The organism is Lentzea alba, assembly GCF_047445655.1.
Taxonomy (GTDB): Bacteria; Actinomycetota; Actinomycetes; order Mycobacteriales; family Pseudonocardiaceae; genus Lentzea; species Lentzea alba_A.
Genome location: NZ_JAJAEG010000012.1, coordinates 1 through 57453, shown reverse-complemented (window position 1 = coordinate 57453; position 57453 = coordinate 1). Strand labels below are relative to the sequence as shown.

Sequence of the window (57453 nt, the reverse complement as noted above, 5' to 3'; positions counted from 1 at the left end):
CGGAGCGCCGTGATCGGGTTCTCCGGCAAGGTTTCCGTGCCGTAGGCGGGTTTGGCGAACAGCGGTGTGAGCTTCTTGATCTCCGCGGTGGGGAGCCGGCGCAGGCACGTCAGCTCCGTACAGCCGTGCGGTGCCTTCGCACCGGCCTGCTCGACGTCCTCGCGACTCACCCACGGGTGGTCGACCTCGTTCTCCCCCATCGGGATGCCGAGCTGGCACGGTCCACTTTGGATGATCGCGCGGTGGAAGAGGTTCTTCGTCCGTGGTGTGGTCAGCTGGGCGCACGTCGAGAGCCCGCCCGCCGACGCGCCGAACAACGTGACGTTGTGCGGGTTGCCGCCGAACTGCCGGATGTTGCGCTGCACCCACTCCAGCGCCTTCTGCTGGTCCTTCAGCCCGAACGCACCAGATCCGTCGAGCCCGGGGAAGCCGAAGTAGCCGAACGCGCCGAGCCGGTAGTTGATCGTGACGACGACAGAACCGTTGCGCACCAACTGGTCCACGCCGTAGTCGGACCCGGCGCCGCTCGTGAAGCCGCCGCCGTGGATCCAGACCAGGACCGGCCGGTTCTGCGCCTTCTTCGGCGTGGTGACGTTGAGGTGCAGGCAGTCCTCGGCGTCACTGGCCGGGCTGCCGAGCCCCTCGTCCTGCGCACATCGCGGGCCGGGTTTGGTGGTTTGCAGGACGCCCTGCCAGGGCTGGACGGGCTGCGGGTCGCGCCACCGGTTCTCTCCGACCGGTGGCGCGGCGAACGGGATGCCCTGGAAGGAACGCTGGGCGTTGATGACGGTGCCCGACACGAATCCGGTGTCGGTGCGGACGGTGGTTCCCGCGGCGTTGGCGGGAACAGCGCTTGCGGCGACTAAGACGGCCGCTGTCAAGGTTGTAGTGGTTGAACGCATGTCGCTGATCAACCTAGCGACATGCGCAACTCCTTTAGACGGTCGCCTTCTTGCGGGACAACAACCGTGCCGCCACGGCAGCCGGCAGGTACATCAGCACCCCGTAGACCGCTGGCGGGATCGCCATCGTCTCGTCGTTCAACACCGTCAACGCCAACGTGATCGCGATCGTGGCGTTGTGGATCCCGATCTCCATCGCGCTCGCGATCGCCTGCTTCTCCCCCACCTTGAACGCCTTGGGCACGTAGTACCCGATCAGCAGGCTGAGGATCGACAGCAGGAGCGCCACCGGCCCGACCGTGCCGATGTTGTCGACGAGCTGCTGGAACGCCGAGATGATCGCCGCGAGGATGACCAGCACCAGCACGACCACGGACGCGATCCGCACCGGCTTCTCCATGGTCAGCGCCCACGCCGAGAACCGCCTGCGCACCCACATGCCGATCGCCACCGGCACCAGCACGATCGCGAACACCTGCACGAACTTCGCCGGCTGCAACCCGACCGCGCCCTCGTCACCCATGAAGTACGCCATGCTGAGGCCCACGACGAGCGGCAACGTGAACACCGCCAGCACCGAGTTGATCGCGGTGAGCGTGATGTTGAGCGCCACGTCCCCGCCCGCGAGGTGGCTGAAGAGGTTCGCCGACGTGCCACCCGGCGAGGCGACCAGCAACATCATGCCGACCGCCAGCACGCCCTTCAGTCCGAACGCGAACACCAGGCCCAGGCAGATCGCCGGCAGCACGATCACCTGACAGGCCAGGGCGATCACCGCCGCCTTGGGGTACTTCGCGACCCTGGCGAAGTCCGCGATGGTCAGCGTGAGGCCGAGGCCGAACATGACCAGGGCCAGTGCCACTGGCAGGAAGATCTGGGCGACTAGCACGGCGGCCTCCGCGAATGTCCTGGTTGTGCCGGTTTGATCTGTTCCGCAGATCCTGGCGTTACGCCGGGCCCGATGGAATCGGCCAGGTGGTCGCTTCGCCGGCCGGTCGCGGAGTCAGGCGTCCCGGTCGGCGCTCGCGCAACCCGGCAACCCCGGCAGCCGGTCGCAGACTCAGGCACCCCGGCCAGCGCTCGCGCAACCCCACACCCAGCCACGCACCCGCCACGGCCGCGCGACCCGGCAACCCCGACGACCGATCACAGACTCAGGCACCCCAGCCACCGGTCGCACAGCCCGGCAACCCCCGCCAGCCGACCGCAGACCCAGGCCCCCAGCCAACAGCCGCGCAACCCGGCAGCCCGGCCACGCACCCAGCCACCGGTCGCGAAAATCCCCACATCGGCGCACCCTGTTGCGATGGCGCGCCTGCTCACCCCGCGCTTCGCCCTCCTCACCGCCGCTGACCTGGGCTACTTCACCGCGATGGGCATCGCGGTCCAAACCCTGCCCCTCTACGTGACCGGCCCGCTGCACAGCTCCAAGGCCGCGGCGGGCCTCGCGTTCGGCGCGTTCGCCATCTCCGCGCTCCTGCTCCGCCCCTTCGCCGGCCGGCTGTCCGACCGCATCGGCCGAAGACCGCTGCTCCTCGGCGGCACCGCGCTGGCCGCCGTCAGCCTCGCCCTGCTCTCCCTCGCCACCGACCTGCCCACGATCATCGCCCTGCGGCTCCTCGCGGGCGTCGCCGAAGCCGCCTTCTTCGTGGCCGCGTTCGCCGCCCTGGCCGACGTCGCCCCACCGGACCGGCTCGGCGAAGCCCTCAGCCTCAACTCGCTGAGCCTCTACCTGGGCCTGGCCCTCGGGCCACCGCTCGGCGAAGTCCTGGCCCAGCGCTCGTACCCCACCGCCTGGCTCACCGCCGCCGCACTCTGCCTGGCCGGCACGACCGCCTTCCTGTTCGTCGGCGAGACCGGCACTCCGTCCCGCGGCGCGAAACCGAAGCTGATCCACCGCGCCGCCGTCCCACCGTCGATCGGGCTCTGCACGGCATTGGTGGCCAGCGGTGGCTTCATGGCGTTCGCGGCCCTGCGCGCCCAGGAGGAAGGCTTCGAGAACACCAGCCTGCCGCTGTTCCTCTACGGTGCCACGGTCGTGGTGTCACGTGCGGTGTTCGCCAAGGTCCCGGACCGCGTCCCACCCCTGAAACTGGGCGCCATCGCCCTGGCCGTCATCGCCGTCGGCCTGGTCCTCACCGCCACCCCGCACACCCTTCTCGTGGGCAGCATCGTCCTGGGCATCGGCATCACCTTCAGCACGCCCGCGTTCTTCGCCGCCGTGTTCGCCGCCGCCGAACCGCACGAGCGCGGCGCCGCGTCCGGCACCGCCAGCGCGTTCATCGACATCGGCCTGGGCGGTGGCCCGATCATGCTGGGACTGATCGCGAACACCAGCATCCCCGCCGCCCTCGCCACCGGCGGCGCCGTGGCCGCGGCAGGCTGCCTGTGGACGTTGTGGCTGCGCCGAGCACACTGAACCCGTGCAGCTGGGCGTCTTCACCCCAGGCGATCTCGAACCGCACGAGGTCGTCACCCTGGCGATCGCGGCCGAGGAGGCGGGCTTCGACGTCTTCGCACTGGGCGAGCACCACAACCCGCCCTACAACTCGTCCTCGCCGGCCACGCTCCTCACCTACATCGCGGCCCGCACCACGACGATCCACCTCTCCACCGCCACGACCCTCATCACCACGAACGACCCCGCACGCCTCGCCGCCGAGTACGCCACGCTGCACCACTTCGCGGCTGGACGCCTGGACCTCGTGCTCGGACGGGGCAACACGGCACGGGTGTTCGGCTGGTTCGGCAAGGAGATCGAGTACAGCCTGCCGCTCACCGTCGAGCACTACGAGACCCTGCGATCGCTGTGGCCGGACCGGCCCCGCATCTGGCACGCCTGCGCCCGCTCGCCCGAGATCGCCGACCTCGCGGCGCTTCACGGTGATGGCCTCTTCGTGTTCGCCGACCAGACCGAACACGTCGCGCGGTACCGCGACCAGGCCGAGATCCCACTGCTCGGCGTGCTCGCGAACGACCTCTCCGAAGGCCTCCACCACACTCCCGACCGCCTGCTCGTCAAAGTCAGCAGCCCCGCGGACGTCGAAAAGCTACTGTCGGCGGCGTGTTCAGCCTTGCCAGACCGCCGCTCTTCGCCAGACTCCACAGTGCACAGAACGTCCTGATCGCCGGCGCGGGCGGCGGGTTCGACGTGTTCGCCGGACTGCCCCTCGGAGTCGCGCTGCGCAACGAGGGCAAGAAGGTCCACTACGCGAGTCTCAGCTTCAGCGACCTGGAACGCCTCGACCTCGACGCCTGGCTGGAGCCCGGACTCGCCGCCGTCGACCCCGAAACGTCCGGCGAGGACGCGTACTTTCCGGAGCGCGAGCTCGCGCGGTTCCTCAACGACACCGTCTACGCGTTCCCGAGGACCGGGGTGCGGCCGCTGCGGAGCGCCTACCGGTGGATCATCAGGAAGCACGACATCGACGCCGTCGTGCTGGTCGACGGCGGCACGGACATCCTCCTGCGCGGCGACGAACAGCACCTGGGCACACCCACCGAGGACATGACCAGTCTGGCGGCGGCCGCTGGTCTCGAAGGCCTGACCAAGGTCGTGGTGAGCCTCGGGTTCGGCATCGACGCGCACCACGGTGTGTGCCACGCGCACGTGCTGGAGAACCTGGCAGCGCTCGACAAGCAGGGCGCCTACCTCGGCGCCCTGTCGATCCCGTCGGACAGCCACGAGGCCCGCGCGTACACGACCGCCGTCCAGCAGGCGCAGGACGCGACCCCGTTGTCGCCGAGCATCGTCAACGGCCAGATCGCGGCCTCGCTGCGCGGCGAGTTCGGCGACGTGCAGTTCACCAGCCGCACCAAGGGCAGCGAGCTGTTCGTGAACCCGTTGATGGGTGTGTACTTCAGCGTCGACCTGGACGCGCTCGCCCGCAGCGTCCACTACCTGCCGTCCCTGGAGAACACGCGGACGGCGTTCGACGTGGCGCTCGCGATCGAGGACTACCGCGACAGCAACGACGAACGCCGCCCACGACGCTCCCTGCCTCACTGAGTTGGATCATCGGCGCCAGATCACCAGCGCGATCAGCATGACCAGCACACCGACCGCGACCGCACCTCCGATCACCCAGGCACCGTAGATCGCGAACGCCACCAGCTCCGACCCGATCGCCGCGACCGAGGTGACCGTGGCACGGGCCTCGGTGTCGGCGTCGATCCGGTGCTGCAGCTCGGTTTCCACGTGCACCAGCACGAACCGGTACAGCCCGTAGTACAGTCCCAAAAGGACGATCGCCGGTGGAACGGCCAGCAGCGCGGCCACGATCAGCACCAGGCCGGCCAGGAACAGGATCCAGCCGCGGAACGGCAACCGGCCCGCGAGCGACGCACCGGCCGCGCCCAGCAGCGGCAACCCGATCGTCGCCAGCGGCACCCACAGCGTGGGCACGTGCCAGTCCTGCGCCATCAAGGTGAAGTACTCCTCGAAGGCGTCGATCGCGTACACCATCGCCACGGCGATCACCGCACGCTTGATCGGCACGGCTTCGCGCAGCCCGGTCAGCAACGTGGTGAAGTAGCCGGTGTGCTCGTCGGCCTGCTCACGCGGCGGTTCCGGGAATCGCAACGCGACCACCGACGAAGCCAGGCACATCGCGACGCTCGCCCAGCCCGTGAGCTGGTAGCCGCCCACCGAGAACAGCACGGTGGCGACCACGGCCACCGGCACCTGGGCGATCAGCTCGATGGTGTCGACACGCGCGTTCAGCCGGACGTACTGGTCCTCGTCACCGTTGGCCGCCAAGGCGTCGTACACGAGCGCCTCGAACGCACCGGACTCCAGCGCGCCACCGAGGCCCCACAGCACGAAACCCAGTGCGAAGCCGTAGAAGGACGGGAAGACCACCCAGACCGCGTACCCGGCGGCCTGCAGCACACCGGACGCCACCAGACAGCCGCGCCGCGAGAACCTGTCCGCCAGCGCACCGGACGGCACCTCGGCGACCACGGCGGTGGTCGACCAGATGGCGAGCAGCACCGTGATCTGGCTGTCCGACAGCCCGCTGTCGGCGAAGAGCAACGCGTACAGCGCGTAAATCGGGATGAGGTGCGAACACCACGCCCACGCCGTCGCAGTTCGGGTCAGATCAGTTGAAGATCAATGTCGTCGACGCATGCCACAAGGCTAAGCCGTCAGCGCCACCGATTAAATGGCGCTGACGGCTCGTAGTCGCTCAGAAACCTGCGGTGATGCGGGTGAACGCCAGGTCCGCCTGCCCGATGCCGGAGCAGTGCGCGGCCACCTGGCCGTCGCAGCCGCCGCGGTCGCGGTTCACCGACCAGAACGCCAGGCGCCCCAGCCCGTTCGACTTGGACCAGTCGCGGATCGCGGTCCAGTCGTCGACGGTGGTGAGCTCGCGCTGGTCCGACAGCCCGTTCATGCCGGAGATGCCGACGTGCCGGAACGCCTCCGCGTCACTCCACCCGAAGGTCGAGCGCAGCTTGTTCTTCAGCCCCGTGGCCGCGTTGATCGTGTCCGTGCGGATGTTGGAACTGCCGAAGTCGAACGGCATGATCGTGAACACGTCGATGTTCGCGTTCAGCGCCTTGGCCTGGTCGATCAGCCGGTTGCCGTGGGAGTTCGGGCCGCTGGTCGAGGTGCCGAACGTGACGATCGTCTGGATGCCGGGGTTGTTCTGCTTGACGATCCGCAACGCGTTCAGAATCCGGTCCTGCACGACGTAGTTCTCGAACTCGTCGGTGTTCTCGATGTCCATGTCGACGGCCTTCAGGCCGTAGGCGTTGATCACCTGCTGGATCGCGCCGGCCAACGCCTCGGGCGTCGAACAGTTCGGTCCGAGCTTGTTACCGCTCCAGCCACCGAACGAGGGCACGATGTCACCACCGGCCGCCCGGATGGCGTTGATCGTCTGCTGGTCGACACCACCGGTCAGCGCACGCTGGCCGTCCCACGCCGGGTTGCACCCGCCGCTGGACAGAACGAACGCGAGCGTGAACCACTTGACGCCCGTCGCCTGCATCACCTGAGTCGCGCTCTGCGGGTCGCCCCAGCCCAGGTACAGGTAGGGCGCGCCACGGCCAGTACCGGGCAACGGCGGGTTCGAAGTCGTCGTAGTGGTGGTCGTGGTCGTCGGCGGGTTACCGGTGCCATCGCACGCCGCACCGTTGACCTTGCAGCCGGACGGGTTCGCACCCGACCCGCGCACGGTGAAGCCGAAGCTGGTCGAGCCACCCACCCCGATGTTGCCGTTCCAGGTGTTGCGGACGGTGATGTGCTGCCCGCTCGCGGTGTAGGTGCCGTCCCAGAGCGACGCGATCGCCTGCCCGCTCGGCAAGTCGAACTCGACCGTCCACGAACTCAGCGCCGCCGACCCGCCGTTGGTGATCGTGTACTTGGCCTCGTAGCCGCTGTCCCAGGCCGACGTCTTCGTGAACTGCGCCGTGACACCCGTCGCGCCGCTAGCGGGAGCGGCCAGAACGCCTCCGACCACCGCGGCCACCGCCAGGCCGATGGTCAGGAACTGCCAGCGGAACCTCTTCATGGTGCTCCTTCACGTGCAGGGGGAACGTGATGCGGAGCACGTTAACTGGTCTGGACCAATGGTTCAAGGGTGTGAACCAGGCCTGTCCACCTGCGACAAAAGGTGCGGCGAAACCCGCTTTCATGACCTAATGTCCGCCACGATGGACGCTTTGGAGATCGCTCGCCTGATGGCCACCTGGGTGGTCAGCCCTGACATCCAGGTCACCCAGACCGCGTACCGGTTGGAGTTGGCGCGCACGTGGGAGATTGCCTCGGGCGCCTCGATCTTGGAGATCGGTTGCGGGCAGGGCGACATGACGGCGGTGCTCGCCACGATGGCGGGCCGTGTCGTTGGCACGGACATCGCTCCGCCCGGTTACGGCGCGCCGGTCACCGTGGGTCAGTCGGCACGGCACCTGCTCGACGGGCCGCTCGGCAGCCGCATCGAGATGCGCTACGAGACCGACGTCCTGACCGATGACGTCGGCACCGGCTACGACCTGGTCGTGCTCGCCCACTGCTCCTGGTACTTCGCGTCTGCCGACCTGCTGGAACGGACCCTGAAGAAGGCGCGCGAACTCGGCTCCCGGCTCTGCTTCGCCGAATGGGACCCCGAACCCGCGCACCCCAGCCAGATCCCGCACCTGCTGGCCGTGCTCGCCCAGGACCGCATGGCCGAGACCGACGGCAACGTCCGCACCCCGATCACCCGCGCCACCCTGCTCGCCGAGCTCGACCGCGCCGGCTGGGAAGTCGAGCAGGTCACCGACGTGGACACCAGCGCTCTTCAGGACGCGGACTGGGAGATCGCGATCGCCCTGGAGGAAGCGCCGGACGGGCTGGCGAAGGCACTGCTCCGCCAGACGGCACGGGAACGCGGCAACGTGCCGTTGCCCGCCTACGCCTTGACCGCGCGTTAAAGCTGATCAACCCGCTCCGCAGCACGCTCCTCCAACAACTGCAGCAACGCATAAGTGGTCTGTCGCTGCTCCTCCACCAGCTTGGTCAACCAAGACCCGAAGTACAGAAACCCACCAACCCCGATCAGCCCAAGCCCGAGCACCCCACCAGAAACCACGTACGGGATCTGCTCCCACACGTACCCGGTGTGCGCCACACCCCACCAGGCAAAGAGAATCGCCGCGATCCCGGCCGTCATGCACCCCGTGCCGACCAGCCCGAGCCCACTGCGCATCCGAGCACGCCGTCTGTCCTGCACAGTCATGGCTTCACCCGCAGATCAGGGACACCGGTCGGGTGTCCGGACGGACAGGGAGTCCCACCGAGCAGGAACGTGCCGAACGACCGCATCCCGAACGCACAAGCCGCGGCAACACCCAGCCCACCGACAACCAAGAGTGCCGGCACACCGGGGAACGAGAGCAACGACCGAGGCTTGGCACGAGCAGACGCAACCGGAGTGACGCTCTTGGGTGGCGAAACACCGGCCACCGGTGGCGTTCCACCCAGCGGGGGCGACGAGCCGGCAGCAGGAGGCGGCACCAGAGGCGCTTGCGGCGCGGGAGCGTCGGGCGGGGTCAAAGGCGCGGCAGCGGAAGCGTTTGCGGCGGCCTGGGTGTCGCCGACGATGACCTCCATCTTGCGCAACGGGTTCAGCAACGGCACGAGTTCCTTGGGCAGCAACGGCGCCACCACACCATCCAGGATCCCGCCGAGCCCGAGCTTCGTCCGCAACGCCAACACGTCGACGGTCAGGGTCAGCCCGCGGCTCGCAGAAGTGGCCGCAGTCCCCTCCAGCTTCGTCGCAGCCTCCGGCCACTTCACAGTGATCCCCAGCGGCTCCAGCGCCTTCAACAACCCGTCGGGAGGCGCGGCAGGCGAGCGAACGGGAAACTTCTGACCCAGCACAACGAACTCCGCGATCGAGAACGTGCTGGTACCACTCCCCTTGCTGCCGTCGCTCACCGCGACCGACTCGAAGCGAACCCCGGACATCACCACCATGCCGGCCAGCAACGAGATCGACTGCGCGGAAGTCACGCCAACAGACCGCGCCTCAGTAGCGGAAACAGCACTCGTACTGGTCGACGAGAGGCCATCCGCGGTCAACAGGAACGGCACCTCCTGCTTGGCCCCCGCATGAGACTCGGCTTTAGAAGCCCCCGCGGTAGTCCTCATGCCCGACTTCGACTCGTCCGCAGGCCCACCGGGATGCGAAGCGTTGGCCTGCACCGGATAGGCGAACCCGAGCAGCTGCGGCAACCCGGTCCCAACCGCCGCCCCCGGCCACACCGACGACGCCAAAGACCGGCCAATCGGCCCGGAACCCAGCTCGGTCTGCGTGTATGACAGGTGCACCTCACCCTGCGGCTCCGCAGGCACCGGCAGAAGATCGGTGTGCAGCAGAACGGAGACCGGCGCCGCGCGAGCGGTCAGGGTGAACCCGCCGATCTCGGCAGCGGAAGCAGGCACCGGGGACAGCAGGAGCAGCAACACGACCAGCGCGTACCTCACGACGTCCCTCCAAAGTAGACGGAGGCCAGGTCCCCCGAAGCGATCGAGCCGTGCGCCATCACCACGACGTCATCGGCGACGGAAGAAGCGGTCTCGGCGAACTGCTCCACGATCAGCATCGTCACACCCGAAGAAGCCAGCTCCCGCACGACCTCGTACAGCTCGGCGACGATCACCGGCGCCAGCCCCATCGACAGCTCGTCGATCACCAGCACCGCCGGGTCGGTGATCAGCGCACGGGAGAACGCCAGCATCTGCTGCTCACCGCCGGACATCGAACCCGCGAGCTGCCGATGACGCACCCGCAGCTTCGGAAAGCGCGAATAGACCACCTCAGGATCACCGCGCATCAACCGCAAGTTCTCCGCCACGGTCAGGTTCGGGAAGATCGCCCGGCCTTCCGGAATGGTGCACAGACCCGCTCGCGCCAGGTCGTCCGCGGAGGCGTCGTTGACGTGCACCCCACCCAGATGGACGTGCCCGGAAGTAGCCCGCAACTGTCCACTGAGGACCTTGACCAGGGTGGACTTGCCCGCACCGTTCGGACCGAGCAACGCCGTCACGGTACCGCGCGGCACGTTCAAGGACACCCCGCGCAGCACCTCGATCCGGCCGTACCCGGCGTGGACGTCCGTCAGATCGATCATCCGAGATACGCCTCCCGAACGCCTTCGTGCGAGCGGATCTCGGAGGGAGTGCCGGACGTCAGCAGCTGCCCCAGGTTCAGCACGTGCACGTGGTCGCAGTAACCCATCACGAGGTCCATGTCGTGCTCCACCAGCACGACCGCACGCCCCTCCGCACTCAACGAGCGCAACAACTCACCGAACGCATCGGTCTCCGCGCGATCCAGCCCGGACGACGGCTCGTCGAGCAGCAACAACGAAGGATCGGTGGCCAGCGCACGAGCCAGTTCCACAAGGCGCGCGGCGCCGGTCGGCACGGTGTCGGCCTGAACACCAGCGAAAGAAGCGATCCCGACCCGCTCCAGCAACTCCCCGGCCAACCGGGAAGACCGGCGCCTGCTCTCCAGCGCCACCACGACGTTCTCCCAGACGGTCAACGACCCGAACACCTCAAGCCGCTGGAACGTCCGCGCCACGCCCAGCCGGGACCGCTGGTGCGGGCCCCGAGCAGTCACATCCAGGTCGTCGAGCAAGACGCGCCCGGAAGAAGGCTTGCGCAGCCCGCTGATCACGTCGAACAACGTCGTCTTGCCCGCGCCGTTGGGCCCGATCAGCCCGGTCACACCGGGCGAGACCGACAGCGACACGTCGTTCACCGCGGTCACCTCGCCGAAGCGAACCGTCACGCCCTCCACCGTCAAAGTCGTCATGCGCGCCTCCAGGCCCAGGCGCGGAAGAACCAGCTCATCAGACCGTTGGGATCACGCGACAGCCCGGCCGCCGCGACGCCGAGCAGCACCACCGCCACCCCGGCGAAGGCGGGAAACCCGCTCTGCAGCACGGGAAGCAGCATCAGCAGCACCCCGCCCAGAAGCGCGCCGGACACCGACGTCACGCCCGCGATCACCGCGAACAGCAGCAGTGGCAGGTTGTTGAACAGCTGGAAGTCGCTCGCCGCAACGGTCTCCCGCAGCTGCGCGAACAGGCCGCCGGCAAGCCCCGCGATCGCCGCCGACAGCGAGAACACCCAGACCCGGATCCAGCGCACGTTGATGCCGAGCGTCGCGCACGCCGCCGAGCTGTCCTTCACCGCGATCATCCGCCGGCCCAGCCGGCCGCGCCGCACCGCCAGCACACCCAGCCCGACCAGCGCGAACACGGCGCCGGCCAGCACCAGCTGCGCGGCGGACGACGAGAACAGGGGCGGCACCTGCAGCGAACCCCGCACCCCGAACGCGATCGGCGACTGCAGCACGAGCTTGTCCATCAGCTGCGCGAACCCCAGCGTGGCCAACGCCAGGTAGAGCCCGCTCACCCGCAGCGCGGTCAACGCGATCAGCGCACCGACCGCCGCCGCGACCACAGCACCGATCAGCAAGGTGACAGGCGAACCACCGAGCCGTGCCACCGTCACCGCGCCCACGCCGACGAAGGTGAACTGCCCGAGCGACACCACCCCGCCGTACCCGGTGAGCAGCACCATCGACAGCAGCACGATCCCGAACACCAGCGCCAGCGCGAGCTGCCCGGCCACCACCGAGCCGACGAGCATCGCCAGCACGACGACCACACCCATGAACAGCCCGGCACCCACACCGGCCGCCAAGCCGCCAGGTACCGCCACCCCGCGCGAGCCCCGCACGCCACCGATCCGCAACGGCGACTGCGGCATCGCGAGCAGCACGACGAACAGCAGCAACGCCGGAATCGCCGCCCGGAACGCGATCCAGAACGGCGACGACGGCAGATAGGCCACCGCGTAGGACTGCACGAGCCCGAGCCCGAGAGCGCCCACGAACGTCCACGGCAGACTCCGCAGCCGCCCGACCAGCGCCGCGGTGTAGGCCGTGATCACGAGCAACGTCATCGTCACGTAGTCCAGCTGCACGACCGGTGTGAGCAGAATGCCGCCCAGCGCGGCCAGAGCCGACCCGATCGCCCAGCTCAGCGCGGACAAACGATGAGGGCGCGTGCCGTACAACGCCGCCAGCTCGGGCGCATCGACGCAGGCCCGCATCGCGAGCCCGGTCCGCGTCCGGTTCAACAGCACGTACAACCCACCCGCGACCAGCACCGCGCAGGCCAGCGTCACCAGGTCGTGCCCGCTGACGAACGACTGTCCGATGTGGATGCCGAACTGGTCGAGGAACGGCCGCACGGGCCGGGCCTGCGGCGGCCAGATCACCTGAGCCGCGCCGATCAACCCGACCAGCACACCGACGCCGGCCACCAAAGTGATCCCGACCGGCGCACCCGCGAGGCGACGCATCACGAACCGTTCGATCACCAGCCCGAAGAGCGGCGCGAACACGCAGACCACCAGGAACAGCGCAAGCCACTGGGGCAGACCGCGGTTCTCGGCGAGCTCCCAGTACAAGAACGCCATGACCATGCCGATCGCACCGTGACCGACGTTGAACACCTTGGAGGTGCTGTAGGTCAGCACGAGACCACCGGCGACAACGGCATACGCGCCACCGGTGACCAGGCCGAAGACGGTGTAGGCGAGGAGCGCGGTCATCCGCCCACCCCCGTGTCGATCAACGCCCCGCACGAGTACCCGGAAGCCGGCGCGAGCCGCGACCACGTCCCGCCCCTCAACCGCACCAGTGACATGCACGCCGACGTCCGCTTCCCGCCGACGTCCTGCGGCGCCACCATTCCCTCGGCGGTGAAGTCGTGCACCCCGCGGATCTGATCGAGCATCGCCTTGCGCGTCAGCTGCGGCCCGATCTTCGCGGCGAGCTGCACGAACAACCGCGCGGCCGCCCACGCGAACATCCCGAAGTACGAGGGCGCCGCACCGGGAGCGACCCGCCCCAGCCACTGCTTGTAGAGCACCACCTGGGGGTTGTTCTCCTCGAACAGCCCGCCGTTGGTGTAGACGACCGTGCCGTCGACCGCCGCCCCGCCCTGCCGCACGTACTGCGCGTCGTACGCGGAGGGGTCCGTGATGAACGCTTCCGGCGTGTACCCCTGCTGCCGCATCGCCTGCTGCAACCGGACCGCGTACTGCGCCGACCCCATCCAGTAGACGATCTTGGCCCCGGTCTCCTTGAGCTTCGCGACGTACGGCGCGTAGTTGACGTCCGCGATGTCGATGGCCTGCGTGTAGACGAACTTCAGCCCGCGCTGCTCTGCCGCCTTCTGCATGCTGCGGGCGTTCTGCGAGCTCGCGTCGACGTTGAGGTAGAGGAAGGACGCGGCGCCGGCCGCGCCGGGGAAGCTCGACTTGATCAGGTCCGGGTAGGCCGACGACACCAGGTTCACGACGTTGGACGCGACACCGAAGCTCACCGGTGTGCGCTGCCGTTGCACCGTGACCGTGGAGGCGCGCAGGTCCGGGATGCCGCACGCGGCCGCCGCCGGTCCACCGCCCTGGTCGAACCCGGACATCGAGCCGACCATCGCGAACGCCTGCTCGCACGCCTGCGAGGTGGCCTGCTGGTCACCGCCGCTGTCGGTGCGCGAGTCGAACGACACGAGCTTGAGCTTGCGGCCGCAGATCGCGCCCTGCGTGGCGTTGAAGTACTCGACGAACGCCTTCGTCCCCTGCTGCGCCGCCTGGAAGAGCCCCGGCACCGGGCCGCTGATGTCGGAGATGTTGGCGATGGTGATCTCGCCGGCCGTGACTCCCTTGTCCGTCGCGCCGCCGGTGCCCTGGCAGCCGCCCGCGATGCTGCCCGGCGGGTTCGGCTGCTGGTTCGGCTGCTGAGGGTTGTTCGCGCCGGGCTGCCCCGCGGTGCCCTCAGTGCCGGGCACCGCGCCTTCCTCACCGGCGACGGCGCCCTGCTCGGTCCCCGTGCCGCCGCCCTGGGGCACGACAAGAGCTGCGCGTTGCTCGTCGGTGAGTCTGCTCCCGCAGCCCGCGATCAACGCACAGGTCACTAACGCGATCAGCGCAGTCCTGCCTCGCATGCGGACGCACGCTAGGGCCCTGAACCAATCCAGACCGGGACGCCGACCTGCGATTTCACCCAGGTGGCCGACACGATTTCTAGAACGCGTTCTATCCGCAAAGAATCCTGCGGATCAGCGTCACCAAAACCGGGTTACCTCGTTGGACCCCACTGGGCCAAAGAACACGTTCTACTCAGAACGGTGGCAGCAGCTCCGGCCGGCGCGCCCGCACCACGTCCCCGGACGACTCACCGCGCAGACGACGCATCACCCACGGCACGACGTGCTCGCGCGCCCACTGCCAGTCCTCCGCTCGCCGGATCTTCCGGTCGACGAGCGGGGCGACGCCGAGCAGCGTCCGCTCCAGGGCGTGCGGGACGTCGAGGCCCTCGAGCACCGAGATGGCGACCTCGGTGTGCCCCAGCGAGTTGAGGTGCAGCCGGTCCGGCGACCACATGCGCCGATCCCGCAGCTGACGCATCCCCCACATGTCGACGAGCACGCACGAGAACTCGGCCGCGATCGCGCGCACGTGCTCGTTGTAGATGGCCACGCGACCACGCATCTTGCGGAAGACCGGGTCGTCCGCCCCGTCGACGCCGGTGAAGAGGATGACCCGCGCGCCGCCCTTCACGCAGCGCGCCACCGCGTCCCGGTAGCGGCGCATCAGAGCGTCGATGTTCACCTTCGGCCGCATGAGATCGTTTCCACCCGCGTAGAGCGAGATGAGGTCCGGCTCCATCGCGAGAGCGCGCTCAAGCTGCTCGTCCAGCACCTGCGGCAGCAGCCGGCCGCGCACCGCGAGGTTGGCGTAGGCGAACTCCGGATCGGCCGCACCCAGCACGTCTGCCACCCGGTCTGCCCAGCCACGAACGCCGTTGGGACGGCTGGCGTCGTCGTCGCCCACTCCCTCGGTGAACGAGTCCCCCAACGCCACAAAACGCTTGCTCATGCTCACGACTTTAGGTCTCACGTTCGAGCCGGGGTTGCGCGGGGTTCGATAACGGTTCGATAACGCCGGGGTCTCGAACTGAGGCGCGCTCCCGTTGCAGTCCGTATCCCCGTTCGTGCGACTCCCCATGGACTTGGCAACGCCGACGCGACTCATCGTCGCGCTGGCCGGCTGTGCGCTGGCCGTGCTGCTCAACACCGGGAGCGCGATCGGCCAACCCGCCAACCCTTCCACTCCCATCTCCACCCCGCCGCCCGGCAGCGGCGGGACCGGCGACGAGGTCGTGCAGACCCAGTGGGGTCCGCTCGGCCCGGCCGACCGGGACTTCATGAACCGGGTCAAGCAGGCCGGGTTGTGGGAGAAGCCCGCGGGTGACAAGGCCAGGGCCAAGCGGCCGGACCAGCCCAAGATGCTGGAAGCGGCCAAGCACCTCATCGAAGGTCACACGCTGCTGGACAACGTGGTGAACCGGGCGGGCTTGCTGCTCGGCCACACGTTGCCCACGGAGGCCTCCGACGAGCAGAAGGGCTGGCTTGCCGAGATGGACGCGGCGAACGGCGACGAGTTCGACGCCGTCTTCGCCAACCGGCTCCGTGCGGCGCACGGCAAGGTCTACGCCTACGCCGCGCAGATCCGGGCGGGCACCAAGAACGAGCTCATCCGCATCCTTTCCACGCAAGCGATGATCACGGTCTTCGACCACATCAAGGTGCTCGAGGACACCGGACGCGTCGACTTCGCCGGACTGGAGTCACCGCAGCCGCTCGCACCCCCGCCCCCGGCCTCCGGGGCACCGGAACCGACCGGGGACAGCGGGGACAACGGGGACGCTTCGACGAACCCCACCGACGGCGTGATCCCGACCGTGCCGGAGGGCACCAGGTTCACCCGGACCGCCGAGCAAGGCGTGTTCGGGGACAACAACGGTGTGTTCTTCGGTGCGATAGCGGTGCTCGCGCTCGCGCTGGTGGGGATGCGAATGATTTCCCGATCCAAGCAGAAAACACGGCGTAAATCTCGTTCGTTCTAACCGCACACCAAGTTCAACCGTAGATAGCGGCTTACCGCCGTCAGCTTCACCATGCCGTTTTATCGGACTACACGAGGTGGCAAATGGCTTTTCACCGTAGGAAATCCACGATCTGGCTGACCGCCGCAGCAGCGGCGATGGCCCTGGTCGCTGGCGGTGCCGCGGTGGTGGCCATCAGTTCTTCTGATGGCGCCGCGCTCGCCGACGGGGCTGACAAATCGCAGTTCGTCGACATCACCAAGGTGAAGCCGAACGTCAAGAAACCAAAAGCGGAGAACGACGCCACCACAGGCACGTTCACCGTGGACTGCGGTCGGAACGAGAACGGGCACTTCAACCCGGACAACTTCATCGCGCAGCCCGGCGTCCGCAACGGTGCCCAGCACCTGCACGACTACGTCGGCAACCTGTCCACGAACGCGGACTCCAACAACAAGTCGCTGCAGAAGGCCGGCACGACCTGCAAGAACGGCGACAAGTCCGCCTACTTCTGGCCCGTCGTTCGCATCAACGACGGTGAAGAGGCCGAGGAGGCCGAGGAGCAGGCGCCACCGAAGAAGGACGACAAGGCGCAGCAGGACAAGGACAAGGCCGACAAGGCCGCGAACCGCCTCGAGTGCCCCGACGTCGCGTCCCTGCTCCCCGAGGACGTGCCGGACGCCGCCCAGGCGGAGATCGACAGGGAACTGGCCAACATCGAGAAGGTCACCGATGAGGCCGAGAAGAGGCTTGAGAACACCAAGGCTCAGGACATCGACAACGTCATCGTCGGCCCGACGCGCGAAAAGCGCGCGGCCATCCTGAACCGCATGATGCTGGCGTTCAGCCGCCAGAACAAGCAGGCACCCGACCTGAACCCGGCCGCCGCCTGTGCAGTCAAGAAGCAGGGCGAGGCCGCCAAGCTGGACAACGGCGCCGAGAACAACGAGGCGCAGGCCGAGGGCGTCGAGAACAAGAAGAACCAGAACAACCCCGAGGAGAACGCGGACAACGAGCTTCCCGGCAACGAGGGCGAGATCCAGCGCCCCGCCGTCGTGGACCTGACCTTCCGCGGCTCGCCGACCGGCAAGGTCGTCGCGATGCCCAAGTTCCTGCGTGTCCTGTACGGCGACGCCAAGGTCTCGACCAACGGCACCAAGAACGCCAAGGACTCGTGGACCTGCACGGGCTTCGAGGACAAGGTTCTTATCAACAAGTACCCGATCTGCCCGCTGGGCTCGAAGGTCAAGCGCATCCACGACTTCCCGAGCTGCTGGGACGGCAAGAACATCGACTCGAAGAACCACCGCGACCACATCGTGTTCCCGGACCAGAACGGCAAGTGCAAGAAGGGCTTCAAGGCCGTTCCCCAGCTGCGCATCTCGCTGACGTACGACATCCCCAGGGAGATCCAGCAGCAGGGCCGGTACGCGGTCGACGCGTTCCCGGAGGAGGAGCACAACCCGTTCTCCGACCACGACGACTTCGCGAACGTGATGTCGCAGCAGATCATGAACCGACTGGTCAACTGCGTGAACACCGGCAAGAAGTGCCGCGAGTGACGCTCTGACCGCTTGACCGAAGTCCCCCGGTGCACCTCCCGCGCACCGGGGGATTTTCGTTGCGCTGCTTGGGGAATACCCTGTCGCCGTGGCGAAGCGACGTACTTGGCGCGAGGTGGACGGCGAGCGGGTCGAGGGCACCTGGCGACACGTCTTCATCCGCAACGGGGACAGGTACTTCCTCACCGATCTGGTCATCTACGCCGACGGGATGGTCGACTGCTGGGGACTGTGCACACTGGACGAGTTCACCGGCATGGTCACCTCGGGAAAGGTGGCGACCGAACTGCCCGACGGCGCCGAAGGGTCCGCGCTTCACCTGGGAGCCTGGAAGTTCGCCGAACCGCGGTCCTGGATCACCGCCGACGCGCTGCTCTCCGAGGTGCGCGACTCGGTCGACCAGCTGGCCGGCAGGCCCGACTCCACGGCCCGATGCCTCGCGGCGGTGGACGTCTTCCTCGACGAGCAGACCGAGGAGAACCGGGCGAAGCTGCGTGCCGCGTACACCGCGATCCCCGAGCACATGCGGGTCTACGCGCTCGGCGACATGGACCGCAGGGACTGGCCGTTGCGGGTGCTCGTGGCCGGGCCGGGCAACCAGTACTCCTGGCAGGACGAGGTCAGGACCGTCGGCCGCAAGGCGAACGCCGCGGCCCTGAAGTACTTCACCGATCTGCGGGAATGGCGGCGGAACTGTTCACCAGCTTGAACCTTGTTCCGGAATGATTGACCGCAAAGGTATAGACCACTAACACTGGGCGGCATGGTCACCCGTTCCTGCGCGGTGCTGATCGCACTGCTGGCAACGCTGCTAGTACCGGTCACCGGCCCGGCCGCCACGGCGGCGCCGGCGACGTTCGTCCACCCCGGTGTCGGGGTCTCCCGGCCACAGCTCGACTTCATCCGCGCCAAGGTCCAGGCGGGCGCCCAACCGTGGAAACTCGCCTACGACCGCATGATGGCGTCGAAGTACGCCGATCTGAACCGCACGCCCAGACCACGCGCCGTCGTGGAGTGCGGCCCTTACACCAACCCGAACTACGGCTGCACCGACGAGCGCGAGGACGCTCTCGCCGCGTACACCCTGTCGCTGGCCTGGTACGTGACGCGCGACAACCGTTACGCGGCCAAGGCCATCCAGATCATGGACGCCTGGTCCGCCACGATCCGCGACCACACCAACTCGAACGCCCCGCTGCAGACCGCGTGGTCCGCTTCGTCGTGGCCCAAGGCCGCCGAGATCATGAAGCACGTCTACGGGAACTGGCCCAACAGCGCCCGGTTCGGCACCATGCTGCGCAACGTCTACCTCCCCGAGATCGCCAACGGCCGTGCGAACACGAACGGCAACTGGGAGCTCAGCATGATGGAGGCGTCGCTGGGCATCGCGGTGTTCCTGGAGGACCGCGCCGCCTACGACAAGGCGGTCGGCATCTTCCGCACCCGCATCCAGGCGTTCATCTACCTGACCACCGACGGCGCACTGCCCAAGACGCCGCCGGGCAGCGGCATCGACACCAGGGCCGAGATCATCTCCTACTGGCACAACCAGTCCACGTTCGTCGACGGCCTGACCCAGGAGACCTGCCGGGACTTCGCGCACACCGGGTACGGGCTCGCGGCCGCCGCGCACTTCGCGGAGACCGCACGGCACCAGGGCCAGGACATCTGGGGCGAGATCCGCGAACGCATGCGGCACGCGTGGGGCCTGCACACCAAGTACCAGAACGGCACGCCCGTGCCGTCGTGGCTGTGCGGCGGCTCGTACTCGCGTGAGCTCGGCCCGACGCCCGAGGTGTCGTTCAACGCGCTGAACACCCGGCTGGGGATCGCGATGGCGAACACCCAGCTCTACACCGAGTCACACCGTCCACACGGGACCGACAACCTGTTCATCGCCTGGGAGACGCTCACCCACGCAGCGAATCCTGCGTAGTTGGGACTAGCGTGCGTGGCATGACAGACGTGAAGCCACGCAGCCGCGACGTGACCGACGGCCTGGAGCGCACCGCCGCGCGCGGGATGCTCCGGGCCGTCGGCATGGGTGACGAGGACTGGGAGAAGCCGCAGATCGGCGTCGCCTCGTCCTGGAACGAGATCACGCCGTGCAACCTGTCGCTCGACCGCCTCGCGAAGGCGTCGAAGGACGGCGTGCACGCGGCGGGCGGGTATCCGCTGGAGTTCGGCACGATCTCGGTGTCGGACGGCATCTCGATGGGCCACGAGGGCATGCACTTCTCGCTGGTCTCGCGCGAGGTGATCGCCGACAGCGTCGAGACGGTGATGCAGGCCGAGCGGCTCGACGGCTCGGTGCTGCTGGCCGGCTGCGACAAGTCGTTGCCCGGCATGCTGATGGCCGCCGCCCGGCTCGACCTGGCCAGCGTGTTCCTCTACGCCGGGTCGATCCTGCCCGGCCGGGTCACGCTGACCGACGGCACCGAGAAGGAAGTCACGATCATCGACGCCTTCGAGGCCGTCGGGGCGTGCGCGCGCGGCCTGATGAGCCGCGAGGACGTCGACCTGATCGAACGCGCGATCTGCCCCGGTGAGGGCGCGTGCGGCGGCATGTACACGGCGAACACCATGGCCAGCGCGGCCGAGGCGCTGGGCATGTCGTTGCCGGGCAGTGCCGCTCCCCCGGCCACCGATCGCCGCCGTGACGGGTTCGCGCGCCGCTCCGGCCAGGCCGTCGTCGAGATGCTCCGTCGCGGCATCACCGCGCGGCAGATCATGACGCGCGAAGCGTTCGAGAACGCGATCGCCGTCGTCATGGCGTTCGGCGGCTCGACCAACGCCGTGCTGCACCTGCTCGCGATCGCGCACGAGGCCGGCGTCGAGTTGACTTTGGACGACTTCAGCCGCATCGGCGCGCGCGTGCCGCACCTGGCCGACGTGAAGCCGTTCGGGCGGCACGTGATGACCGACGTCGACCGCATCGGCGGCGTCCCCGTGGTGATGAAGGCGCTGCTGGACGCCGGTCTGCTGCACGGCGACTGCCTCACCGTCACCGGCCGCACGGTCGCCGAGAACCTCGCCGACATCGCGCCGCCCGACCCCGACGGCCTCGTGCTGCGGGCTTTGGACAAGCCCATCCACCACACCGGCGGCATCACGATCCTGAAGGGCTCGCTCGCCCCGGAAGGTGCCGTGGTCAAGTCCGCGGGCTTCGACTCGGACGTCTTCACCGGCACCGCGCGGGTGTTCGACCGCGAACGCGCCGCGATGGACGCGTTGGAGGACGGCACGATCACCGCGGGCGACGTCGTGGTGATCCGCTACGAGGGTCCCAAGGGCGGACCGGGCATGCGCGAGATGCTCGCCATCACCGCGGCGATCAAGGGCGCGGGCCTGGGCAAGGACGTCCTGCTGCTCACCGACGGCCGCTTCTCCGGCGGCACCACCGGTCTGTGCGTCGGCCACGTGGCACCGGAGGCGGTCGACGGCGGCCCCATCGCGTTCGTGCGCGACGGCGACCAGATCACGCTGAACGTCGCCGAGGGCACGCTCGACGTCGACGCCGACCTGGAGAGCCGGAAAGAGGGCTGGGCGCCGCTGCCTCCGCGTTACGAACGCGGTGTGCTCGCCAAGTACGCCAAGCTCGTCGGTTCGGCGTCGCGCGGAGCGGTGTGCGACTGAACATCGGTCACCCGCTCGACTGAATTGCCGTGCGGGTGCGGTCACCTGGTCAGTGGGCAGCCGGGACCGCACCCGCGGCGGCGGGTACCTCGCGTTGGCAAGCCGACAGCCAACGCGAAGGGACGGCGTGATGATCGATCAGACGCACGTTGAGGCTCTGTACGACTGCGACGTGATCGACAACAAGGGCGAGAAGATCGGTTCGGTCAAGCGGGTGTGGCTCGAGGACGGAACCGGCAAACCGATGTGGGCCGAGGTCCACACCGGACTGTTCGGGATGAAGGAGAGCTTCGTCCCCATCCAGCAGGGACAGGTGACGGGTGGCGCGATCACCGTCCCCGTCGCCAAGGAGCAGGTGAAGGACGCGCCGGGCGTGCAGACCTCCGGCGACCACATGTCGGACCGCGAGCAGGAAGCGCTCTACCGGCACTACGGGATGATCCCGCGGGCCAAGACCGGTGAGCACGACCGGCTCGGCGGTGACGCGGCCGAGGTCACGCTCTCGGAGGAGAAGCTCGACGTCGGCAAGCGCAGCGTCGAGACGGGCCGGGTGCGGCTGGTCAAGCACACGGTCACCGAGGAGCAGAACATCTCCGTGCCGGTGACGCACGAGGAGGTCCGCGTGGTCCGCGAGCCCGCGGAAGGCAACGCGGGCAAGCCGTTCGCCGACGAACAGGCGGAGGTCACCCTGCACCGCGAGGAACCGGTGGTGCGCAAGCACACGGAGGCCGTGGAGCGCGTCCGGCTGGAGAAGGACGCGGTCACCGAGCAGAAGGACGTCAAGGGCCAGGTGCGCAAGGAACGCGCCGAGGTCGAACGCGACTCCGAGCGCTAGTAGAGGCCGTCCAGCACGTCCGCGTAGCGCTTCTCGATCTCCCGGCGGCGCGGCTTCAGCGACGCGGTCAGCAGCCCGTCCTCGACGCTGAAGTCGTGCTCCAGCACGGCGAAGCGCTTGATCGTCTCGTGCCGGGCGAGCTGGGCGTTGACGGACTTGATCGCCTGGGAGACCTCGGACTCCGCGTCGGACAGGCCCGACGCGGTGTCCGGGTCCAGCGTCACCAGCGCCACGCAGTACTTGCGGCGGTCGCCGTGCACGATGACGTTGCTGATGTACGGCGAGGCCGCGTTGATCATGCTCTCGACCCGCGCCGGCGCCACGTACTTGCCGCCCGAGGTCTTGATCAGCTCCTTCTTGCGGTCGGTGATCTTCAACCGGCCCGCGTCGTCGAGCTCGCCGATGTCGCCGGTGTGCAGCCAGCCGTCGACCACCGCCTCGGCGGTCGCGTCCGGGCGGTTGTGGTAGCCGCGCATGACGCCGGGGCCGCGCAGCAGCACCTCGCCGTCGTCCGCGATCTTGACCTCCATGCCGGGGATCGGCCGGCCGACCGTGCCGATCTTGATCATGCCCGGGCGGTTGAAGAACGAGCCCGCGGACGACTCGGTGAGGCCGTAACCCTCGAGGATCGTGATGCCGGAGCGCTCGAAGAACTCGGCGATCTCCTTGGCGAGCGGTGCCGAGCCCGACACGAAGTACCGGATGCGGCCGCCCACCCGGTCCCGGAGTTTGCGGTACACCAAGCGATCCGCGAGCCAGCGCGTCGCCGGACCGTGGTCGCGGTCGGCCCATCGGAAGATCTTCTCGGTGAGCCCGCCCTTCTCGCGCGCACCCGCGACGATCCGGCCGTGGATCTTCTCGAAGATGCGCGGCGCGGCGGCGACGATCGTCGGCCGCAGCTCGCCGAGGTTGTCCACGATGCGAGGGACGCTGCCGTCCACCGCGGTCGGCACGCCGGCCGCGATCATCGCCATCGTCAGCACCTTGCCGAACGCGTGCGACAGCGGCAGCCAGAGGAAGTGCAGGTCGGTCGGTTGCAGAATGCCAAGGGACGCAATGGCTTCCGACGTCGTCAGCCAGTTGTCGTGGGTGAGCTCGACGCCTTTGGGCGTGCCGGTCGTGCCCGATGTGTAGATCAACGTCGCCAGGTCGGCGGGCGTGATCTCGTCGATCAACGCGTCGTAGTCGCCGTCTTGCACGGGAACCGCACCGAACCGCAACACCTCGACGTCGGCCGGCATGAGTGCGGCGTGCTCGTCGGTCTCGACGACCACCACGCGGCTGCCGGAGTCGCTGACGATGTGCGCGACCTCCGCGGCGGTGCTGTTCGGGTAGATCGTGGTGGTGGCGCCACCGGCGGCCAGCACGGCGAGGTCGGTGATGATCCACTCAATGCTGGTGCCGCCCATCAGAGCGACCCGATCCCCCTTGCGCAGGCCTTCTTGGCGCAGCCCGAACGCCTCACGCGCGACGCGTTCCTGCAGCTCAGCCCATGTGAGCGACACCCAGCCGCCGTTGTCGCGGTACCGCATCGCCTCGGCGTCGGGCGTGCGGGCGACCCGGTCGCGCAGCAAGCCGGGAATCGAAAGCGCCATTGCTCTCCCCTTCTCTAGAGCGTCGCTCCAGAGCGGTACTCTAACCCGCATGGCCGACCGACGACAGCCCCTCCTGGACGCGGCACTCAAGCTCGTCGAGGAGGGCGGCCTCGACGCCGTGACGATCGCAGCACTGACCGAGCGATCCGGCATGTCGAACGGCAGCATCTACCACCACTTCGGCAGCCGCGCGGGCGTGTTCGCGCAGCTCTACGCCGACAGCTATGCCCGCTGCGTGGCCGCGATGCTGCCCGCCCTGGACTCGGGTTCGGCCTGCTCTTGCGTGCGCGCGCTGACCCTGAACTACCTGGACTGGGTGGCGTCGAACCCCAGCCGCGCCCGTTTCCTGTACGCCGCCCCGGACCACGCCGACCCGTCGGTGAAGCAGGCGGAGTTCGCCCCGGTGCTCACGTGGTTCCTGGCCCGCATGGACGCGGGCGAGCTGCGTTCCGTGCCGCCGTGGGCGCTGGAACCCGTGGTGATGGGACCGGCACACGAGTCGGTGCGCCGGTTCCTGTTGGGAGTCTTCGATCTCGGAGAGGCCCGCGAGCTGATCGCGGACGCCGTCTGGGCCGTCCTGAAGCCCTAGTCCTCCTTGGCGGGCCGCGCCCGGATGACGATGCCGTCACCGAACTCGACGTCGCCGACCTGGTCGAACTGCACCACGGTCCCGGACACCTTGCCCTTGACGACGTTCGTGCCGTGCTCGCCGGTCTGCACGATCTCGAACTCGTCTTCTTCCCCAGTCACGCCTTGATCATCCGTCGCGACCGTCGTTCGTTAGCCATAGAACACCTGTTCGATTATGCTTGCGTTCCATGCGCCAGGGATCACTGTTCGACCTGGAAGCGGAGCCCGCGCTGGCCCCACTGGCCCCGCGCCGCACGCTCTTGAGCGACGGCGCGTGGATCGACGTCCAACCGGGCTGGCTGGCCGGCGCCGACACCCTGTTCGACGAGCTAGTGGCTTCGGTGCCGTGGCGAGCCGAACGCCGCCAGATGTACGACAACGTGGTAGACGTCCCCCGCCTGCTCTGCTTCTACTCCGGCACGCTGCCGTTCGAGGTTCTGACGGCGGCCCGTTCCGCGCTGTCCGCCCACTACCTGCCCGAACTGCACGAACCCTTCACCACCGCGGGCCTCTGCTACTACCGCGACGGCCGCGACAGCGTGGCGTGGCACGGCGACACCATCGGCCGCGGCCAAACCGAGGACACGATGGTCGCGATCCTCTCGATCGGCACACCCCGCGCGTTGTTGCTTCGGCCGCGTGGTGGCGGCGAGACCCACAAGTACGCGCTGGGGCACGGCGACCTGCTCGTGATGGGCGGCTCGTGCCAACGCACGTGGGAGCACGCGATCCCGAAGACCTCGAAGGTGGTCGGCCCGCGCATCAGCATCCAGTTCCGCCCGCACGGAGTCCGTTAGTCGCCCTCGCGCTCCGCGATCCACCGCTCCAGGGCTTCTGCTTTGCCGGTTTCCCCCAAGCGCCGCAGTCCCCTGGCGAGATTGCGAGCCGACAGCAGGGTGTCGGGGTGGTCGTCGCCGAGCGCGTGCCGTCGACGACGGAAGGTGTCCTCGTACAGTTCCTGCGCCTGCTGGTGCTCACCCAGATCCGTCAGCTGGGCGGCGAAGTTCGTGGCCAGCATGAGGGTGTGAGGATGATCGTCACCGAGCACGCGCCGGTGCCGGTGAATGGAGTCCTCGCTCAGCTCCCGCGCCTTCTCGCGCTCACCCAAGATCGACATGCCGTACGCGAGAGCGTGCGCCGACAAGAGAGTCTCGGGATGGTCATCGCCGAGGAGCTTGCGACGTCGACGAAACGTGTCCTCGTTCAACTCACGCGCCTTCTCGTACTCCCCCATCTCCACGAGGTCGGACGCGAGGTTGTGGGCCGACCCGAGCGTGTCGGAGTGGTCGTCGCCGAGAACCTGACGACGTCGTCGCAGAACCTCCTCGTTCAACTCGCGCGCCTTCTGGTGCTCCCCCAGGACCGACAGGTCGATGGCAAGACTGTGTGCGGACAGGAGGGTGTCGGGGTGGTCGTGACCGAGAAGTCGGCGACGTCGTTCGAGCAGCTCCTCGTTCAACTCGCGCGCCTGCACGACCTTCCCGGCCTGCCGGAGGGCGATGCCGAGGTTCGCGCTGTAGGTGAGGTTGACGAGATCATCGGCGCTGCGGTGGTGCCGCTGGAGGTCGCAGGCCCGCTGAGCGTGATCCAGCGCCTGGAGTGGCTGGCCGCGACTGAGCAGATAGATGCACATGAGATCGAGAAGCCAGGCGAGGTCGTCGATGTGAGAACCGAGCTGTGCGGTGCGGTCGGGTGCGGTGGCGGTCAGGACGTGGGGCAGCAGCCGGTGCCAGGTCGGCCAGACACTCGGGTTGTTCCACACGTTGCGGGGAACGGCTTGCAGCACCACGCGCAGAACCGTGGCGGGCCACTCGACGTCTGCCCCGTGGCGGGCTGTGCCGCGCAGCAGAGTGGCGGGGATGCGGTGCAGGAGAACGCTGTCGGTGCCGACACGAGCCAGCGCGCGGTGCTTGAGACGACGCAGGGTCGAGGCGAGCGCGAGCGGGTCGGCGGCGGTGGTGGAGAGCGGCTCCGGCAGCACCATCGGATGATCCGTGAGCAGCGTGAGCGGAACTGGCTCCGGCGCCAGCCAGGCGATCAGGGTGAGCAGCTGCAGCGCGGCCGGATCGCGAGCCGCGAGGGCGTCGAACGCGACCGACCAGGACGCCGCCACCGACAGCCGTCCGTGCGGCGTCTCGTCGTCGGCGGAAGCCTGGTGCAGGAGCTCGGCGGCACGGGTGTCCAGCAGATCCAGGTAGCTGTCCGGGGTGAGCGCGCCATCAGCCAGCAGAGCCGCAGCCTGGTCCAACGCCAGCGGTAGATGGCCGAGCGCCTCCCCGATTCGGCGCGCGTCCGCGTCGCCCAGGCCCGCGACCCGCGCCCGCAACAACGCGGCGGACTCTTCCGGCGCGAACACCGCGACTTCGACCTGGGTGGCCACGCCCTGCCAGTCCGGGCACCGCGAGGTGATCAGCACGCGAGCCGCGCCACCCGGCAGGAACCGCACCAGCGCGTCGGGGTTCTCCGCGTTGTCGAACACGATCAGCGAGCGCGGGCGCTCACGCAGGTACCCCAGCACCCTGGCCAGAGCCACTTCGACCGGCTCGCCCGGCACCGCGAGCCGCAACGCCTGTGCCAGTTCAGCCAGACGTTCCGCGATCAGCTCCGGCCGCTCGGCGGGAACCCACCACACCACGTCGTAGTCCTCGGCATACCGGTGCGCATACTCGATCGCCGTGGTGGTCTTGCCGACCCCGCCCATCGCGTGGATCGCCCGCACCACGGCCGGGCCGTCCCCGGCCAGCGCCGCCCGCAGTTCGGCCAGCAGCAGCTCGCGGCCGGTGAACCCGGCCGGGCGGCCTGGCACGTTCCACACGCGCGTCGCCGCCACACCACCGGAACCGCCCTCGGGACGCGGCAAGTCGGTCAGGGCCTGCAGCACCGCCACTTCGAGATCACCCGGTGACGACACGACGGCCGCAGTCACGCCGCTGTCCTGCAGGCGCTGCCGGAATCCCTCCTGGCGGTCCCCGTACTGAGGATCGCGGAACAGCCCAGCAGGCCCCTCCGCGTCGTCGTCGAGCAGGAACACCAAGCGCGACTTCCCCAGTTCGCCGGCGGCCTCGAACTCCAGCTCGGTGTAGGACAGCTCCGGCCGGTCGCGGACCGGCGAGCCGTACCGGAAGCCGGCGATCAGCACGTAGACGTCCGACCTGGCCACCATGTCACGGCACACGTCGGCCGGAGCTTGGTCGCGTGCGGCGAAGTAGGCCATGTCCACGACCGCGTCGCCCGCGCGGTGCACCGCCGACTCCACTGCCGCCACGAACGAGCGGCTCGCCGGATACTTGCGCAGCTCCGAGGTGTGGCCGATGAACACCCGCCGCGGAACCTCGCGCACCACGCCCCCTCTGCCCGGTCTCACCCCAAATCGTCCGAACGACTCAGAGTGTTGCACTCACGGCGGAGATTCCAAGGACCGAGGAATCAGCGGGACTGACCGGCCGAAGGAACTCAGCAGCAGCACGGACGGGAGGACCAGGCGGTCGGGTTCGCGAGTCATCGCCACCCGACCACCGCAGTCCGAAAAGGACTCAGATCACGTCGACGAACACCGGGTTGGCGTAGAACCAGAGGTCGGCCCACGGGTCCGAGTTCGCGATCTCGTCGATCAGAGGATCGCCCGCAGACGTGAGCCGACGACCGTCACTGCCCCGCAGACGCAGGTAGAACGAGCGCTCGACGTTCTTGAACGTGTGCGTGAAGCGGATCTTGCCCCGCCGCGGCACCTCGAAGGTCTTCGCCACGGAGGTCTCCGGCGCGAGGAACAGGTCGCGGTCCGAGGAAGGACCGGTCACCGGGCCGGAGATCAGGTCGACCTTGGCCAAAACCGGCACAGCACCGGAGAAGTTCGGGCCGGCAGCGCGGTCGATCTCGATGGTGACCTCGACGTCGCCGCCGCGGCGGATGAACGTCCGGCCGCCCAGCGTGACGCCGCGCAGGTCGTCGCGGGAGCGCACGCGCAGTTCCAGGCCGTCGATCAGGCGGCCGTGCACTGTGATCACCTTGCCGGACTGCAGGCCGCGCATGACGTCCACATAGGACCGTGAGCGGGCGCCCACGACGTTCGCGCCGTACTGGCCCGGGAAGAAGTCGCCGTACGTGGTCTGCTTGACGCCCGAGTCGATCGGCGCGCCCTTCGAACCCGTCGTGGCGTAGTCCTGCTTGCCGGGCGTCAGCGTGTCCTCGAAGACCTGGTGCACGTCCGAGTTCGCGGTGATCCACCACGGCCTGCCCTCGGCGAGCAGGGCGTCCCAGAGGCCGCCGACTCGGGCGGTCATCCAGTCGAAGCCGCCGTGCGTGCGGTACGACTCCGCCGGGTAGCCGGGGAACGACTCCGGCAGCGGGGCCGGGGTGTCGTAGTAGCCGCGGGCACGGCCGGGGCCGCCCGCCGCCTTCGAGATGCCCGCCGCCTGGTGACCGGGCGCGCCCTCCATGCCGACCGCGACACCGGGAGCCGCGTCGCGCCAGCCGCGGATCTCGTGCGGGCTGTCCACGCCGCGCCGGGACGGGTGGTTCGCGAACATCAGCGCGATCTCGGTCCGTCCGGAGAGGACCTGGGCCTCCAGGTACCGCAGCGCGGCGAGGGCGATGGGTTCGGCGTTGCCGGCGATGCGGCCGTCGTAGGACAGCTCGAACGCCTTGAGGATGTCGACGGTGTGCTTGCCGGGCGGCATGAACACGGTGGCGTGCTCGGCGCCGGGGATGTTCCACTCGAGGCCCTGGTAGACCAGCACGTCGCGCTGTGAACGGCGGGCGCGCTCGATGTCCGGCGTGACCTGGTCGATCGAGAACTTCTGGTGCGCCGGACCGCCGTGGTCGGTGATCACGACCCAGTCGAGGCCGAACTCGCGGGCCTTCCGGACCTGCTGCTCGATCGTGTACTGGCCGTCGTCGGAGTACTGCGTGTGGATGTGGTGGTCGCCCGCGTACCAGCGGTCACCGCCGCCCCACGGGTTGAGGGGGACGTGGGCTTCGGCCGTGCCCGTGCCGGCGGCCACAGCGCCGACGGCGCCGGCCGCGATGCCCAGGCCCGCGAGGAACTTGCGGCGTTCGACCGACGACGGACGGTCGTCCTCGGGGTCGAGCCAGCTGCCCTCGACCGGCTCTACCTCGTGGTGGTGGTGCGCGTGATCACCGTGCGAGTGATCGTGTGAGTGGGACATGCGCAAGATCTCAACTGGTCGATCTGTCGTGGCAAACGAACAGACAGTGAATCCTCGTACCGGGAAATTCACTCACACGGTGGATTGTCACACCGCCTGCACGGCCAGCAGCGCGAGATCGTCGTGATCGTCCCGGTCCAGCCACTTCAGCACGGCCTCTTCGCAGTGCCGGGCGATGTCCTCCGCCGGCAGCCCCTTGCACTCCTTCAGCACGGCCCGCAGCCGCTGCTCCCCGAACAGCTCCGTGCGGTCGGTGTGCGCGCGAGCCTCGGTGAAGCCGTCGGAGTACAGCAGCAACGTGTCGCCCGGTGCCAGCGTGATCTGCTCGCCGCTGAACCGCACATCGGACAGGATGCCGACGATCGCGCCAGGAGCGCTCACGTCCTGCACCGTGCCGTCCGCGCGCAGGACGAGCGGCGCGGGATGCCCGCCGGAGGCCAGCGACAGCCGCACTCCCCCGGACGCCAGTGGCACCAGCTCGCCGACGACGATCGTGGTGAAGAGCTTCGAACCGGTGGCGCGCAACGAGGTGTTCAGCAGGTGCAGCAGCCGCACCGGGTTCGTCTCGACGAGCGACAGCGCCTGCAGCGACTGCCGAACGCGTCCACTGTGGACCGCGGCTTCCAGACCGTGGCCGCAGACGTCGCCCAGCGCGAACGTCGCCGAGCCGTCCGTGCGCGGATGCACGTCGTAGAAGTCGCCACCGACCAACGCGCGTTGGTGTGCCGGGATGAACACGGAGGCCAAGGACACGCCCCGCACCTCGGGCAACGGCAACGGCAGCAACGCCGAACGCAGGATGTCGATCGTCCGCTGCTGCTCGGTCAGCCGGGACGCGGACTCCAGCGCCACCGCCGCGTGCTTGCCGAACAACCGGACGCGCTCGACGTCGTTCGGCGCGAAGTCCCCGCGTCGCAGCACGACCAGCGCCCCGCCCACACCCAGCGGCACGGCCAGCGCGCAGCCGAAGTCTTCCGGCACTCCCCAGGAACCTTCACCCAAAGAGGTGATCCTGGTCATCGTCGAACCACCCGTCAGCACGTCCGACAGGGTGTTGGCCCGGCGCGGCGTGCGGGACACGGTCGGTTCGCCGCCGCCGCAATGCCACCACTCCAGCCTGTCGCGCGTGGCGGGCACGACGGCGACGCAGTGCTCGCCCAGCAACTCCGCCGCGAGCTGCACGATGGTCCTGAGGGTGTCCTGCCGCGAACTGCCGCCGGCGAGCCGCAGATGGGCGTGATCGAGCGCGGAATCCGTGAAGTACCAGGCACTCCAGCCCTCGCCGAGGTCGTGCTGACGCCCCGCGACGTGCACGTCGAAGCGCTCGCCCAGGCCGAGCCGGGGGAAGCGGTCGGCGGCCGCGGCGTTGCGCACGCGCACGACACCGGCCGGGTCCACGACGAGAACGGCTTCGCGCAGCCCGTCCACCAGGCGCTGCCAGCCGTCGAGGTCGATGCCCACGACGCTGCTCATCCGCTGTTGTCCAGCGCAGTCGGCCGAATCATCACGGCCTCCTGCGGGTAGTTGGCGTGCATCGCGGCATCAAGTTACCTCGCTCCCAACCTAACGTGGCAGGCTTGGCTGCGACCACCGAGGCACGGAGGCTTGGAGTGACCACGGCCAACGAAGAGACGGACGCGACCCTCGATCGGGTTCTCTCGGCGATGAGAGACCTGCGTGACGGCAACTTCCGCCGCAGGTTGGTGGTGCCCGGGAACGGGCCCGTGTCGGCGCTCGCCGACGTGTTCAACGAGATCGCGGAGCGCAACCAGTGGCTCGCCGGTGAGCTGGGCCGGGTCCGGCAGGCCGTCGGCCAGGAGGGCAGGCTCACCGAACGGGTGGCCCCCGCGGGCACCGCCGGCGGCTGGTCGCTGATCGCCGACTCGGTGAACGGCCTGGTAGAGGACCTGATGAGGCCGACCAGCGAGCTGAGCCGGGTGCTCGCCGCGGTCGCCGAGGGTGACCTGACCAAGCGCATGTCGGACCAGACGCTGCGCGGTGAGTTCGCCACGCTCGGCTCGACGGTGAACGGCCTGGTGGACCAGCTGTCGTCCTTTGCGGACGAGGTCACCCGTGTCGCCCGTGAGGTCGGTACGGACGGCCGCCTGGGCGGTCAGGCGAAGGTGCCCGGCGTGGCCGGCACGTGGCGCGACCTGACCGACAACGTCAACTCGATGGCGAACAACCTGACCAACCAGGTCCGCAACATCGCCCAGGTCGCGACCGCGGTGGCGAACGGCGACCTGACCCAGAAGATCACGGTCGACGTCTCCGGCGAGATGCTGGAGCTGAAGAACACGCTGAACACGATGGTCGACCAGCTCTCGTCGTTCGCGGACGAGGTCACCCGTGTCGCCCGCGAGGTCGGCACGGACGGCAAGCTCGGTGGCCAGGCGAAGGTGCCCGGCGTGGCCGGCACCTGGCGCGACCTGACCGACAACGTGAACTTCATGGCGGACAACCTGACGACCCAGGTCCGCAACATCGCGCAGGTCACGACGGCGGTGGCGCTCGGCGACCTGACCCAGAAGATCACCGTCGACGCGCGCGGCGAGATCCTCGAGCTCAAGTCGACGATCAACACGATGGTCGACCAGCTCTCGTCCTTCGCGGACGAGGTCACCCGTGTCGCCCGCGAGGTCGGCTCGGACGGGCGACTGGGCGGTCAGGCGCAGGTCCCGGGCGTCGCGGGCACGTGGCGCGACCTCACCGAGTCGGTGAACGTCATGGCGAACAACCTGACGACCCAGGTCCGCAACATCGCCTCGGTCACCACCGCCATCGCGCGCGGCGACCTGACCCAGAAGATCACGATCGACGCCCGCGGCGAGATCCTCGAGCTCAAGACCACGATCAACACGATGGTCGACCAGCTGTCGAGCTTCGCCGACGAGGCCACGCGTGTCGCCCGAGAGGTCGGCACCGAGGGCCGGCTGGGCGGTCAGGCGCAGGTCCCAGGCGTCGCGGGGACGTGGCGCGACCTGACCGACAACGTCAACTTCATGGCGAACAACCTGACCAACCAGGTCCGCAACATCGCGCACGTCGCGACCGCGGTGGCCAACGGCGACCTGTCGCAGAAGATCACCGTCGACGCACGCGGCGAGATCCTCGAACTCAAGTCCACTTTGAACACGATGGTCGACCAGCTCTCCTCGTTCGCCGAGGAGGTCACGCGTGTCGCCCGTGAGGTCGGTACGGACGGCCGCCTGGGCGGTCAGGCCCGCGTGCAGGGCGTCGCCGGCACGTGGAAGGACCTGACCGACAACGTCAACCTGATGGCGGACAACCTGACCAACCAGGTCCGCAACATCGCCGCCGTCGCCACCGCGGTCGCGAACGGCGACCTCTCGAAGAAGATCACCGTCGACGCGTCCGGTGAGGTCGCGGCCCTCGCCGAGACCCTGAACGGCATGGTCGACACGCTGCGCGCGTTCGGCGACGAGGTCACCCGTGTCGCCCGCGAGGTCGGCACCGAGGGCATCCTCGGCGGTCAGGCGCGCGTCTCCGGCGTGGCTGGCACGTGGAAGGACCTCACCGACTCGGTGAACTTCATGGCGGACAACCTGACCAACCAGGTCCGCAACATCGCCCAGGTCACCACGGCCGTCGCACAGGGCGACCTGACGAAGAAGATCGACGTCTCGGCCCGCGGCGAGATCCTCGAGCTCAAGACCACGATCAACACGATGGTCGACCAGCTCTCGTCGTTCGCCGACGAGGTCACCCGTGTCGCCCGCGAGGTCGGCACCGAGGGCAAGCTCGGCGGCCAGGCCGAGGTCGACGGCGTCGCCGGCACGTGGTCGAAGCTGACCGACAACGTGAACCAGCTCGCCTCGAACCTGACCACCCAGGTCCGCGCCATCGCCGCCGTCGCCACCGCCGTGACCGCGGGCGACCTGACCAGGCAGATCACCGTCGACGCGTCCGGCGAGCTCGCCGAGCTCAAGGACAACGTCAACCAGATGATCGCGAACCTGAAAGAGACCACCCGCGCGAACCGCGAGCAGTACTGGCTGAAGACCAACCTGGCCCGCCTGTCCGGCCTGATGCAGGGCCACCGCGATCTCCGCGCGCTGGCGTCGTTGATCATGAGCGAGCTGACGCCGCTGGTCAGCGCCCACCACGGCGCGTTCTTCCAGATCCAGGAGGACGACGACTCCAAGCAGACCCTGGAGCTCACCGCCACCTACGGCTTCCGCCTGGACTCCGCCCGCGCGACCCGCGTGACGGTCGGCGAGACCCTGGTCGGCCAGGCCGCGCTGGAGAAGAAGACCATCCTGGTCAGCCACGTCCCCGGCGGCTACCTGACCGTCTCGTCCGCCCTGGGCGAGTCGGCGCCGGTCAACCTGGTGATCCTCCCGATCCTGTTCCAGGGCGAGACCCTGGGCGCGATCGAGCTGGCCTCCCTGAACGAGTTCACCGACGTCCACCTGGACCTCCTGGACCAGCTCAAGGAGGCCATCGGCGTCAACGTGAACACGATGCTGGCCAACTCCCGCACCGACGCCCTGCTGGTCGAGTCCCAGCGCCTCACGACCGAGCTGCGCGCCGGTTCCGAAGAGCTCGAAGACCGCGCCCGGCAGCTCCAGACCGCGTCGAAGTACAAGTCCGAGTTCATGGCGAACATGTCCCACGAGCTCCGCACGCCACTGAATTCGTTGCTGATCCTGGCGAAGCTGCTGGCCGACAACCTCGACGGCAACCTCAACGCCAAGCAGGTCGAGTTCGCCCGCACGATCCACTCGTCCGGTTCGGATCTGCTGCAGCTGATCAACGACATCCTCGACCTCACCAAGGTCGAGGCCGGCCACATGACGCTGCACGAGGACCCGGTCCGCCTGGACGAGCTGGTCCGCTACGTCGAAACCCTTTGTTTGCCTTTGACCGCCGAGAAGAACCTCGAGTTCTCCGTCCGCGTCGACCCGAACGTGCCGGAGACCCTCCGCACCGACGAGCACCGCCTCCAGCAGATCCTGCGCAACCTGCTGTCCAACGCCGTCAAGTTCACCCACGACGGCGGCATCCGCCTGCACGTGCGCATGGACGACCCGTCCACCGTCGCCTTCGACGTGCACGACACGGGCATCGGCATCCCGGCCGAGAAACTGGCAGTCATCTTCGAGGCGTTCCAACAGGCCGACGGCACCACCTCCCGCAAGTACGGCGGCACGGGCCTGGGCCTCTCCATCAGCCGTGAACTGGCCCAACTGCTCAACGGCGCTCTGCGCGTGAGGTCCGAACCGGGCATCGGCTCGACGTTCACCCTCTGCCTACCCCTCGGCAAGGTCGTCACGGACGCCGTCGTCCTGCCCGAACCGACCCCGATCGTCACCCCGGCACCGGTGCTCGCCGCCTCCGGCTCGATGCGCTTCCACGGCGAAAAGGTCCTGGTCGTCGACGACGACCTGCGCAACGTCTTCGCCCTGACCAGCGTCTTGGAGCTGCACGGCCTGGAAGCCATCTACGCCGACAACGGCATCACGGGCGTCCGGGCTCTCGAACAGTACGACGACGTGGCCATCGTCCTGATGGACATCATGATGCCGGAGCTGGACGGCAACGCGACGATCTCGGCGATCCGGGCGATGGAGCGCTACGCGGACCTGCCGGTCATCGCCGTGACGGCGAAGGCCATGAAGGGCGACCGGGAGAAGTCACTGGCGTCCGGGGCCACCGACTACGTCACGAAGCCCGTGGACACCGAGCACCTGATCAGGCTGATCGCCTACTACCTGGGGGTGTCCGCGGAGGCCTGACAACGCGCCCGCACCGCCCCTTCCGCACGGCGACGGCGACGTGTCGTGCCGGCCAGCCACCCTCGCGAGGTGACGTCAGGCAAGCCAGGCGACCCCTCCGCTGGAACAGGCGCCGGCCCTCGCAAGCCGACCGCCCCCGGAACAAGCTCGCCACCGCAAGCCAACCGCCCGCACGGCACAGGTCAGCCAATCCGCGAACGCGACCCGATTCAGGCCGCCGGCCGCCCTCAGCGAGCCGACTCCACCGCCTCGGCCACCGCAGCGTCCACCGACTCGTGCAAGCTCAAAACCTCAGCCACGTCAGCCAACTCGAACAACCGCCGAACCGGTGCCTGAGTGGCCGCGATCCGCAACTGCCCCCCGGCATCGGCGAGCTTCCGATGCCACTCCAGCACCAGCGCCAACCCGGTCGAGTCCATGAACGCCAACCCGGCCAAATCCAGCACGGCGTGCGCCCCCGTCACGTCCGCGTCAAGACGCGCGGACAGCAAGGGGACGGTGTCGATGTCCAGCTCACCGGCGACGGCGAGCACTCGCCATCCCCGCTGGACCTCGCTGCCGACGTTGAGCTCCATCGTCGCCGTTCCTTCCGCCACGCCCGACTCGTGCGACCCAAATCGTGCAGCACGACGTCCGAGCATGCGACCACCGGGGGGCTGAAAGATCCGGACGCCCCGCCGGATGTGCGACGATGCGCCTTGTGTTGAACGACCCACTGGCAGAGGTGCAGGTGACCCTGACCGCCGAGGGCGGGTCGTGCGCTCGTGCACGTCAGGTGGTCCGTGACGCCGCTTCGTCGTGGGGGTTGTCCGAGGACCTCAGCGACGACGCGCAGCTCGTGGTGACGGAGCTCGTGTCGAACGGGATCGACCACGGTGAGGGCCTGATCACACTGACGGTGAGCAGGCGGGAGAGCGGCATGCTCGTCGAGGTGCGCGACGAGTCCACCAAGCCGCCTCTGTTGCGGCCGGTGGACCCGAGTTCGGCGCGGGGACGGGGAATGCAGCTCGTTCAGGCGTTGAGCGTGCGTTGGGGCACGACACCGGACACCAGGGGCAAGGTGGTGTGGGCCGAGCTGGCTACTTAGCCGGCCAGGCGCGACGCCAGGAGGCGCTTGCCCTGTTCGGCGCCCTTGCGGCTGTCGGTCTGGGCCTTCTTGAAGAACTCCGCGAGCTCGCCGTCGCCAGCGCGCTCGGCGTCGGCGATGTAGCTCTCCAGCCGCAGCACGTTGTCGAGACACGCCTCGGTGAACCAGAGGATGTTGTAGTCCTTGTCCTTCGTGCCCGTGATCTGACCGGACTCCGTGGTCGACACGGTTCCTCCTCGAAATGATCAGGGATTTTGCGGTCACGGAACGTGTACCCGGCGTGGCCTGGCGAAAACCGTCTCGGCTTGTGGTCGTCACCGGCAGGCGCGTACGGTCAGTGCGGACGGGAGAGTCCTACATGAACCAAATTCGACACACGACGACCTACGTCCAGTCCATACCGATCGTCGCTCTCACCGGCGAGATCGACATGATGTCCTCCGCACCTGTGACGAGCAGGCTCGCCGCGCTGCTCGACCGCAAGCCACCGGCATTGGTCGTCGACCTCAGAGACGTGCGTTTCTTCGGGTCTGAAGGCATTCGCGCGCTCGTGGAGACTCAAGCTCAGGCCGACGAGCTCGGCATCAAGTTCGGCGTCGTCAGCGACACCAGAGTTGTGTTGCGCCCCTTGGAGATGACGGCCGTCGACCAGTTGCTGCTGTTGTTCAACGACGTCGACGACGCCGTCACCGCGCTACGCGGCTGACTCACGCCGCGCGCGCGACCGTTCCACGAGATCCAGCAACAGACCTTCCTTGGTCGACCACGGCGAGATGTCCACGACGTCATGTCCGGTGACGCGCATCAACGCCTCCGCGACCACCGCGCCCGCCAACGACTGCCGGGCCCGGTGCCGCGAAATCCCCGGCAGTTCGGCACGTTCGCGCACCGACAGCTTCGCCAGCCGCGGGATCCACTTCTCCAGGTCCTTGATCTTCAACTGCCGTGCCGCGTACGTGCCCGTGCGCACGCCGGCGAGGCGGGCGAGTTGCTCGAACACCTTGGAGCAACCGATCGCGCGAGCGCTCTCATCACCCAGGAAGACCTCGGCGAGCTGGTCGTGCACCTCGGCTCGCATGTCCTGCACGCTCAGGCCGGTGCGGGTCAAAGTCCTCGCTCCCAGGGGCAACGAGATCGTCCGCTCGGGTTCGGCACCGGCGCCGGCAGCCAGCTCGACGGTGCCGCCTCCCACGTCCAGCACGACGATCGGGCCGGCGCTCCAGCCGAACCAGTGTCGTGCCGCGGTGTACGAATAGCGCGCTTCTTCCTTGCCGGACAACACCTTCAGCTCGACGCCGGTGCGTCTCAGCACCTTGCGCATCACCTCGTCGGCGTTCGCGCTGTCCCGCACGGACGAGGTGGCGAACGGGAGGAAGGGCGTGTCGCCGGCCTTCTTGCGCGCCGCCATCACGGCGGAGCACAACGACTCGACGCCGGCCCGGCTGATGGCTCCGTCGGAGTCCAGCTCCCGGTCCAGCCGCAACCGGACCTTGTGAGACACCAGCGGACGCGTGAGGTCACGTTCCACGACCACCAGGTGTGCGCTGAAGCACCCGACGTCCAGGACACCGACCGACATCCGCTTCCTGCCTCCTGTTCGAGTTCCCTTTACCTCATCGGTCCCCCATTGTGGGAGTCTGAGCACCCGATCAGGGCATCTTGGGCAAATGAGATGCGTTACAGTGCCCCGATGTCCCTGGCAGAGATCCCTTCCCGGCTCGAAGACGCCCTGAAATCGGCGAATCGCGGCGTGGTCGTGCTGGCCGTCGGCGGTATCTCTTCGGACGTGGCCAAACAATCGTGGCTCTCCGCCTCCGTCTCCACGCTTTCCTCGACGGTGCCGTCCACGTCCGCGACGGCCTGGCTGACCGCGCTGACCGGCGTGCCGGCGGATGTGCACCGCGTGCCGGGAATGGTGTACCGCAACGGATCCGGCCTCGTGCACGCGATCAACGGCACACCTCCGATCCCGGATCTGCCGACCGTTCTGGAACGGCACGGCGCCACGGTGCTGGCACGCGAACTCGACCTGCTCGAAGGCACCTGGGCACAGGCGCTCCTGCGCGGGACCAACCGGATACCCGCGCCGCCCCGGCACAAACTCACCGCACAGGCCGAAGATCCGCCGCTGCTCATCGCCAACGTCGTGGCGGACCTCGACAAGGCGCTGCCCGATCACAGCTTCGTGTGGACCTACATCAACATCGACGACCACGTGCACCAGCACGGTTACGACGAGTCGGTGCACGAGGCCATGCTCCGTCTCGACGCGCACGCATCCCGTTGGGCGGCACAGGGTTGGACCGTTGTGGCGCATTCCGACCACGGCCAGGTCCCGGTCGATCCCGATCCGGGCCTCGTCGAAGCCTGGGACGCGATCGTGCGCGAGGAGTGCGTGATCCCGTCCGGCGGCGCCGGGCGGACGCGCTGGCTCTACCCGAAGCCGGACCGGATGGAAGCCGTTTTCGACCGCGTGGCAACGACTCTGGGCGACGCGGCGACCGTCCACCACGCGACGGATCTGGGTCTGCCCCAGCCGGAGGCCGGTCCGGTCGTGGCGGTGGCGGCGTCACCGAGATTCCCGATCCCCGACCCTTCCAGGAAGTTCGAGCACGGGGGCCTCAGCAGGGACGAGATCGACGTTCCCTACGCGGTCTGGCAGACCGTACAGTGAGCGGGTGCGCGTCGAATTCTCGAACTCCATAAGGGAAATCGATTCTGCCGATTGGGATTCGGTGGTCCGCGCGAGCGGCGCACCGGTGTTCTACGAGCACGCGTACATCAGTGCGTACGAGCAGGCGCCGCTGACGAACGCGGACTACTCCGGGGTTTTCGTGGTGCGGGACGGCGAAAAGCCGGTCGCCGTGCTGCCCGTCTACCTCCAGAAGGCTGCGAACCCGTTGCGCCGCCTGCACGAGGTGCACCCGGAGGCGGTCGGCCAGCCGGTGCTGCTGAGCCACGTCTGGCACTGCTACGACGCGCACGTGCCGGCCACCGCGGACGTCGTGCCGAGGCTGCTGGACGCCCTGACGCGCGCAGCGTCGATCTTCGAGGCGCGCTGGTGGGGGTTCGTGAACGTCGAGCGCGGCAACGCCCTTTCGCGGGAACTGGCGGCGGCCGGCCTGCCCGCACGTCACCTGACCGACAGGTGGACCACCGAGCTCACCACGTGGGAGCGCTATCTGGCGGGGCTGGGCATCCGCGCCAGAGCGAACCTGCGGCGCAACGAGCGAAGATCGCGGGAAGCGGGCGTCACGATCGAGGTCCTCCAGGTGGAGCACGCCGATCTCGACGAGATCTCCTTGCTGTGCACCAAAACGGCGATGCGCTTCGACACCAGCGGTTTCTACCCCGGCAGCACCTTCACCAAGTTCGTGACAGCGCTCGGCAACCTCGTGCACGTGATCGAGGTCCGGCAGCACGGCAGGCTCGTCGCCGCCGGCGTGTGCCTCGCCGACGCCACCCGCTTCCACACCTGGACGTGCGGCATCGACTACGCCGTCGACGGCCGCTACAGCCCGTACGGCGTGCTGTTCGCCGAGTCCGTCAAGCTCGCGATCCGGCTGGGCAAGACCACGCTCGAAGGCGGCCGCGGCAACGACGATTTCAAGCGCCGGTACGGCCTGACCCCGCGCCATCTCGACGCCGTCCTCATTCGCACCTGAGCACCGAATTGTTCACAAGGATGAACAATTCGTTTTACAACGTCGGAATCGTGCGAGTTCACGTATCTGATCCGACCTTTAGGCCGGTCAGCGGCCTGCAGCAGCCATAAGAATCAATTTTTGACTTCCCTTTACAGACCTTGATCGGATCTGGCAGGGTGTCGCCGGGCGCAAGGACACGAAAGGGACTGGACGGTCTCGTGAATCTGTCTCGACGCACCCTTCTGGCGTCAGCCGCGGCCACTCCTCTGCTCACCGGAGCCGGTGTGGCCATCGGTGCCGGGGAGGCCGCGGCCTCCCCCGCCAAGCTCCGCGGCGCGCTCGACTACGGCCTCAGCAAGCTGAAGGCGGTCGCACCGGGCATCACGTCGTTCCCGGAGATCACCCGGTTCGAGAAGTGGACCTACGTCGCCGACGGCGGCTGGATCGGCGGTTTCTGGCCGGGCACGCTGTGGCTCGCGCACCTCGACAGCGGCGACGCCCAGTTCCGCGCGCTGGCCGAGGCCGCGAACGACCGGCTGGCGCCGCGCCGGCTGGAACCCCGCGACCACGACCTCGGGTTCCTCTTCTACCCGTCGTGGGTCACCGCGTACCGGCTCACCGGCGACACCAAGTGGCGTGACGGCGCGATCGACGCGGCGAACACGCTGATCCAGCGCTGGAACGCCACCGGCAAGTTCATCCGCGCGTGGGGCCGGCTCGGCACCCCCGGCAACGCGGGCCGCGTCATCATCGACACGATGATGAACCTGGACCTGCTCGCGTTCGCCACCGAGCAGACCGGCGACCGCAAGTTCCTCGACATCGCGATCGCCCACGCCAGAACAACTCAGACGCACTTCCTGCGCGCCGACGGCTCGACCCCGCACGTGTTCGACTTCAACCCGGACACCGGCGCGGCGATCGGCCCGAACACCGTGCAGGGCTACAGCCCGACCTCGTGCTGGGCGCGCGGCCAGTCGTGGGGCATCTACGGCTTCACGACGATGTACCGCCGCACGGGCCTGCGCGAGTTCCGCGACACGGCCCGCAAGATGGCGGACTTCGCGCTGTCGGCGCTCACCCCGGACAGCGTGCCGGTGTGGGACTACCGCTCCCCGTTGGGCGCCAACGACATCAAGGACTCGTCGGCGGGCGCGATCCTCGCCTGCGGTCTGCTCGACCTGGCCAAGGTCACCGGCTCCGACCGCTACCGCGAGCGGGCGCTGAAGATCCTCGACGGCCTGGTCGGCACCTGCCTCACCACGAAGTCGACGCGGGCCGAGGCGATCATGGCCCGCGGCACCCGCAACCGCCCGTCCGAGGACGGCGTCGAGATCTCGCTGCCGTACGGCGACTACTACCTGTTCGAGGCGATCCTGCGGGTGCTCAAGCCCGCGCAGATCAGCAAGGCCATCGGCCTGTAGTCACTACTTCTCGATCACCTTCGCCGTCGGGCCGTTCGTCCAGGTCGCTTCCAACCTGGACAACCGCCCGGCGGCGTTGCGGAAGTTCACCACCAGCGGCCCGCCGGGCTGCTCCACCGCCACCGACCACCCGTCGGCCGGAGTCGCCGACAGCGCCTCCACCCCCGACGGGCGGTAGCGCACGAGCACGTCACCACCCCGCAGGTGGAAGGCGTGGACGTAAGAACCGTCCGACTGCCATTCCCCCTCCGGAAGTTGAGCCGAGGTGGGCCGCGCATCCGTACTACTGGGAGGAGCCGGAACAGACGAGCTGACCACAGGAGGCCTGGTGGACGAGGGCGTGACAGGCGGCGAGCTGATCGAGGTGCTGCTCGGCGGCACCGGGACGCTGATCGACGTGACGGTCGGCATCGGCAACACACCTGGGCCCGCTGTGGAGTCCACTGCCGCGACCGGCGCGGGTTCCATCGCCGAGCGGATGCCGAACCAGGACAGGCCGACGGCCGCCGCGGTCACCACCGCCCAGGCGACCAGGTATCCGATCGACCGTCTCACTGCGACGACCCTCCCCTAGCATGGCATCGGTACTGCTGGTCGAAGACGACCCCGTGGTGCGAGCGGCGATCACACGCGCTCTCACCGGACAGGGCCACATGGTGCACGGTGTCGCGCTCGCGATCGAGGCTTTGCGCGAAGTCACCGCCAACTCCTACGACGTCGTGGTGCTCGACCTCGGGCTTCCCGACCTCGACGGCGGCGACGCGCTGCGGATGATCCGAGGCGTCACGAACACTCCCGTGGTGATCGCCACCGCCCGCGACGACGAGCAGGAGATCATCCGCCTGCTCAACGCCGGCGCGGACGACTACCTCGTCAAGCCGTTCTCCAGCGAGCACCTCGAAGCACGGCTGCAGGCCGTGCTCAGGAGGGCTCGCGACAACAAGCAGCTCGTGATCGGCGGGCTGGAGATCGACGTGAACTTGCGCCGCGCCACTGTGGACGGACGCGAGCTCTCGTTGACGCACAAGGAGTTCGAGCTGCTCTCCTACCTCGCGGCGCGCTCCGGCGAGGTGGTTCCGCGCGCCGAGATCCTCGCCAACCTGTGGCCGTCCACCCGCGACGACCAGACGCTCGACGTCCACCTGTCGTGGTTGCGGCGCAAGCTCGGCGAACGGGCCGCGCAGCCGCGCTATCTGCACACGGTGCGCGGAGTCGGCGTGCGTCTGGTCGCACCGAGATGAGGCGGTCATTGGTGCTGGTCGCTCTCGCGGCGACCAGCCTGGTGGCGTTCGCCTTCCTCATCCCACTCGCTCTCGTCGTCAAGAGCACGGCGTACGAGCGCGCACTCGGCGAGGCCGAGAAGCAGGCCAGCGCGCTCATCCCGGCGCTGGTGATCACCAAGAAGGCCGCGGACATCCGGCAGGCGATCAGGAGCACCCCGTACGGCGTGCAGCAGCGGATGGCCGTGCACACCGGCGTCCCGGCCGGCACCGTCGGCACCTCTCACATCACCGCGGCCGACCTCGAGGAGGCCCGAAAGCTCGCGACGGCGTCCACGGTCGAGCGGCCTGATGGCATCTCCTATCTCCAGCCGCTGGCCACCAGTGCCAACGGGATCGTGATCATCGAGGCGTTCGTACCGCGCGAACAGCTGACCCACGGCGTCATCGGCACGTGGTGGGCGCTGGCGGGTGTCGCGATCGGACTGGTCGCGGGCTCCGTCCTCGTCGCCGACCGGCTCGGCGCGCGGGCCGTCAAAGCCACTCGCGTGCTCGCCGAAGGCGCCAGGAGAATGGGCCAGGGCGACCTTTCCGCGCGCGTTCCCGTCAAAGGACCGCCCGAGCTCAAGGAGGTCGGCGCCGCGTTCAACGCCATGGCCGAACGCGTCCGCCACCTCCTCGCCGCCGAACGAGAGGTGGTCGCCGACCTCTCGCACCGCCTCAGAACACCTCTCACGGCCCTTCTCCTGGACGCGGACACGCTCGGCAGGGGTCCTGGCGCGGACCGCGTCCGAGAGGCCGTCCAGGGCCTCGAGAGGGAGGTCGACGAGATCATCAAGGCCGCCCGTTCCGGCCTCGAGCCCGAGAACGCCACCACCGACGCCTCGGGTGTCGTGCGCGAACGCCTCGTGTTCTGGTCCGCTTTGGCCGACGACCAGGAACGGCCGTGGACGGTCCGCGGCGCCGACAAACCCGCCCACGTGCCGCTCGCCCGCAACGACCTCGCCGCCGCGCTGGACGCGTTGCTGGGCAACGTTTTCCGGTACACGCCCGAAGGCACGCGGTTCGCCGTGACGCTGGTGCACCAGGCCGACCTGGTGGCGCTCGTCGTCGAGGACGCGGGGCCGGGCATCGAGAACGCCGAACGCGCGTTGCAGCGCGGCGCCAGCGGTGGTGGTTCCACCGGGCTGGGGCTCGACATCGCCCGCCGCGTCGCGGAAAGCACGGGAGGTTCGCTCCACGTGGACCGCGGGCCGCTGGGTGGGGCTCGCGTGCAATTGAGGCTCCGAAGGCACTAGGGACTGCTTCCCGGGCCCTTGTGGGGCCGGAAAAAGAACACCGCCGGCGGCGCGGACCGTGGGACGGGTCCGAACGCCGCCGGCGGGCACCGGCCGGCTGCGCCGCACCGCTGCCGCACCACCGAGTTCCGAGCAGGAGGGTGGAACCCGATGAGCAGTGCGCGCTTGCCTTCCCACACCGGTGTAACGAGGTGGATCAGCCGGGGCTCTCGGCGCCAGGTGTGGGGACCGGCGTATTCAGGTGGTCCTTTTTGATCACTTCCGTGATCTGTCACGAAGTTAGCCGACCGCAACCGGTCGCCAATCCACCGTTCAGCCGATTAATCCGTTTTAAATATATTTAAGTTCGCCCGGTCGGCTGTCCACCGGTTAAGGATATTTAAGATAACGTCTCGGCCACGCCGCCATCATCCCCCGAAATGAAAGGCGCCTCATGCTCAGTGCGATGGCAGCTACGGGCTTGGCACTGTCTCTCCTCGTCGCCCCCGAGGCGCCGAGTGCCGCGGATGTCCCTCCCGGCAAAATCACGGTCGACGTCGTCACGGTGAACGGTTCCGGCTGCCCCGCCGGAACAGCCGCGGTAGCGGTCTCCGACGACAACACGGCATTCACGGTCACCTACAGCGACTACACCGCGCAGGCCGGTGCCGGTTCGACGCCGACGCAGTTCCGCAAGAACTGCCAGCTGAACCTGCGTGTGCACTACCCGCAGGGCTTCACCTACGGCATCCAGAAGGCGGACTACCGCGGGTTCGCCTACTTACCCAGAGGCGCGAAGGGCATGCAACGCGCCAGCTACTACTTCTCCGGCTCGTCGAACACGGGTACGAGCACGCACAACATCGCCAGCCCCAAGAACGACAACTGGCAGTTCACCGACCAGAAGGACGTCGCGGAGATCGTCTTCGCGCCGTGCGGCATGGTGCGCCACCTCAACGTCAACACCGAGGTCCGGGTGACCGCGAACTCGGCGAACCAGGCGGCCTTCGTGTCCATGGACTCGACCGACGGCAGCTTCAACACCCGCTACCAGTTCGCCTGGAAGCGATGCTGACCGAAAATGATCACGGAGTGCGCCCGGCGTTCTACTCAGAGTGAGCGCCGGGCCTCTTCGTCGTGACCCGGACGTGACTTTTGACGGGTGAGTCAACCAGGCCATTGCTTCCCGCGTATACCCATGTAGATTCCCGCACACCGCGACGGCCATTCGGGTGACCGTCGCTGGATCGCGCGCCGCACGCGAACGGAGGCTGCATGCCGGTGAACGCTCAGACCGCACAGGTGGACGACCTGACACTCATCGCGTTGCCCACCGCGGTGAACTGCGCGGATCTGTTCGTGCGCTTCACACTCGGCGAGTGGCGACTGCGCAACATGATCGACGACTGTTCCAGCGTCGCGTGTGCGCTCGTAGAGGCAGCCATCGAGTCCGCTGATCCCAAGACCAGCCGGCTCATCACGCTGCGGTTGCGACTGAGCGGCGACTACCTCGTGGTCGAGCTCGAAGCCGCCCGGTTCGTGATGCCGCCGACCTCCCCAGACCTGCGCACCGGCGAGCTGCAGCTCGGTGGCGGCGTGAAGCTCATCTGGTGCGAGCTCCCGCTGCCCACCGGTGTGAACGCGAACGCCGTGCCGCTGCCCCGGCGGGAGAAGCGCCGCTCCCCCGCCGCCGAGGCGCTGGGCGACGAGCCGGACGTCGATCCCGAGCTCATCCAGCGCATCCTGTTCGGCCTCGGTGGCTCGATGGGCAACGGCTCCCAGAGGTAGACGCAGAGGTAAACCGCTCTAGTTCGAGTTTCACCCACAAGGGCGCGTCCATCTGTGGACGCGCCCTTGTTGTGTGTGCGCGTTCTCACCTGTGGACACTTCACCAATTGAGTTCCGCATCTCAGACTGCCGTTACTCCGTTCGAGGCGTGTTACATTCGGCCGACGCCTGGAGCATTAGGTTTCTGAATAGCGTTCTTGCGGTACGGGTGGAAATTGACCGACGCAGGTCCGAACTCGCCCAATAGTGCGGTAACCGATCGACCACTAATGGTGACAAATGGTCGATGCGCATTGACCTCGGCTAACGCCCGGCAATGTTGCTCTGGTTGGCGGACGTTCGTTAACACCCTTTCCGATACGGTCTCGTACCACGCCGCCCGACATGTCCTGCACATTCGGAAAGGTGTCCCATGATTAGCACGTTGGCTGCGGCCGGCTTGGCTCTGTCCACCATCATCATTCCCCCGGTCGCGGATCCGCCCCCGACGGGCCAGATCACCATCGACGTCGTCACGGTCAACGGCTCCGGCTGCAAGATCGGCACAGCGGCCATCGCCGTCTCCCCGGACAACAAGGCGTTCACGGTCACCTACAGCGACTACATGGCCCAGGTCGGCCCGCAGGCGAAGCCGACCGATTTCCGCAAGAACTGCCAGCTGAACCTCAAAGTCAACGTGCCGGGCGGATTCACCTACGGAATCGCGCAGGCGGACTACAGAGGATTCGCCCACCTGGAAAGGGGCTCCAAGGGCAGCATGAAAGCGAGCTACTACTTCCAGGGCATGTCGGACACCGACGCGCGTTCCAAGACCTGGAACGGGACGCTGAGCGACGACTGGCAGGTGACGCACAAGACCGACGTCGCGTCCATCATCTACCACCCCTGTGGAGCCAAGCGGAACTTCAACATCAACACCGAGCTGCGCGTGGACAAGGGGACCTCCGACCCGAAGAAGACGAGCTTCATGGCGATGGACTCGACCGACGGCTCGATCGAGACCATCTACCACTTCGCGTGGAAGAAGTGTCCGAAGCTGTAGCCCTCGACAGCTTGCGTACAGCAATTCCACAGCTCGGGTGAATCAGTCACACAGCAAGGCCGCCGGGCCCCTTGGTCTCCCTCCAAACGAGACCAAGGGGCCTTCTGCTGTTCCACGCATCTCGACAGGCTCGTTTCGCGACATCAACTAGGTGTTTCCCCAGGATCGATCTGGGACAAGTAATCGTCATGTTCTTCGTGTGCCCGAACACACCCGTTGTGTCGGCGAGAGATGGTCAAGTAGCCTTTCTTCCACCGCCGCTGTAAACCTTTACCCACAGGCATCAATGCGTTCCCCCTCTTGAGTGGACGTGCATCCGAATGAGTATTTCCGCGGCGCCTGCGCGGCAGCGCACCAGGAACATGTCGCTGCTCACCGCGGCCCAGACGCTCTACCAGTGCTGCATCAGCGTCGATCTCACCCTGACCGGAATCGTCGGGCTAACCCTTGCGCCCTCACCCGCACTCGCCACCATCCCGTTCGCGCTGATCAGCATCGGCTCGTGGCTGACCACCTACCCCGCGTCGGCGTTCATGCGCAGGCACGGCAGGCGCGCGGGTTTCACCCTCGGCTCGCTCGCGGCGGTCGTCGGCGGCCTCATCTCGGTGCTCGCCGTGACGCTGCAGAGCTTTCCGCTGTTCTGCGCGGGTGTGGCGTGCATCGGCGTGTTCCAGGCGTTCGCCGGTTACTACCGCTACACCGCCGCCGACATCTCCCCCGCCGACCAGCGCGCCAGGGCCATCTCGACGGTGCTCAGCGGCGGCATCCTCGCCGCGGTCGCGGGCCCGTTCCTCGCGACCGCCGTGAAGGACGTGCTGCCGGTGGTGTTCGCCGGCTCGTACGCCCTGGTCACGGCACTCGGCCTGGCCTCGACCGCGGTCGTCGCGCTGATGACCGTCGACCACGTCGAGAAGGCTCAAGAGCAGGCCGTCCCATCAGGCACTCCGCGCACCCTCAAGGAGATCGCCAGGCAGCCGATCTTCCTGGCCGGCGTCGCCGGTGCCGGGGCGGGTTACTTCACGATGACGCTGGCCATGACCGCGGCCCCGCTCGCCGTGTCCGGGTCGGGGCATTCCGTCCACGAGGCGGCGACGGTCATCCAGTGGCACATGGTCGGCATGTACGCGACGGCGTTCATCTCGGGTCGGCTCGCCGCCCGGATCGGTGCGGCGCAAACGGTTCTGGCCGGCGTCGTCGTCAACGCGGCGGGCGCGCTGATCGCGTTGAGCGGCTCGTCGCACATCCACTTCATGATCGCGCTCGCGTTGATCGGCGTCGGCTGGAACCTGATGTTCGTCGCCGGCACGACCCTGCTCGCGAGCTCCTACCTGCCGCACGAACGCTCGGTCACGCAGGGCGTCAGCGAGATGTTCACGCTCGGCGCCTCGGCACTCGGCGCGCTCACCGCCGGACCTCTGCTCTCCGCCACCGGCTGGTCCGCGGTCAACGCCTTCCTGCTCGTCCCGCTCGCCGTCAGCGCCGTGTTCGCGGTGCTCCACCTGGTGAAGAAGTGAGAGCCATGACGCAGACACTCGACAACGGCCTCAACGCCGAGCAGCGCCGCAGTCAGATCTCCGGTGGCCACCGGTTGATCTCGCAGGTGCGCAGCAAACCTTTCCAGCTCTACTCGCAACGTGAGTTCGCCTCGAAATCCGTTGCTGTCGACGCGAAGTACTGGGTGGACGAGGTGATGCCCGCCCTCGCGCACGCCGTGAGCCGTGCGGCCGCCGCGCGTGTGGACGCCGCCCTCGGCCGGGCCCGCAAGCAGGCCAAGGAGTACGGCGTCAGCAGGCCCGGTGCCGCCGAGCTCGTCGCCGAGGCGTTGTTCGACGGCAAGTGGTTCAAGGCGAAGAAGGAACACTTCGGCCGCGCGGAGCTGCGCGACCAGGTGCTCGGCATGATCTCGGCCGGCCGCCCGGTCGAGCTGGTGCTGCCCCTGTTCTCCCGCAAGCCGTTCTCACCGGTGAAGAACCGCGGCCGCGCGCCCGACACCGCCGAGATCCACTCGCTGGCCCGTTGCGCCGCTCTCGCGCACACGTTGAACGCGCTGAGCCCCACCGGCGCCGTGTTTCGCGTGCTGGCTGATGGTCGCAAGTACAACCGTGCCTGCCGCACGCCAGACGACCTGGTGCTGGACTACCAGGACTCGTTACGCGTGTGGGTCCGTGAACTCGGCGCCGCCGACGTGTTGAAGATCTGCGACTACGAGGACTGGGTGCGCGACGGCATCACCTCGTCGCACTGGGACCAGCGCGCTTCCCGTTACGCCGAGTGGGTTGTGTCGCTGGAACGCGACTACACGCCGTTCTTCGACGAGACCGACCCGGTGCCGTCGCTGGACGCGATGACGGCCACGGACGACATCGGTTCGCAGCTGGCGTTCACGTTCTGGTCGATCGCCACCTCGACCTGCTACTCGTCGTTCCGGCAAGCGCGCGACGACGCGTTCGCGGGGTTGCTGGACCGCGACCAGGTCATCGACGCCTACGGCCACTACGTCACGTCGTTGCGCCGCCCGCTGAGCGAGGTGGCTCCCCGCGCGGACATCGGCTTCGAGATCGACCACGGTGCGTTGCGCCGCGAGGCCTTCTCCGCCGCGTGCCGGTACGTCGCCATCTCGTTGGCGGACCGCGATCTCAACGTCCTGCGCACCGTCACGCCGGACGCGGTGAAGCTGACCATCCACGGCAAGCCGGGCGAGCTGCACTTCGTCACGGCGACCTCGCGCGACGCGAACATGACCGCCCAGCACTGCACCGGCGGCTACGACTTCGAGGACGGCGAGGCCAAGCCGACGTTCCGCTACCTCGTCGAACGCGAGGCGGCCGGCGAGATCCCGGTCCTGGTGTCCGGCGCCCGGCATCGTGCGGCGGCTGACGACCGCTACCGCGCGCTGGCACGGCTGGAGACGGGGCTGCAGCCGATCACCTATGTCAACGACACAGCGCCCGTACTGGGCGACTACCTGCACCAGTTGCTGGAGAGGGCAGACGTATGACCATCGGCACGGCGGAGAAGGTGGTCAGCGAAAGCCGGCTGCTGACGTTGCTCCGCGAGGACTCCCAGGCCTGGATGACCTCCTGCGCCCTGGACCGGCCGGGCCTGGCCGTCTTCGACGACTTCCGGCCGCGCTGGCGGGAGGGTGTGCGCAAGCAGGTGAAGCGGCTGACCAAGCGGGCGCGGGGAATGCTGGAGGTGCTGGGCGGCGACGCGCTGTACAGCTCGCTCGGCGACCCGGCCGCACGCAGGGCCGCTCTCGTCGCGGAACTGTTCCGCGATCACGTGATCAGCCGCAACGCCGGCCGGCTGGACGTGCGGGCGTTGCAGCAGCAGATCCTCGAACGCGCCGGCGCGCCGCTGTCGTTCGAAATCGCTTTGGGGCAACCGAAACGCGATGCGGGCGGGCTGAAGACGGCCGGCCCGTACGCCGATCTGGCCGAGCTGTTCGCGGTCGGCAGGCTCGTGGCGCTGGTGGAGTCCGTGGCGGAACTGGCCGAACAGCCGGTGTCGCTGGCCGTGCGCTCCGGCGGTGAGCGGTTCGCGGCCGCGTTGGTCACCGACGCGTGGCCGCGCGAGGCGTACGACGCACAACGTGAGCAGATCGCGGGTTTCCTGGCGGACCAGGCTTCCGTGACGTTCTCGGACTTCCGCCAGTCTCAGGTGGAAGATCCCCGCTGGCCCGGTTTCTACGCCGAGGAGCTGGCCGCGTTGTCCGCCGAGGCGGTCACCAGCCGGTTGCACACGATGGTGATGAACGTCGACTGGGACAACGTCTTCGCGCTCGCGTTGACCGGCGAGCTCATCCACGGCGTGCCGCTGTCGGACGCGCTTGCGTTGTGGCTCAACGAAGATCTCGCCCGCATCAGGCTGATCACCCGGGCTGGGGTCAGTTCGCTGGTCAACCCGCGGCACCAAGCGGCGTGGCGTGAGGTGATCGGGGACGAGACCGCGCTGGAGGACGGGCTCGCGTTCGTCTCCGCCGTGGCGTGGGAGGCGACGCGCCGCTACGTGGCGATCCACGCGGACGACCGGCGGGTGGCCGGCGCGGAGAGTTCGTCGATCCGGCTGACCGTGCACGAGAAGAAGGACAAGCCGGCGATGCCCGCGATCCTGACGCTGGGCGCGCGGGGCGGCGGGTTGCTGTCGCACCACGTCCTGGCCGTCGCGGATCGTCGGAAGCCGGTGGAGTTCCTGACGGTCGCGGAGATCACCGTGCTGGCGCCCGAAGCCGTGCCGGTGCGCTTCACCGGCGAGGGCCCGTTCTCGTGGCTTGATCAGCAACCGCTGTGCTTCGCGCACGGCACCGGGGAGGAAGTTGTGCGTTCCATTGGCGCCGCGGTGGATCCGGAGCAGTCGTGAAGCTGGACACCGTGGTCTTCGACCTGGACGGGACCGTTGTCGACACGGTTTCCGGGATCACGCACGCGGTGAACACCGCCTTGCGCGCTCGCGGTCTGACCGAGCTGGTCGACGACGAGACGCGGCAGTACGTCGGTTTGGGCGGACAAGCGCTGGTTTCGGCCGCGCTGGAGAAGTCCGGGGCATCACTCGATTTGGCCACCGAGGTGCAGGAGGCGTACCTGACGGCGTACGCGGCAGATCCCGGACATCTCGCGGCGGCTTATCCGGGCGCCGAGGAGCTGTTGAAGCGGCTGCGCGCACGTGGAGTGCGATTGGCGTTGTGCACCAACAAGTCCGGCCGGATCACCGGCGGGATGCTTGCCGCGCTGGGGCTGGACGAGGCGTTCGACGCGGTGGTGAGCGGTGACGAACTTCCTTACCGCAAGCCGGATCCGCGGCACCTGCTCGACTCGGTCCGCCTCGCGGGCGGCACGGCGGCGCTGATGGTGGGGGACAGCATCAGCGACGTCCGGGCCGCCCGCGCGGCGGGTGCGCCCGTCGTCTGCGTGTCGTTCGGCTACGGAATCCAAGGCCTGGAGCCGGATTCCTGGATCGACGCGTTCGACGACTTCGAGTCAGATGTTCTGGTTCGCGAAGCCCTTCTGGGCGATCTTTGACAACATGCCCTGCCACACGGCGGAGCTGGTGTGCGGGTCACCCGTCACGGCGAGCCTCGACTTCAGAGCGTTGAAGGCGTTCTGCGTGTTGGTGCCCCAGACGCCGTCGATCGCGAGGCCCGCGGCCCGGAAGTTGTTGCACACGGCCTGAACGAACTTGGTGTCGGACTCGGAGTCCTTGAGCACGCGGACCGGCATGCCACCGAAGTCGGAGTGGATGTGGTCCGCGTGGTCGGCGTTGTACCAGCCGTCGAGCACGTACCGGAACCGCCGGCGGCACACGGCCTCCGTCGCGAGGTAGCGCTTGCGGATCGCGGCGTTCGTCGACGCGTGGTGCCTGTCGAGCGGCGAGATCGTGTTGCCGCCGGACCAGCGGACGTGGTCGAGGTCCATCGCGGTGCCGGCGCCGTGCTGGCCGGGCTTGTTGACGTAGAAACCCGCGGAGACGATGTAGCTGATCGAGCCGTAGCTCGCCGACAGCGAGCGCAGGTCTCTCACCCAGGCGACGAGCGCGTTGTAGAACGCGTCGGTGGCCTGCCAGTTGCGCGCGGTGGTGTTGCCGCGGTTGGAGCGCCAGTAGTAGACGGGCGTGCCGTCGATCTTCTGGAACGTCATCATCGCCAGCGCGCCGGCCTCGGGGACCATCTCGGCTTCGGTGTGCTGGTCGTGCGTCTGCGGAGCGGCCCCGGCCAGCCCCGGCGCGATGGTGGAGAGGCCGGCGAGACCGGCGACCGCCGCCGCGCCCGTGACGAAGCCGCGCCTGGTGACGTTGTTCTCGAACACCCCAGTTCTCCTCTGTGTCCAAGCCGGGGCGGACAGGAGGAAGGGCCTGCCTTCACCAACCGGCGCGAGGCAGTCTAGGGATCATGTTCGAGCCGGGGAATCCGGCCTGAGCTGGGGTTTTCCTTTGCCTTTACCGCACGACGGCCGAAACGGCTCCCTCGTCATCGACGATGACAGGAAGCCGTTCCTGACCGAGCGAAGGCCCTAGCGCACCGAACCGAGCACGCGGATCAAGCTCTTCTCGGTGTCGTTGCCGAGCTTCTCCATCGCCAGCTTCGCCACCGGCGCCCCGAGCTTCGCCAGTCCGTTGAACTCCAGGTGGGCGTGGTAGGCGATCCGAGTCGTGCCGGGCGCGGCACCGGGCGTGATCGTGATGTCGTCGGTGGAGGTCGCGGTGTCGTTGCGGCCGACGAACTGCAGTTCCTGCGGGTCGTCGCGGGTCAGCTCGTAGACCAGCTCGGTCTTGCGGCCGAGGAACGTCGACACGTTGCGCCAGCGGGAGCCGACCTCGACCGGGCCCTCGTCGAGGCGCGTGCACGACACGGTGCCGGGATCCCACTGCTCGGCGCGGGCGAAGTCGCGCAGGTACTCCACGACGCCCTCGGGCGAGGACGCGACGGTGAAGGTGCGTTCGACGTCGACGCCGGACTGCTGCGGCGCGTTGAAGGCCTTGGGCGCGAGGCGGAGCCGGTACTGGTCGACGAGGTCGGCCTGGCCCTCCGCCCGGCGCAGCAGCCGGTCGAGGCCTTCGGCGTCGGTGTTCGGCAACGTCTGCAGCGCGCGCCACATCGCGGCCTTGCCCTCGATGCCGATGCGCAGGGTCTCCAGCTCCACCACGTCGCTGAGCGGCGACCGGCCCAGCAGCCGGCCGTTGAGCTTGAGGCGGCCCGCCTTCTCGGTGAGCCAGCCGATCGCGGCCTTGTGCGGGCGCGGCTCGACGCCGAACGCCCGCATCACGTCGAGCAGGTCCCGGCGGTCCGCCTCCACGTCGTCCGCGAGCTGGCGCAGCTCGGGATGTGTGCGGCTGATGCGGCGGGCGAGCTCGGTGCCCGCCATCGCGCCGGCCAGGTGGTCGTTGAGGTAGATGCCAAGCAGCTCCGTGTTCACGCCTTCCGGTTACCCCGCGTCCCAGGCGTGCAACCTAAGGACCCGCGGGGCCAAGTTGGTAACCCTGGTTCCACAACGTCTTGATCACCAGGCCGAGCGGGGCGATCCGCCTGCGCAGCCGCATGATGTGCAGGTGCAGGGCGTTGCTGGTGTCGCCGTCCTTCGTGGGCAGGCAGAGCAGCAGCTCCTCGCGTGAGGTCAGCGCCCGGAAGCGCCGGAGCAACTCGGCGACCAGCGCGCGTTCCGTCGGTGAGAGCACCACGGACCGCGTGCGGAAACGCAGGATGCCGGACATGTCCAGCTCCGGCACGGCATACCGGGCCGCACGGGCCCGCAACATCGCGATGCGCACGGCGAGGTCCTGATGTGGCACCGGAGCGCGGACCCAGTCCTCCCGCATGTCCGTTAGGACGGGCGCGGGCACGTTCTTCTCCAGCACCAGCAGGCACAACGTCCCGCTGCGCTGGCACGCCTCCCGTGCCGCCGCGTCCAGTGGCCATCGCACGACCTCGACGGGCAGTTGGTTCACCTGGTTCGACATACGTCCACTTCCGCTTGTCCACCACGGAGAGCACCGACCCAGCCTTCGGCTTTCGTGGACGGTAGAGGCGCCTGCTATTTCCGCTCTATCGCATGCATCGGTTCCAGAATGATCGGCTGCGTGCGGCGGCCCGTGACCACGTTCCACGCCCAGTTCGCCAGCACCGCGACCCGGTTGCGCCAGCCCACCAGGAACGCGATGTGCACGACCGCCCACGCGGCCTTGCCGATGACGCCCTTCAACCGCAGCTTCCCGATGTCCGCAACGGCGTCACCAGGCGAAATCGTGGCCATCGTGCCGAGGTCCAGGTACTTGAACGGCTTGTGCGGACGCCCCTCCAGGCGTGCTTTGATCACGCGGGCGACGTGGTGCCCCTCCTGGATCGCGGGCTCGGCGATCCCCGGCAGATCATCCAGGTTGACCATGTCGCCGATCGCGAAGACCTCCGGGGTCACGCTGCAGTCCGAGGAATTCACCAGAATCCGGCCCTTGCGGTCGACCTCGGCGCCGGTCGCCTCCGCGAGCTCGCGCGCGAGCGGTGAGGCCTGCACGCCCGCCGCCCAGATGATCGTCCGCGCCTCGACCCGGTCGCCTTCCTTGGTCGTCAGGCCGGTGGCGTCGATCGACTCGACCATGGCGCTGGTCAGCACCGTCACGCCGAGCTGCTCCAGCTTCACGCGGGCGTGCTCGCGCAGCGGCGGTGAGAACGGCGGCAGCACGTGCGGCACGGCGTCCAGCAGTGTGATTCGGACGTCGTGCGGGTCGATGTCCCGGAACTGCCCCTTCAACGCCCTGCGCGCCAGGTCGGCGAGCTGTCCCGCCAGCTCGACCCCGGTCGGCCCGGCCCCCACGACCGCGAACGACAGCCACTGCTTCGGATCGTCCGCCGCCACCGCCGTCTCGAACGCCCGCAGCAACCTCGACCGCAGGTCGACGGCCTGTTCGAGGGTCTTCATCGGCGGCGCGGCCTCGGCCCAGTCGTCGTGCCCGAAGTAGCTGTCCCGCGACCCGGCCGCGACCACGAGCGTGTCGTACTCGATGGTGCGCGACGTGCCGTCCGGCAGGTCGACGTGGACCCGTTCGCCCGCCGTGTCGAAGCCGGTGACCTCCCCCAGGAGGACCTTCGCGTTGCGTTGCTTGCGCAGGATCGCCCGGAACGCCGGCGCGATGTCGCCGGCGGGCAGCAGCGCGGTCGCCACCTGGTAGAGCAACGGCTGGAACAGGTGGTGGTTGGTGCGGTCGATCAGCGTGACCTCGACGTTGGCGCGCTTGAGACCGCGCACCACGCCGAGGCCGCCGAAACCGCCGCCGACGACGACTACCCGGTGCGTACCCATGGAGATCGCATACCCGCTGCCGCTGACGGCTAGTCGTGACTCCCGCCAGGCTCGGTCGACGCGGGCAGCGACCCACCGAGGGATAGCGTCGTCACGCCGGGGTATCCGCCCACCATGACGACCACCGCTGACCAGTCGCTCTGGCTCTCCGCCCTGCCCGCGTCGCCGCGCCCGCCGCTGACCGGCACGCACACCTACGACGTGGCCGTGGTCGGCGGCGGCATCACCGGCCTGACCACAGCTCTGCTCCTGAAGCGCCGCGGCCTGCGCGTGGTCGTCCTGGAAGCCGACCGCGTGGCCTCAGGCGTCTCCGGCAACAACACCGCCAAGGTGACCGCACTCCAGTCCACCGTGTACTCCCAGATCACCCGAGCCCACGGACCGGCCGCCGCCCTCGACTACGCCGCGGCCTCCTCGCAGGCCGTCGCCCAGGTGGCCGACCTCGTGCAGCTGGAGGAGATCGACTGCGACCTCCGCCGTGCTCCAGGCGTCACCTACGCCTACACCGAGTCCGAAGTGCAGTCCGTGGAAGACGAACTCCAGGCCGCCGCCCGAGCCGGCCTCCCGGTGTACGCGAGCGTCGACATCGACCTGCCGTTCGAGGTGCACGCGGCAGCCAGACTGGACGACCAACTGGCCCTGCACCCCGTCAAGTACCTGCTGGGCCTGGCCGCCGCCATCGACGGCGAAGGCAGCACGGTCTGCGAACACAGCCGCGTCATCGACGTGACCGGCAACCGGGTGTCCACATCGGACGCTCACGTGACCGCCGCCCAGATCGTGATCGCCACGCACTACCCCGTGCTGGACCGCGGCCTCTACTTCCCGCGCCTGGAGATCACCCGCGCCTACTGCATCGCCGCCCGCCTGACCGGCCCGCCGCCGACCGCGCTCGCGATCAGCACCGGCAGCCCGTCGTGGTCGATCAGCGCCCACCGCGACCAGCTCATCGTCGCGGGCCAAAGCCACCCAGCGGGCAAGAACGCCGTGGAACCGTTCCGGCGCCTGGAAGACTTCGCCCGCAAGCACTGGCAGGTAGCCGAGATCACCCACCGCTGGTCCGCCCAGGACCCCACGGCCTACGACCACCTGCCGATGATCGGCCCCTACACCCCGGGCTCATCCACGATCTTCACCGCCACCGGCTACATGAAGTGGGGCCTGACCTCCGGCACGTTCGCGGGTTCGCTGCTGGCCGACCTGATCACCGGCAAGCCCAACGACCTGGCCGACCGATTCAGCCCGCACCGCTTCTCCCTCACCTCGCTGCCCACCCTGCTGAAGAAGAACGCCGAGGTGGCGGTGGAGTTCATCGGCGACCGCGTGCTGCCCGCCGACGCCACGTCCAGCGAGAAGCTGCCGCGCGGCCAGGCCCACGTGATCCGCGACGGCCTCGGCAAGACCGGCGTCTACCGCGACGAGGAGGGCGACCTGCACGCCGTTTCCATGCGTTGCACGCACCTGGGCTGCCTGGTCCGCTTCAACGCGGCGGAACGCAGCTGGGACTGCCCGTGCCACGGCTCGCGCTTCGACGTGGACGGCGAGGTGCTGGAGGGACCGGCGACCCGGCCCCTCCCGAAACGCGATCCGCGCTAGTGTCCTGCGCCGGAAATCCCATGACTAAGTCTAGTCTGGGT

General features: G+C 68.4%; 53 protein-coding genes (1 of these 53 only partly in view). 29 read left to right on the top strand and 24 right to left on the bottom strand.

Annotated features, from left to right (window positions below; genetic code table 11):
• Together LFM09_RS20905 and LFM09_RS20900 are read right to left on the bottom strand one after the other, a co-directional pair.
• Positions 1 to 881, bottom strand: part of the annotated coding region (locus tag LFM09_RS20905; RefSeq protein ID WP_414098188.1) for a carboxylesterase/lipase family protein (this coding region is incomplete at its 3' end). Its footprint begins 528 nt before the window's first position; 881 of its 1409 annotated nt are in view.
• Between the two features lie 55 nt (positions 882 to 936).
• Entirely contained in the window at positions 937 to 1791 is an 855-nt protein-coding gene (locus LFM09_RS20900) for a bile acid:sodium symporter family protein (RefSeq protein WP_414098187.1), read from the bottom strand.
• Positions 1792 to 2208: 417 nt separating this feature from the next.
• Here LFM09_RS20900 and LFM09_RS20895 point away from each other — a divergent pair, with 417 nt between their 5' ends.
• Genes LFM09_RS20895 through LFM09_RS20885 form a run of 3 tightly spaced genes read left to right on the top strand, consistent with a single transcriptional unit; the run spans position 2209 to position 4911 of the window.
• Positions 2209 to 3321, top strand: coding sequence for an MFS transporter (locus LFM09_RS20895; RefSeq protein ID WP_414098186.1), 1113 nt, complete (start codon positions 2209 to 2211; stop codon positions 3319 to 3321).
• 4 nt (positions 3322 to 3325) lie between these two features.
• The gene (locus tag LFM09_RS20890) at positions 3326 to 4027 is read left to right on the top strand and encodes an LLM class flavin-dependent oxidoreductase (protein ID WP_414098185.1); all 702 of its coding nucleotides are present in this window, start codon (positions 3326 to 3328) and stop codon (positions 4025 to 4027) included.
• Entirely contained in the window at positions 3967 to 4911 is a 945-nt protein-coding gene (locus LFM09_RS20885) for a DUF1152 domain-containing protein (protein WP_414098184.1), read from the top strand. Before LFM09_RS20890 ends, LFM09_RS20885 begins: the two co-directional genes overlap by 61 nt.
• A gap of 6 nt (positions 4912 to 4917) precedes the next feature.
• Here the strand turns inward: LFM09_RS20885 and LFM09_RS20880 are convergent, their stop codons facing one another.
• Both LFM09_RS20880 and LFM09_RS20875 read right to left on the bottom strand, forming a co-directional pair.
• The gene (locus LFM09_RS20880; protein WP_414098183.1) at positions 4918 to 5937 is read right to left on the bottom strand and encodes an MFS transporter; all 1020 of its coding nucleotides are present in this window, start codon (positions 5935 to 5937) and stop codon (positions 4918 to 4920) included.
• A gap of 154 nt (positions 5938 to 6091) precedes the next feature.
• A complete protein-coding gene (locus LFM09_RS20875) occupies positions 6092 to 7420 on the bottom strand; it encodes a cellulose binding domain-containing protein (RefSeq protein ID WP_414098182.1) in 1329 nt (442 codons plus the stop codon).
• Between the two features lie 130 nt (positions 7421 to 7550).
• Here LFM09_RS20875 and LFM09_RS20870 point away from each other — a divergent pair, with 130 nt between their 5' ends.
• A complete protein-coding gene (locus LFM09_RS20870) occupies positions 7551 to 8321 on the top strand; it encodes a class I SAM-dependent methyltransferase (RefSeq protein ID WP_414098181.1) in 771 nt (256 codons plus the stop codon).
• On the opposite strand, the gene LFM09_RS20865 is transcribed toward LFM09_RS20870, so the two are convergent.
• The 7 genes from LFM09_RS20865 to LFM09_RS20835 all read right to left on the bottom strand — a co-directional run bounded on the left by LFM09_RS20865 (position 8318) and on the right by LFM09_RS20835 (position 15354).
• Entirely contained in the window at positions 8318 to 8626 is a 309-nt protein-coding gene (locus LFM09_RS20865) for a hypothetical protein (RefSeq protein WP_414098180.1), read from the bottom strand. The genes LFM09_RS20870 and LFM09_RS20865 overlap by 4 nt on opposite strands.
• Positions 8623 to 9876: a choice-of-anchor P family protein gene (locus LFM09_RS20860; RefSeq protein WP_414098179.1), complete on the bottom strand. Its 1254-nt coding sequence runs from the start codon at positions 9874 to 9876 to the stop codon at positions 8623 to 8625. Before LFM09_RS20860 ends, LFM09_RS20865 begins: the two co-directional genes overlap by 4 nt.
• Complete coding sequence (locus LFM09_RS20855) at positions 9873 to 10523, bottom strand: ABC transporter ATP-binding protein (RefSeq protein ID WP_414098178.1); 651 nt, start codon at positions 10521 to 10523, stop codon at positions 9873 to 9875. The genes LFM09_RS20860 and LFM09_RS20855 overlap by 4 nt, the downstream gene beginning before the upstream one ends.
• Positions 10520 to 11212 (bottom strand): ABC transporter ATP-binding protein, encoded by a 693-nt coding sequence (locus LFM09_RS20850; RefSeq protein WP_414098177.1) that lies wholly within the window; start codon positions 11210 to 11212, stop codon positions 10520 to 10522. Before LFM09_RS20850 ends, LFM09_RS20855 begins: the two co-directional genes overlap by 4 nt.
• Positions 11209 to 13023 carry an ABC transporter permease gene (locus LFM09_RS20845; protein ID WP_414098176.1) on the bottom strand — a complete coding sequence of 605 codons (1815 nt, stop codon included), beginning with the start codon at positions 13021 to 13023 and terminating at the stop codon, positions 11209 to 11211. The genes LFM09_RS20850 and LFM09_RS20845 overlap by 4 nt, the downstream gene beginning before the upstream one ends.
• Positions 13020 to 14420 (bottom strand): ABC transporter substrate-binding protein, encoded by a 1401-nt coding sequence (locus tag LFM09_RS20840; RefSeq protein WP_414098175.1) that lies wholly within the window; start codon positions 14418 to 14420, stop codon positions 13020 to 13022. The genes LFM09_RS20845 and LFM09_RS20840 overlap by 4 nt, the downstream gene beginning before the upstream one ends.
• Before the next feature lie 175 nt (positions 14421 to 14595).
• On the bottom strand, positions 14596 to 15354 hold the full coding sequence (locus LFM09_RS20835) for an SGNH/GDSL hydrolase family protein (protein ID WP_414098174.1): 759 nt from the start codon (positions 15352 to 15354) through the stop codon (positions 14596 to 14598).
• A gap of 127 nt (positions 15355 to 15481) precedes the next feature.
• On the opposite strand from LFM09_RS20835, the gene LFM09_RS20830 reads away from it, so the two are divergent.
• From LFM09_RS20830 to LFM09_RS20805, 6 genes are all read left to right on the top strand, one after another.
• Positions 15482 to 16384, top strand: coding sequence for a DUF4142 domain-containing protein (locus LFM09_RS20830; protein WP_414098173.1), 903 nt, complete (start codon positions 15482 to 15484; stop codon positions 16382 to 16384).
• An 83-nt stretch (positions 16385 to 16467) separates the two neighbouring features.
• Complete coding sequence (locus LFM09_RS20825) at positions 16468 to 17925, top strand: DUF1996 domain-containing protein (protein WP_414098172.1); 1458 nt, start codon at positions 16468 to 16470, stop codon at positions 17923 to 17925.
• Positions 17926 to 18013: 88 nt separating this feature from the next.
• Positions 18014 to 18634, top strand: a complete 621-nt coding sequence (locus LFM09_RS20820; RefSeq protein WP_414098171.1) for a hypothetical protein — start codon at positions 18014 to 18016, stop codon at positions 18632 to 18634.
• A 54-nt stretch (positions 18635 to 18688) separates the two neighbouring features.
• The gene (locus LFM09_RS20815) at positions 18689 to 19861 is read left to right on the top strand and encodes an alginate lyase family protein (RefSeq protein WP_414098170.1); all 1173 of its coding nucleotides are present in this window, start codon (positions 18689 to 18691) and stop codon (positions 19859 to 19861) included.
• A 20-nt stretch (positions 19862 to 19881) separates the two neighbouring features.
• Positions 19882 to 21561 carry a dihydroxy-acid dehydratase gene (ilvD, locus tag LFM09_RS20810; RefSeq protein ID WP_414098169.1) on the top strand — a complete coding sequence of 560 codons (1680 nt, stop codon included), beginning with the start codon at positions 19882 to 19884 and terminating at the stop codon, positions 21559 to 21561.
• 130 nt (positions 21562 to 21691) lie between these two features.
• A complete protein-coding gene (locus LFM09_RS20805) occupies positions 21692 to 22396 on the top strand; it encodes a DUF2382 domain-containing protein (RefSeq protein ID WP_414098168.1) in 705 nt (234 codons plus the stop codon).
• On the opposite strand, the gene LFM09_RS20800 is transcribed toward LFM09_RS20805, so the two are convergent.
• Positions 22393 to 23991: an AMP-dependent synthetase/ligase gene (locus LFM09_RS20800; protein ID WP_414098167.1), complete on the bottom strand. Its 1599-nt coding sequence runs from the start codon at positions 23989 to 23991 to the stop codon at positions 22393 to 22395. The genes LFM09_RS20805 and LFM09_RS20800 overlap by 4 nt on opposite strands.
• A 49-nt stretch (positions 23992 to 24040) precedes the next feature.
• Here LFM09_RS20800 and LFM09_RS20795 point away from each other — a divergent pair, with 49 nt between their 5' ends.
• Positions 24041 to 24580, top strand: coding sequence for a TetR/AcrR family transcriptional regulator (locus tag LFM09_RS20795; RefSeq protein ID WP_414098166.1), 540 nt, complete (start codon positions 24041 to 24043; stop codon positions 24578 to 24580).
• Here LFM09_RS20795 and LFM09_RS20790 read toward each other — a convergent pair.
• On the bottom strand, positions 24577 to 24741 hold the full coding sequence (locus tag LFM09_RS20790; RefSeq protein ID WP_414098165.1) for a hypothetical protein: 165 nt from the start codon (positions 24739 to 24741) through the stop codon (positions 24577 to 24579). The two genes, LFM09_RS20795 and LFM09_RS20790, sit on opposite strands and share 4 nt — an antisense overlap.
• A 68-nt stretch (positions 24742 to 24809) precedes the next feature.
• Between LFM09_RS20790 and LFM09_RS20785 the strand changes: the two genes are divergently transcribed.
• The gene (locus tag LFM09_RS20785) at positions 24810 to 25418 is read left to right on the top strand and encodes an alpha-ketoglutarate-dependent dioxygenase AlkB (protein WP_414098164.1); all 609 of its coding nucleotides are present in this window, start codon (positions 24810 to 24812) and stop codon (positions 25416 to 25418) included.
• Here the strand turns inward: LFM09_RS20785 and fxsT are convergent.
• The 3 genes from fxsT to LFM09_RS20770 all read right to left on the bottom strand — a co-directional run bounded on the left by fxsT (position 25415) and on the right by LFM09_RS20770 (position 31259).
• Positions 25415 to 27961: an FxSxx-COOH system tetratricopeptide repeat protein gene (gene fxsT, locus LFM09_RS20780; RefSeq protein WP_414098163.1), complete on the bottom strand. Its 2547-nt coding sequence runs from the start codon at positions 27959 to 27961 to the stop codon at positions 25415 to 25417. The genes LFM09_RS20785 and fxsT overlap by 4 nt on opposite strands.
• 193 nt (positions 27962 to 28154) lie before the next feature.
• Entirely contained in the window at positions 28155 to 29786 is a 1632-nt protein-coding gene (locus LFM09_RS20775; protein WP_414098162.1) for a PHP domain-containing protein, read from the bottom strand.
• An 87-nt stretch (positions 29787 to 29873) separates the two neighbouring features.
• Entirely contained in the window at positions 29874 to 31259 is a 1386-nt protein-coding gene (locus LFM09_RS20770; protein ID WP_414098161.1) for a PP2C family protein-serine/threonine phosphatase, read from the bottom strand.
• Positions 31260 to 31396: 137 nt separating this feature from the next.
• On the opposite strand from LFM09_RS20770, the gene LFM09_RS20765 reads away from it, so the two are divergent.
• The gene (locus LFM09_RS20765; RefSeq protein ID WP_414098160.1) at positions 31397 to 35545 is read left to right on the top strand and encodes a HAMP domain-containing protein; all 4149 of its coding nucleotides are present in this window, start codon (positions 31397 to 31399) and stop codon (positions 35543 to 35545) included.
• A 227-nt stretch (positions 35546 to 35772) separates the two neighbouring features.
• Here LFM09_RS20765 and LFM09_RS20760 read toward each other — a convergent pair whose 3' ends face one another.
• Positions 35773 to 36141 carry an STAS domain-containing protein gene (locus LFM09_RS20760; protein ID WP_414098159.1) on the bottom strand — a complete coding sequence of 123 codons (369 nt, stop codon included), beginning with the start codon at positions 36139 to 36141 and terminating at the stop codon, positions 35773 to 35775.
• 95 nt (positions 36142 to 36236) lie between these two features.
• Between LFM09_RS20760 and LFM09_RS20755 the strand changes: the two genes are divergently transcribed.
• Positions 36237 to 36632, top strand: a complete 396-nt coding sequence (locus tag LFM09_RS20755; protein ID WP_414098158.1) for an ATP-binding protein — start codon at positions 36237 to 36239, stop codon at positions 36630 to 36632.
• Here the strand turns inward: LFM09_RS20755 and LFM09_RS20750 are convergent.
• Positions 36629 to 36859, bottom strand: coding sequence for a hypothetical protein (locus LFM09_RS20750; RefSeq protein ID WP_414098157.1), 231 nt, complete (start codon positions 36857 to 36859; stop codon positions 36629 to 36631). The genes LFM09_RS20755 and LFM09_RS20750 overlap by 4 nt on opposite strands.
• Positions 36860 to 36990: 131 nt before the next feature.
• Here LFM09_RS20750 and LFM09_RS20745 point away from each other — a divergent pair, with 131 nt between their 5' ends.
• Entirely contained in the window at positions 36991 to 37338 is a 348-nt protein-coding gene (locus LFM09_RS20745) for an STAS domain-containing protein (RefSeq protein ID WP_414098156.1), read from the top strand.
• Here the strand turns inward: LFM09_RS20745 and LFM09_RS20740 are convergent.
• The gene (locus LFM09_RS20740) at positions 37327 to 38211 is read right to left on the bottom strand and encodes a Ppx/GppA phosphatase family protein (protein ID WP_414098155.1); all 885 of its coding nucleotides are present in this window, start codon (positions 38209 to 38211) and stop codon (positions 37327 to 37329) included. The genes LFM09_RS20745 and LFM09_RS20740 overlap by 12 nt on opposite strands.
• Positions 38212 to 38322: 111 nt before the next feature.
• On the opposite strand from LFM09_RS20740, the gene LFM09_RS20735 reads away from it, so the two are divergent.
• From LFM09_RS20735 to LFM09_RS20725, 3 genes are all read left to right on the top strand, one after another.
• On the top strand, positions 38323 to 39306 hold the full coding sequence (locus LFM09_RS20735; protein WP_414098154.1) for an alkaline phosphatase family protein: 984 nt from the start codon (positions 38323 to 38325) through the stop codon (positions 39304 to 39306).
• Between the two features lie 4 nt (positions 39307 to 39310).
• Positions 39311 to 40297 (top strand): GNAT family N-acetyltransferase, encoded by a 987-nt coding sequence (locus tag LFM09_RS20730; RefSeq protein ID WP_414098153.1) that lies wholly within the window; start codon positions 39311 to 39313, stop codon positions 40295 to 40297.
• 200 nt (positions 40298 to 40497) lie between these two features.
• Positions 40498 to 41703: a glycoside hydrolase family 88 protein gene (locus LFM09_RS20725; RefSeq protein ID WP_414098152.1), complete on the top strand. Its 1206-nt coding sequence runs from the start codon at positions 40498 to 40500 to the stop codon at positions 41701 to 41703.
• Positions 41704 to 41706: 3 nt separating this feature from the next.
• Here the strand turns inward: LFM09_RS20725 and LFM09_RS20720 are convergent, their stop codons facing one another.
• Positions 41707 to 41892, bottom strand: a complete 186-nt coding sequence (locus LFM09_RS20720) for a hypothetical protein (RefSeq protein ID WP_414098151.1) — start codon at positions 41890 to 41892, stop codon at positions 41707 to 41709.
• 139 nt (positions 41893 to 42031) lie between these two features.
• Here LFM09_RS20720 and LFM09_RS20715 point away from each other — a divergent pair, with 139 nt between their 5' ends.
• From LFM09_RS20715 to LFM09_RS20670, 10 genes are all read left to right on the top strand, one after another.
• On the top strand, positions 42032 to 42277 hold the full coding sequence (locus LFM09_RS20715; protein ID WP_414098150.1) for a hypothetical protein: 246 nt from the start codon (positions 42032 to 42034) through the stop codon (positions 42275 to 42277).
• 1 nt (position 42278) lies between these two features.
• Entirely contained in the window at positions 42279 to 42944 is a 666-nt protein-coding gene (locus LFM09_RS20710; protein WP_414098149.1) for a response regulator transcription factor, read from the top strand.
• Positions 42941 to 44221, top strand: a complete 1281-nt coding sequence (locus LFM09_RS20705; protein ID WP_414098148.1) for an ATP-binding protein — start codon at positions 42941 to 42943, stop codon at positions 44219 to 44221. The genes LFM09_RS20710 and LFM09_RS20705 overlap by 4 nt, the downstream gene beginning before the upstream one ends.
• A 433-nt stretch (positions 44222 to 44654) precedes the next feature.
• Complete coding sequence (locus LFM09_RS20700; protein ID WP_414098147.1) at positions 44655 to 45275, top strand: DUF4360 domain-containing protein; 621 nt, start codon at positions 44655 to 44657, stop codon at positions 45273 to 45275.
• A gap of 200 nt (positions 45276 to 45475) precedes the next feature.
• A complete protein-coding gene (locus tag LFM09_RS20695) occupies positions 45476 to 45988 on the top strand; it encodes an ATP-binding protein (RefSeq protein WP_414098146.1) in 513 nt (170 codons plus the stop codon).
• Positions 45989 to 46400: 412 nt separating this feature from the next.
• Positions 46401 to 47030, top strand: coding sequence for a DUF4360 domain-containing protein (locus LFM09_RS20690; protein WP_414098145.1), 630 nt, complete (start codon positions 46401 to 46403; stop codon positions 47028 to 47030).
• 320 nt (positions 47031 to 47350) lie between these two features.
• On the top strand, positions 47351 to 48544 hold the full coding sequence (locus LFM09_RS20685) for an MFS transporter (RefSeq protein WP_414098144.1): 1194 nt from the start codon (positions 47351 to 47353) through the stop codon (positions 48542 to 48544).
• 5 nt (positions 48545 to 48549) lie between these two features.
• Positions 48550 to 50028: an L-tyrosine/L-tryptophan isonitrile synthase family protein gene (locus tag LFM09_RS20680; RefSeq protein ID WP_414098143.1), complete on the top strand. Its 1479-nt coding sequence runs from the start codon at positions 48550 to 48552 to the stop codon at positions 50026 to 50028.
• Positions 50025 to 51389 carry a hypothetical protein gene (locus LFM09_RS20675; RefSeq protein WP_414098142.1) on the top strand — a complete coding sequence of 455 codons (1365 nt, stop codon included), beginning with the start codon at positions 50025 to 50027 and terminating at the stop codon, positions 51387 to 51389. Before LFM09_RS20680 ends, LFM09_RS20675 begins: the two co-directional genes overlap by 4 nt.
• A complete protein-coding gene (locus LFM09_RS20670; protein WP_414098141.1) occupies positions 51386 to 52048 on the top strand; it encodes an HAD-IA family hydrolase in 663 nt (220 codons plus the stop codon). Before LFM09_RS20675 ends, LFM09_RS20670 begins: the two co-directional genes overlap by 4 nt.
• Here LFM09_RS20670 and LFM09_RS20665 read toward each other — a convergent pair.
• The 4 genes from LFM09_RS20665 to LFM09_RS20650 form a co-directional block, all read right to left on the bottom strand.
• Positions 52007 to 52831, bottom strand: a complete 825-nt coding sequence (locus LFM09_RS20665; RefSeq protein WP_414098140.1) for an extensin family protein — start codon at positions 52829 to 52831, stop codon at positions 52007 to 52009. The genes LFM09_RS20670 and LFM09_RS20665 overlap by 42 nt on opposite strands.
• 204 nt (positions 52832 to 53035) lie before the next feature.
• Entirely contained in the window at positions 53036 to 53938 is a 903-nt protein-coding gene (locus LFM09_RS20660) for an SRPBCC family protein (RefSeq protein WP_414098139.1), read from the bottom strand.
• Positions 53939 to 53972: 34 nt separating this feature from the next.
• Positions 53973 to 54479 (bottom strand): helix-turn-helix domain-containing protein, encoded by a 507-nt coding sequence (locus LFM09_RS20655; RefSeq protein WP_414098138.1) that lies wholly within the window; start codon positions 54477 to 54479, stop codon positions 53973 to 53975.
• Positions 54480 to 54553: 74 nt separating this feature from the next.
• A complete protein-coding gene (locus LFM09_RS20650; protein WP_414098137.1) occupies positions 54554 to 55816 on the bottom strand; it encodes an NAD(P)/FAD-dependent oxidoreductase in 1263 nt (420 codons plus the stop codon).
• 114 nt (positions 55817 to 55930) lie between these two features.
• Here LFM09_RS20650 and LFM09_RS20645 point away from each other — a divergent pair, with 114 nt between their 5' ends.
• A complete protein-coding gene (locus tag LFM09_RS20645; RefSeq protein ID WP_414098136.1) occupies positions 55931 to 57412 on the top strand; it encodes an FAD-dependent oxidoreductase in 1482 nt (493 codons plus the stop codon).
• Positions 57413 to 57453: the final 41 nt, after the last annotated feature.

What these genes read in the sequence shown, in the direction of transcription:
- LFM09_RS20680 (WP_414098143.1), top strand. Translation starts at nt 48,550, where the DNA reads ATGACGCAGACACTCGACAACGGCCTCAACGCCGAGCAGCGCCGCAGT.
- LFM09_RS20770 (WP_414098161.1), bottom strand. Translation starts at nt 31,259, where the DNA reads ATGAGCAGCGTCGTGGGCATCGACCTCGACGGCTGGCAGCGCCTGGTG.
- LFM09_RS20655 (WP_414098138.1), bottom strand. Translation starts at nt 54,479, where the DNA reads ATGTCGAACCAGGTGAACCAACTGCCCGTCGAGGTCGTGCGATGGCCA.
- LFM09_RS20865 (WP_414098180.1), bottom strand. Translation starts at nt 8,626, where the DNA reads ATGACTGTGCAGGACAGACGGCGTGCTCGGATGCGCAGTGGGCTCGGG.
- LFM09_RS20895 (WP_414098186.1), top strand. Translation starts at nt 2,209, where the DNA reads ATGGCGCGCCTGCTCACCCCGCGCTTCGCCCTCCTCACCGCCGCTGAC.
- LFM09_RS20855 (WP_414098178.1), bottom strand. Translation starts at nt 10,523, where the DNA reads ATGATCGATCTGACGGACGTCCACGCCGGGTACGGCCGGATCGAGGTG.
- LFM09_RS20710 (WP_414098149.1), top strand. Translation starts at nt 42,279, where the DNA reads ATGGCATCGGTACTGCTGGTCGAAGACGACCCCGTGGTGCGAGCGGCG.
- LFM09_RS20775 (WP_414098162.1), bottom strand. Translation starts at nt 29,786, where the DNA reads ATGTCCCACTCACACGATCACTCGCACGGTGATCACGCGCACCACCAC.
- LFM09_RS20815 (WP_414098170.1), top strand. Translation starts at nt 18,689, where the DNA reads ATGGTCACCCGTTCCTGCGCGGTGCTGATCGCACTGCTGGCAACGCTG.
- ilvD (WP_414098169.1), top strand. Translation starts at nt 19,882, where the DNA reads ATGACAGACGTGAAGCCACGCAGCCGCGACGTGACCGACGGCCTGGAG.
- LFM09_RS20785 (WP_414098164.1), top strand. Translation starts at nt 24,810, where the DNA reads ATGCGCCAGGGATCACTGTTCGACCTGGAAGCGGAGCCCGCGCTGGCC.
- LFM09_RS20870 (WP_414098181.1), top strand. Translation starts at nt 7,551, where the DNA reads ATGTCCGCCACGATGGACGCTTTGGAGATCGCTCGCCTGATGGCCACC.
- LFM09_RS20825 (WP_414098172.1), top strand. Translation starts at nt 16,468, where the DNA reads ATGGCTTTTCACCGTAGGAAATCCACGATCTGGCTGACCGCCGCAGCA.
- LFM09_RS20700 (WP_414098147.1), top strand. Translation starts at nt 44,655, where the DNA reads ATGCTCAGTGCGATGGCAGCTACGGGCTTGGCACTGTCTCTCCTCGTC.
- LFM09_RS20740 (WP_414098155.1), bottom strand. Translation starts at nt 38,211, where the DNA reads ATGTCGGTCGGTGTCCTGGACGTCGGGTGCTTCAGCGCACACCTGGTG.
- LFM09_RS20840 (WP_414098175.1), bottom strand. Translation starts at nt 14,420, where the DNA reads ATGCGAGGCAGGACTGCGCTGATCGCGTTAGTGACCTGTGCGTTGATC.
- LFM09_RS20875 (WP_414098182.1), bottom strand. Translation starts at nt 7,420, where the DNA reads ATGAAGAGGTTCCGCTGGCAGTTCCTGACCATCGGCCTGGCGGTGGCC.
- LFM09_RS20850 (WP_414098177.1), bottom strand. Translation starts at nt 11,212, where the DNA reads ATGACGACTTTGACGGTGGAGGGCGTGACGGTTCGCTTCGGCGAGGTG.
- LFM09_RS20735 (WP_414098154.1), top strand. Translation starts at nt 38,323, where the DNA reads ATGTCCCTGGCAGAGATCCCTTCCCGGCTCGAAGACGCCCTGAAATCG.
- LFM09_RS20805 (WP_414098168.1), top strand. Translation starts at nt 21,692, where the DNA reads ATGATCGATCAGACGCACGTTGAGGCTCTGTACGACTGCGACGTGATC.
- LFM09_RS20650 (WP_414098137.1), bottom strand. Translation starts at nt 55,816, where the DNA reads ATGGGTACGCACCGGGTAGTCGTCGTCGGCGGCGGTTTCGGCGGCCTC.
- LFM09_RS20800 (WP_414098167.1), bottom strand. Translation starts at nt 23,991, where the DNA reads ATGGCGCTTTCGATTCCCGGCTTGCTGCGCGACCGGGTCGCCCGCACG.
- LFM09_RS20745 (WP_414098156.1), top strand. Translation starts at nt 36,991, where the DNA reads ATGAACCAAATTCGACACACGACGACCTACGTCCAGTCCATACCGATC.
- LFM09_RS20755 (WP_414098158.1), top strand. Translation starts at nt 36,237, where the DNA reads ATGCGCCTTGTGTTGAACGACCCACTGGCAGAGGTGCAGGTGACCCTG.
- LFM09_RS20835 (WP_414098174.1), bottom strand. Translation starts at nt 15,354, where the DNA reads ATGAGCAAGCGTTTTGTGGCGTTGGGGGACTCGTTCACCGAGGGAGTG.
- LFM09_RS20695 (WP_414098146.1), top strand. Translation starts at nt 45,476, where the DNA reads ATGCCGGTGAACGCTCAGACCGCACAGGTGGACGACCTGACACTCATC.
- LFM09_RS20675 (WP_414098142.1), top strand. Translation starts at nt 50,025, where the DNA reads ATGACCATCGGCACGGCGGAGAAGGTGGTCAGCGAAAGCCGGCTGCTG.
- LFM09_RS20705 (WP_414098148.1), top strand. Translation starts at nt 42,941, where the DNA reads ATGAGGCGGTCATTGGTGCTGGTCGCTCTCGCGGCGACCAGCCTGGTG.
- LFM09_RS20830 (WP_414098173.1), top strand. Translation starts at nt 15,482, where the DNA reads ATGGACTTGGCAACGCCGACGCGACTCATCGTCGCGCTGGCCGGCTGT.
- LFM09_RS20645 (WP_414098136.1), top strand. Translation starts at nt 55,931, where the DNA reads ATGACGACCACCGCTGACCAGTCGCTCTGGCTCTCCGCCCTGCCCGCG.
- LFM09_RS20845 (WP_414098176.1), bottom strand. Translation starts at nt 13,023, where the DNA reads ATGACCGCGCTCCTCGCCTACACCGTCTTCGGCCTGGTCACCGGTGGC.
- LFM09_RS20795 (WP_414098166.1), top strand. Translation starts at nt 24,041, where the DNA reads ATGGCCGACCGACGACAGCCCCTCCTGGACGCGGCACTCAAGCTCGTC.
- LFM09_RS20690 (WP_414098145.1), top strand. Translation starts at nt 46,401, where the DNA reads ATGATTAGCACGTTGGCTGCGGCCGGCTTGGCTCTGTCCACCATCATC.
- LFM09_RS20685 (WP_414098144.1), top strand. Translation starts at nt 47,351, where the DNA reads ATGAGTATTTCCGCGGCGCCTGCGCGGCAGCGCACCAGGAACATGTCG.